Source organism: Nocardia sp. NPDC060255 (genome assembly GCF_042727395.1).
GTDB lineage: Bacteria > Actinomycetota > Actinomycetes > Mycobacteriales > Mycobacteriaceae > Nocardia.
In genome coordinates, this window is the sequence record NZ_JBHXAU010000025.1 from 52,351 (window position 1) to 109,272 (window position 56,922).

Sequence of the window (56,922 nt, forward strand, 5' to 3'; positions counted from 1 at the left end):
GCCCCCCCACCTCTGTTGATCGATACAGGATTCTAACTAACCGGGGCAAGAGCCCGGGGGTCGAAATCACATGTCGAGTTGTGTCTTTGGCCGCGGGTGAGCGGTGGCAAACGACAAGTAGCGCCCGGTGTCGCAGGTTCGATCCCGGCCTAGGAGGCAGGGCTCCAAACTCAAACGAATCCCGTTTACAATCAACAGCTTTCATCCAACACATCCCCGAATACGACACTCAGGAACCGGTGCTCCCCACCAGGCGCAGACACCGAAGACGGAACTCTGGGTGAGCGCGCGTCCCCGGGCGGTGGTTGGTCGGTGCGGAGGTTCCTTGCAGTCGGGCGACGATCTCGAGTTCGGGGAGCAACCCCGGCTGCCACGTCATTTCTCCGAGGCCTGGCCGTCACGCGTAGACGTAACCTTCGCTGATGACCTGGTGCGATGCGCACCCAGAAAATCGCGGCACTATCAGGGCTCATCGTTTCGTGCCGTTCGGCGCGATCAGTGACCACGTCGGCTTGCTTGCTGACATCGAATGTGATGTTGGGACTGTCATATATCTCGACAACAAGATGGTCGATTTGTCCTCGCTGCAGCCGCAATCTCAGTTGCCACGACTCACCTGAGTTGGCTTCCCATCTCGGTGTCTCCCAGCGCTGCTGCTGTCGCCCCCTTCGCCGAATTTGCCTGGCGGCGGGCATAGCCTGCGCGATCTGGTCACGCTGCTCGACGAGTTGGACCGGGCCGGAGTTGTCTTCCGTTCCGCCACAGAACCATTCGACACCTCCACCCCGATGGGCCGGATGCTGGTGCAGATGCTGCGCATGTTCGCCCAATTCGAACGCGACACCATCATCGATCGTGTCATCGCTGGAATGGAACGCAAAGCCGCCAAAGGACTTTGGAAGGGCGGCAAACGCCCCTACGGCTACCAAGTCGACAAGACCGCACAGACCCTGGTGGTGGACGAGGCAGAAGCCGTGGTCGTGCGGGCGATCTTCGACCTCTACACCCATCGCCGCCTCGGCTCTCGCGCGGTGGCCGCCGAACTCAACAAGCGAGGCCACCGCGCCAGCACCGGACGCGAATGGTCCGGCCACCACGTGCTGCGCATCCTCAACAGCCGGATCTACCTCGGCGAGTTGACCTTCCGCGACACCACCGTCACCGACACCCACACCCCGCTCATCGACACCACCACCTTCGACCACGCCCAAACAGTTCTGGAGACCCGCGGGGAATCCCACGCCCACCGAGCCGCCAACTCCTCGGACTATCTCCTCACCGGTCGCCTGCGCTGCCCCCGCTGCGGACGCGCCATGATCGGCACCCGCGCAACCGGCCGCAGCCGTTCCTACCGCTACTACACCTGCTTCAACCGCGCCCGTTACGACACCGACAAATGCGACTTCACCCGCCTCGACGCAGACTCCGTCGACACCGCCGTACTGGAAGCCCTAGGCGAGTTCTACCGCACCCACCACGACCTGATCGACCACGCCATCACCCCCCAGAAACGCCACCACCACGACACCAGCAGTGACACCCGCGCCGAACTGGCCGCCGTTACCGCCGACCTCGCCAAAGCCCAGCAGACCATCGACCGCTACCTCAACGCTTTCGAAAACGGCACCCTCGACCCCGAACTCCTCGCCGCACGCCTCAACGAACTACGCACCAAGACACAACAACTCACCACCCGCCACGACCAGCTCACCGCGACACTCACCAGCGAACCCACTACCCCCGAACCCGCCACTCTGCACAGCATCGCCGACCACATCACCGGCATCATCACCCCCACCCAAACCAAGGCACTCATCGAAAACTCATCGCCCAGGTCGTCATCACCGGACCCGACCGCCTGATCCCCACCTTCCGCATCCCCCAACCCGGAAACGACGTTGGGGCCGGTACCGCTACCGCGGTACCGGCCCCAACAGGAACGGTTCGTGCAATGCCACCTTTGGTGGAGCTAAGGGGAATCGAACCCCTGACCTTCTCGATGCGAACGAGACGCGCTACCAACTGCGCTATAGCCCCGTGCGGCTCCGGGGAACCGCGCTGTGTCACTTTAGCAAAGGATGTTGCGAGACTCCGAATCGGGGGTCTGAGCTGGGGTGATTCGGAGTTTCGGTGGTGTGGTTACTCGCCGGCGGCGCGGCGCATGTCGCCGCCGCCGGTGCGGTCGCGCAGGGCGCGGGCGGTGGCGGGGTCGAAGGGGGCGAGGTGGTCGAACATGGGGTCTTCGTCGTCTACCTCGAGGAGGGCGGAGCGGCGGCGCAGGGCGCGGGCGGTGTCGCGGTCCATGGCGGCGCGGGCGGCTTGTGCCTGCCGGGGGCCGTGTTCGCCGAGTTGTTCGGCGCGGCTGAGGCGGGCGGCGCGGCGGCGGCGGATGTCTTCCTCGATGCGCACTTGCTTGCGTAGGTAGGTGAGGTAGCCGATGAGGACGACGGCGGCGAGGCCGCAGCCCCACCAGAAGTGGGGTGACATCGCGACGGCGAGGCCACCGCACAGCAGGCCGGCCAGGACGAGGCCGAGGACGGCGCGCTGACGGAAGGTGTAGCGGGCGGCGCGGGCGATGGCGTCGGCCTCGGGGTCGTAGCCGCCGCGACCACGGCGGCTGGGGACGTAGTCGAGGTCGTCGGGGTCGTAGTCGTCGCGGGTGCGGCGGGCGGTGTGCTCGTCGGCTTCGTCGTCGAAGTAGTCGTCGTCGTGCTCGACGCGCGCGGGGGCGGTGGAGGGCGCGGGGGGTATCCGGGCCGTGGCGGGTTCGGTGCGCTCTTCGCCCACTTCGTCATCATTGACGGCGTCGTCGTGCTCCGCAGCGACTTCGTCGTCGGATTCGCTGTCCGCGGTTACCGTTTCGGTGTCGGAGGCCGCAGCGTCCGCCGCTTCGTCGAGTTCGGCGTCGTCCAGCTCGGCGTCAGCGATGTCGGGATCGGGTCGGGATGCCGCGGATTCGGCGATCGCCGGTAGGTCACCTTCGGTGACTGGTTCGTCGGCCGGTGTTGTCATCCGGTCCTCCGCATCATCGCTGTGGGCAGGCTTTCTCTGTGTGCGGCGGGGCCGCCAATTGGGGTCGGTTTCGTGGCCTGCGGCCGGTCCACTCTTGGTGCGCCGCTTGGAATCTCCGCGCACGAGCACGCGGGTGGCGAGGGCGGCGTCGGTGGTGCGCCGGATCCTCGGGTGCCGGTCGGCGAGAATGGGGAACAGGACGAAGACCCAGAGCACGACCAGTCCGATCCACAGAATCGAGTTCGGCATCTCGGTCAGCACCTCCGTCCCGGCCTGGTTTGGTCCGTTCGGCCGGCGAGCGGTGCGCAGCACGCCCCGCGTCCGCCCGGCTGCCGTCCGTCGCTGCGGCATGGCTGCCGGTCGCCTCGCAGGCTCCCTGCCGAGGGTGCAGGGCGCACCTCCGACGTCCGTAGGTTAATTCCGTGACACGTCGAGATCCGGCAGGCGCGCCGTGCACATACGCCACATGAGTCACAAAGCCACCAATTCCTCCGCGCGTCGGATGCGCCGGGCGTGTCCGTATTGCACGATTATCGGGGCAAGATCGCCCTGCCTTCGCGAACCAGGCGATCGACGACGGTGCCCATGAGCTCCTCGACGGTGATGCCGACCAGCAGGTGATCACGCCACGCACCGTCTACATCGAGGTAGCGGCGCAGCAGTCCCTCCTCGCGGAAGCCGACATTGCGCAATACCGCTTGGCTGGCAAGATTTTCCGGCCGCACGGTCGCCTCGACCCGGTGCAGGCCGATCGGCCCGAAGCAGTGGTCGAGACCGAGTGCGAGCGCCGCGGTCGCGACACCCTGGCCGCTGAGATCCTTGGCGACCCAATAGCCGATCCAGCCCGAACGCAGTGCGCCGCGCACGATATTGCCGACGGTCAGCTGCCCGCTGAAGGCGCCGTCCACCTCGATCACCAACGGGATCATCGCGCCGCGCCGGGCCTCGGCCTTCAAACTCGACCACAGCGCAGGCCAGTTGGACGCGTGGTTGCGCGCCTCCCACGCACCGCGGCCGGTGGGCTCCCACGGCTCCAGATGCGCCCTGTCCTGCAACCGGATTCGGCTCCACGCGGCGGCGTCGCGCAGGCGCACCGGGCGCAGCGTCACCTCCCCCGCGGCGACCCGGATCGGACCGAGCCGCGCAGGCCAGCCGGGATGTTGGGTGACCCGGAACACGTTCATCGCCGCCACGCCTCAGCCGCGCTGTGCGAGGAAAGCGACCCGGACCTCGTCACCGGTGCGAATCTCGGTGTCGTCGGGATCTATCACGATCAAGCTGTTGGCCTCGGCCAAGGTGGCGAGCAGATGCGAGGAGGCGCCCGCGCCACCGCCGAGTGGTTGCACGAGATAGTCGCCGGTGGCCTCGTCGCGCATGAGTTGCGCGCGGAGGTACCCCTTGCGGCCCGCCATCGAGCTGATCGGCGTGATGGTCCGCGCCATGATGATGCGCCGCATGGGGTGCCTGCGCCCCAAGGCGATTCGGATCAGCGGACGCACCATCACCTCGAAAACGACCAGCGCGCCGACCGGGTTGGACGGCAGCAGAAACGTAGGCACCTCGTCGCGCCCGAGCCGCCCGAAGCCCTGCACGGAGCCGGGATGCATGGCGACGCGGGCGATTTCGAGCTCGCCGAGCCCTTCGAGCGCCTCGCGCACCTGATCCGAGGCCCAGCCGCCGACCGCACCCGCGATGACGACGACCTCGGAGCGCACCAGTTGCCCCTCGACCACGTCGCGCAGCCGCCGCGGGTCCGCACTCACGATGCCGACCCGATTCACGTCCGCGCCCGCGTCCCTGGCCGCCGCGGCCAGGGCATACGAGTTCACGTCGTAGACCTGGCCTGGCCCCGGTGTGCGATCGATATCGATCAGCTCGCCGCCGACCGAGATCACCGAAAGCCGCGGCCGCGGATGCACCAGCACCTTGTCCTGCCCGACCGCCGCTAGTAGTCCCACCTGAGCCGCGCCGATGATGGTGCCCGCGCGCACCGCGACGTCGCCGGGCTGCACGTCGTCGCCGATGCGCCGCACGTAGTCGCCGGACCGGACGGGCTCGTAGATCTTGATCTTCGCGCGGCCGCCGTCGGTGAAGTCCAAGGGCAGCACGGCATCCGCGAGCGTCGGCAGCGGCGCACCGGTGTCGACGCGCACGGTCTGGCGCGGCTGCAGCCGGATCGGCTGCCGTGATCCGGCGATCACCTCACCGACCACGGGCAGCGTGAGATCGACCAGCTCGTCGTCCTCGTTGCGAATGTCGGTGCCCGCGGCGGCGACATCGACGCTGCGCACCGCGTAGCCGTCGATCGCCGCCTGGTCGAATCCGGGCAGCGGTCGTTCGGTGACGACGTCCTCGGCACACAGCAGGCCCTGCGCCTCGGAAATCGCGACCCGGACCGGCCGAGGCGCGACCGCCGCGGCGGTCACCTTGATCTGCTGATCCTCAACCGAGCGCATCCAGCCCTTCCTGATCTCTCCGCACACCAGTGATTCCACCGCGCGATTCTGCTTCGGCACAACCATTTCGGCGCGCGTGATGGTGAACCATCATTCGTACCCGACGGTCCACTATCGGCGAAACCCGACGCCTCAGTCGTAGGTCGTCAGCTGCGGATCCCAGTCGGGCCCGAGCCGATGCTCCAACCACTCCCGTAGGGCAGGGCCGTATTCGTCGCGTTCCAAAGCGAAATCGACCGCAGCACGAAGATAGCCGCCCGGGTTGCCCAAATCGTGGCGCGACCCACGGTGCACCACCACATGAACTGGATGACCCTCGGCAATGAGCAGCGCGACGGCGTCGGTGAGTTGCAATTCGCCGCCCGCGCCCGGCTCGATGCGGCGCAGCGCGTCGAAAATGGCGCGGTCCAACAGGTATCGACCGGCGGCGGCGAAGGTGGACGGCGCGTCGGCGAGCGCAGGCTTTTCCACCATGCCCTTGACCCGCAGCACATTCGGATTCACCGCGTCCGGCACGGTCGCCACATCGAACACGCCGTAGGCGCTGACCTCGTCCTTGGGCACGTCGATGGCGCACAGCACGGTGCCGCCGCGCTTGCGCCGGACCCGGCACATCACGTCCAACACGCCCGAGGGCAGCACCAGATCGTCCGGCAGCAGCACCGCGATGGCGTCCTCGTCGTCGTCGAGGACCGCCTCGGCCTGCGCGACCGCGTGGCCGAGACCGAGCGGTTGCTCCTGCACGACCGAGGTCACGTCGAGCAAGCCAGGCGCCTTGCGGACCTTCTCGAGCAGCTTGAACTTGCCGCGCTCGGCCAGGGTGCCCTCGAGCACGAGGTCTTCGACGAAGTGCGCGACGACGCCGTCCTTGCCCGGTGAGGTGACGATCACCAGCCGCTGGGCGCCGGACTCGGCGGCCTCGGCGGCGACCAGTTCGATGCCGGGGGTATCGACCACCGGAAGCAGTTCCTTCGGCACTGTCTTGGTGGCGGGCAGGAACCGCGTTCCGAGCCCGGCGGCGGGCACCACGGCCGTGCGAAAGCACGAGACCAGCGGTGCATCGCCGGGTTGTCCGGCCTTTGCTGTCATGCGCATACCCTATCCATCGTCACAGCCCCTGACTCGACGTCGAGCCGACCGGTATTCCGGTCAGCCTAAGGTGATCGCCATGGAGATGCCCGGTGAGCGCGATAAACATGCATGGCGCACCGAAATTCTTGCTCGACGGGCGGCGATGTCCGCCGAGCAGCATGCGGCGAACACCCTCGGGCTGATTGCGGCCGTCGGCCGGCTGGCGGTGCGGGAGTGGGTCTGTGCCTATGTACCGGTGCGCGGTGAGCCGGGATCGACCCAGGTGCTGGACGCGTTGCGGGCGGCGGGCGCCAGGGTGCTCGTGCCGGTCACCGGGCCGCCGGGACCGCTGAATTGGGCTGAGTACACGGGCCGGGACAGCTTGCGGCGAGCCAGGTTCGGCCTGCTCGAACCGATCGGCGAGACGCTGCCCACCGCGGCGGTCGGCTGGGCGGAGCTGATCTTGGTACCGGCGCTCGCGGTGGACCGGCGCGGGGTGCGGCTCGGGCGCGGGGCGGGGTATTACGACCGGACGCTGTCGGCGGCCCGGCCGGACGCGCGGCTGGTCGCGGTGGTCGGTGATGAAGAACTCGTTAACCGACTGCCCGAGGAGCCGCACGACCGGAGAATGGGGTGGGCGCTCACTCCGCAGCGCGGCCTGCAACGGCTTGGCGAAGATCACGCCGTGGAATGAAAGGTAGATTGGCAACGTTGGCACTGTCGGCTGTAGAGTGCCAGATGACGAAAACTTGCGGAGGATGCTGTGCCAACTTACTCGTATGCGTGCACCCAGTGTGACAACCGCTTCGACATCGTTCAGTCCTTTTCCGACGATGCGTTGACGGTGTGCCCGGAGTGCTCCGGGAAGCTGCGCAAGCTGTTCAATTCGGTCGGCATCGTGTTCAAGGGCAGCGGGTTCTACCGCACCGACAGCCGCGGCGGCGCGTCCACCGCGAGCGAGCCGGCGAAGTCCGACAACGGCGCGAAGGAGTCGAGCTCGTCGACTTCCAGCAGCTCGGATTCGGGCTCGTCCAACGGCAGCAGCACGTCGGCCAGCACGGCCGTGGCCAGCTGATTCGTCGAGTTATCCCCAGCCCCTTCGTTATCCACAGGTAGCCGTTTTCCCGGCGTGGCGGGTGTGGCCGCGGTCATAGGATCCGGCCATGACTCGATCATTCGCCGATCTCGGTCGCGGCAGCCGCTTCGAGGGATGGCATCGACCACCCTGGGCGGACAGTCTGCTGGCCCGGCGACTCCTCGCCGCAGGCCTGATATTCGTCGCGACGATCCTGTTCCTGCGCGGTGATCCCGGTGCACAACGCACATCGGTCGTGCTCGCCGGACGTGATCTCGCGCCGGGTCATGTGCTCGACGCCGGTGATCTTCGCTCGGCTCTCCGCGAATCCACCGCACTGCCCGAGGGTGTCGTGCGCGACCCATCGGATGTGATCGGTGCCACGCTCACCGGGGCGATGCGCGGCGGCGAGATGTTCACCGATATCCGAGTCGTCGGACCGCGCCTGGCCACCGTGGCGACCGGCGCGCGCGACGCGCGAATAGTGCCGATCCGGCCTGCCGATACCGCCGTCGCCGAAATCCTGCGCGCGGGTGACCGCGTCGACGTGGTCGGCGGCGAAGAACAGGGCGCGCGACCCGCCCGCACGCTGGCCACCGATGCGGCGGTGGTGCTGGTGTCCGGTCCCGGCGACGGCCGCGCCGGGAAAGAACGGGTGGTGCTGGTCGCGATGGACGCCGAACACGCCACCATTGTCGCGGCCGCGTCGCTACATACGGCGCTCACCGTCGTATTCCATTGAGTTGTCCGCACATTTGCCATCAAGGTCAACTAGCATCGGCGATACCACGGGCGTCGACCGCCGAGCACGACTTGTCAGCTCCACACGTAGAGGAGATATCGGCAATGCTCAAGGGTTTCAAGGACTTTCTATTCCGCGGAAACGTCGTCGATCTTGCGGTGGCGGTGGTCATCGGCACTGCTTTCGTCGCGATCGTCACCGCGTTCACCAATGGCATCGTCAACCCGATCCTGGCCGTCTTCGGCGGCAACAATGAGCTCGGTCTCGGTTTCCAGCTGGTTGCCGACAAACCCGCGACGTTCGTTCAGATCGGTCCGATCATCACCGCCGCGATCAATTTCGTGATCATCGCCGTGGTGTTGTATCTCGTACTCGTGCTGCCCGCTCTGCACGTGAAGAAGCGGTTCAGCAAGGAAGCCGTCGAGCTCAGCGACACCGAGCTGCTCATCCAGATCCGCGACCTGCTCGCCGAGGGGCAGCGCAGCGCGGGCGGTAAGCACGAGTCTTGAATATGCTTGCGCGAGAACGAGAAACGGGCCCGTCGCGGTAGCGACGAGCCCGTTCCTGTTGTGCTAGTGGCTATTCGACATCAGCCGAGGCTGAAGGGCTGGCCCCACAAGACCATCCAGGTGATGACGTTGTCGGTCTCCACCTCGACCTTGACGTACGAACGAGCCTGCGCATAACCGCCGCAGCCGGAAAGACCGATGGTCTCATCGGCCCAGGTGGTCGAGGCGCTCTCGCCCTTGAAGGCCCAGCTCTTCTTGTGCACCTCGTTGCCGTAGTCGTCGGCCTTTTCCCGGTCGATGATGGAGAACGAGGTCGCCTCGCCGGGGCCGAGCGAGAGTTTGGCACCGGAGGTGGCCTCGGCCTTCGGGCTCTTGCCTGCCCAGTCGGTGCCGCCGTTCACGCCGCCGCTCACGCCACCACCCTCGATGTTGACCTGGCAGCCGACGATGTAACCCGGGATGATCGCGCCCCCCTTCGCGCCCTTGATGTCGACCGACGCGGACCCGGAGACCCACGCGTTGCGATGCACCGGCGTCGACCCCATGGACGGGCTGATGTTGGCCGATTCGTTGGTCAGCCGGACCGTCACCACGGTGCCGTCGGACAGCGTCTTGACGAGTTCACCGCCCGGCAGCGGAATGAAGGTATCGGCGTTGGCCGCACCGGTGGAGAAGAGCCCGACCGCCATCGTGGCGGCGGCAACGAGCCCGGCCGCCCGTGCGAGTTTCTTACGGTTGATCATTGTATGTATGTCCTAAGGGATCGAATTCGCTTCAGCGAGAACAGAGATGACAGATCCGGCGCGGTCAGCCGATGCTGAACGGCGCACCATAGAGGGTGGTCTTGGAGTAGTTGTCGCCGATGATCTCGACAACGGTGTACGACCTGGCCTGGGCGTACCCGGCACAGCCCTGGATCTGGATCTCGGCGTCCTGATACTCGACCGAGTAAACGCCCGGCTTGGTGATGTCCTTGCTGTCGATACCGACGAACTTGACCTCACCCGGGCCGAGGTTGAGCCCGATCGAGCCGCCCGCGTTGGCACCACTGAGATTGATGCCACCGGACACACCCGCCGAAATCGCGTTGTCGGCGATGCTGACCTGGCAACCGACGATGTAGCCGGTGTTCAACTGCGACGTCCCGTGCGTCGACGAGTTGTTGGTACCAGGAGCGTTGGTGGCACCGTTGTTAGGGCCTGCCTTGCCTTCCGGCGTGGCGGTGATATCGGCGATGGCGTTGCCCGAAACCCAGACGACGCGGCCTGCGCCGTTGGCCGCCAGCGACGGCGAAATCAAGGCGTGCTCGCTGTTGCGCGAGATGGTGACGCCGGGTCCGATCTTCTGGCCGTCCGGCAACGGCACAAAGGTATCGGCGTTTGCGGCGCCGGTCGAAAGCAGGCCCATGGCCACGGCAGCCGCAGCGCCGGCGCCCGCAATGCGGACGCCTCGATGCAGACCCCTGGTGCGGATCTTGCTCATACTTCCCCTCATCAGGTTCTAGCGGTCGACCCCGGGTTGTCGAGGCCGAGTTACCCCTTTCAGGCCGGCATAGCGAGATGGAATGTTCTGTCCATCAGGCGAATTACCGACCATCCCGTCATAGGACGATCTCGGGTGGGGCTTATGTTATTGCTTTCTGCCAGACTTCTCACAGATTTCGCGTATGTTACTTCGAATATCCGCTAAGCTCGCGAAAAAAGTTGGGGTACAAGACATTTGCAGACGAAACGAGCCCGTCGCATAGGGCGCGACGGGCTCGTTTCGTGGTCTTGCGAGTGGTTACTCGCGTCGGATCAGCCGAGGCTGAACGGGGCTCCCCACAGCGTCACCCAGGTGATGACGTTGTCGGTCTCGACCTCGACGCTGACGAATGCCCGCGCCTGAGCGTAACCGGCGCAACCGGTCAGGCCGATGGTCTCGTCGGCCCAGGTGACCGAGCCGCTGGTGCCCTTGAACTTGTTGCGCTTCTTGTGCGCCTCGTTGCCGAAGTCGTCGGCCTGCTCGAGGTCGAGCACGTAGAACGACTTCGACTGACCCGGGCCGAGCGACAGGTTGCCGCCGGTGGTGGCGCCGACGCTCGGCTTGACGTTCTGGCCGTCACTCCAGTCGACGCCGCCGTCGACACCGCCGGTGGCGCCGCCACCCGCGATGTTGACCTGGCAGCCGACGGTGTAGCCCGGGAAGATCGCGCCGCCGGCCGCGCCGGACAGCTCGACCTGCGCGCTGCCGGAGACCCACGCGTTGCGGTGCACCGGGGTGGCGCCCATGGACGGGTTGATGTTGGCGGATTCGCCGACCAGCTTGATGGTCACCACGGTGCCGTCGGACAGCGTCTTGGTGATCTCACCACCCGGCAGCGGGACGAAGGTATCGGCGTTCGCGGCGCCGGTGGAGAACAGGCCCAAGGCCATGGTGGCAGCGGCGCCGACACCGGCCATCCGTGCCAAGTTCTTACGGTTGATCATGTGTACTACCCCTCGAGGGATTGAGTTCGCTTCAGCGAGAAGATTGTTCGTGGATTCGACAGACGTCAGCCGATGCTGAACGGCGCACCATAGAGGGTGGTCTTGGAGTAGTTGTCGCCGATGATCTCGACAACGGTGTACGACCTGGCCTGGGCGTACCCGGCACAGCCCTGGATCTGGATCTCGGCGTCCTGATACTCGACCGAGTAGACGCCCGGCTTGGTGATGTCCTTGCTGTCGATACCGACGAACTTGACCTCACCCGGGCCGAGGTTGAGCCCGATGGAACCGCCGGCGTTGGCACCACTGAGATTGACACCACCGGACACACCCGCCGAAATCGCGTTGTCGGCGATACTGACCTGGCAACCGACGATGTAGCCGGTGTTCAACTGCGACGTCCCATGCGTCGACGAATTGTTGGTACCAGGAGCGTTGGTGGCACCGTTGTTCGGGCCCACCTTGCCTTCCGGGGTGGCGGTGATATCGGCGATGGCATTGCCCGAAACCCAGACAACGCGGCCTGCGCCATTCGCGGACAGCGACGGCGAAATCAGCGCGCGCTCACCGTTACGGCTGATGGTCACGCCCGGTCCGACCTTCTGACCGTCCGGCAACGGCACGAAGGTGTCCGCGTTGGCAGCACCGGTCGAAAGCAGTCCCATGGCCACGGCAGCGGCAGCGCCGACGCCCGCGACGCGGACACCGCGGCGCAGACCGTTGGTGCGGTTCTCGCTCATACTTCCCCTCATCAGGTTCAAACAGTCAACCTCGACCTTCGAGGTGGACAATGGTCCTCTCAGGCCCAGCTCAGTGTGTCGTTCCTTTGTTGCCGATGTGTAACCGGCTGTAAGTTCGGCGCAACGGGTAGCTGGCAACGGAACCGAGCCAGGTTCCGCCGGGTGACCACATGTGCCGACCCGGGCCTGCGGGGTCCAGTTGTGGGTTGGCTCGTGGCGAACATTAAACGCTAGGTAACGGCGCTGCAACGTAAGCTTTCGTAAAGATCAATGTGATGTAGATCACAGTTGATAACATCCGAATAACGCTTGACGTGCATAAATGGCTGACGGAGACAGCCGGACCGACCGGCCGGTGCCGACCGAGACGCTAAAGAACCAAGCGCTGATTACGGGACAGGGCCGTACATATCTCGGCCGAATAACCCAGATGTGAAATAATCACAAGTAAATTACGGTTAGCCAAACTTATCAATACGTAGCTGGTACGTAGATTCGGGCAATCAACCGTGGTGCGGCGGCTTCTGCGCGCGCAGCCAATCATCGGCGGAGGACTCGCCTCGGGAGTCGTCTCCGCGTTCATCGCTCGTAGTGTCTGGGAGGGTGTCGCCGAAAATTTCGGCGAGACGCGCCGCATCCCTCGCCCGGCGAGCGGCCGGACGAGGGATGTCGTCGGAAGAACTGGAAACCGTAATTACTCGACCAATCCGGAAAGCTCGCCGATCACCTTGCTGGCCAACGGGCCGAGGGTGGCCATGCCGTCCCGGACCGCGGCCCGGGTGCCGGGCAGGTTGACCACCAGCGTGCTGCCGGAGATGCCCGCGACGCCGCGGGACAGGCCCGCGTCCAGCGAACCGGCCACCCGGCCCGACGAACGCAGCGCCTCGCTGATGCCGGTCAACTCGCGGTCGAGCACCTGGGAGGTGGCCTCCGGAGTCACGTCACGCGGCGACATGCCGGTGCCGCCGACCGAGATGACCAGGTCGACACCGCCGATGACCGCGGTGTTCAACGCGTTGCGGATCTCGACCTCGTCGGCCTGCACCGAGACGGAGGCGTCCACCAGGAAGCCTGCCTCGGTGAGCAGCTCGGTGACCAGCGGGCCGAGCGAGTCAATACCTCCATGCGCCGTTCGATCATCGACGACCACCACCAGAGCACGCCCCGCCACCGGAGCATCGATTTCCATGCCGCTAACCGTAGCGTCTGCGCCGAGAACCTCTGCGGCCGTGTCGAGCAGCGGCGTCCAGCCGCCCTGGAGCACGCGCATCACCTGCCACCGTCCGCAGGCGCACCGGTGAGGGTCACCTCGACGGTCTTGGGGTTGTTGCCTTGATCATCGGTGTAGGTGACTTTCACCTTGTCTCCTGGTTGGTGCGAGCGGACCGCGGCGACGAGCGCGTCGCCGGTGGGGATGCTGCGGTCGTCGAGCTTGGTGATGATGACGCCCGACGGGATCCCGGCCTTCGCGGCGGGACCGTCGGCGGTCGAGTCCATCACCCTGGCGCCGTTGATCGAATCCTGCGCCTGCGCCTGGATCTTGACGCCGATCTGTGCGTAGGTGGCGTGCCCGGTCTTGATCAGTTCGTCGGCCACCCGGCGGGCCTGGTCGACCGGAATGGCGAAGCCGAGGCCGATCGAACCGCTCTGCTGTCCGGCGCCCGGCTCGCCCGCGCCGAGGCTGGCGATCGCGGTGTTGATGCCGATGAGCTTGCCGGTGCCGTCGACCAGCGCACCGCCGGAATTACCCGGGTTGATCGCGGCGTCGGTCTGGATGGCGTCGATCACCGGGTTCACGCCCGCGGCACTCTGCTGGCCCTCCCCCTGGGTCGATACCGGACGGTTCAGCGCGGAGACGATGCCGGTGGTCACGGTCCCGGCCAGGCCGAGCGGTGAGCCGATCGCGACGACCGGCTGGCCGACCTGCAGGCTCTGCGAGGTGCCGAGGTCGATCGGGGTCAGGCCGGTCTTGCCGGTGACCTTGATGACGGCGAGATCGGAGACCGGGTCGGCGCCGACGATGGTCGCGGGCGCGGAGCTGCCGTCGGAGAACAGCACGTCCATCTTGGCGCCGGGCCCACCGCCCGCGGCGACATGATTGTTGGTCAGGATGAGGCCGTCGGACGACAGCACCACCCCGGAGCCCTCGCCCTCGGCGCGGCTGCTGGCGACCTTGATCATCACCACGCTGGGCAGCACCTTCTGCGCGACCGCCTGGGTCGAGCCCGCCGGTGCGTTGGAGACGTTGTTGACGTTGGGCTTGGGCTGGTCGAGCGCGTTGGTGATGGTCGAGCGGCCGTTGTCCGAGTGGGTGGCCAGCGCGCCGACCGCGCCGCCGACGCCGCCGCTGACCAATGCCAGCGCGACCGCGCCGACCACAAGTCCGGTGCGGACCGGGCGCCGGGCGGTCGCCTGCTGCACCCCGAGCGGCGCGCCTTGCTGATCGAAAGGCTGCGGCTGCTCGAAGGGTGGGTTGACGTAATCCGGGCCGGGGAACGGCTGGGTGTGCTGGTGCGGCGGTGGATACTGCCCCATCGGCTGCTGTGCCTCGTACGGCGGTTGCGGTGCCGCATACGGCGGACGCGGCGCCTCGTACGGCCCGAAACCGGGCCCCTGTGGCGGGTAGCCGCCCCCGTATGGCGCGCCAACGGGCCCCGTCGGTGCGGCCGGGATCTGATCGGTCGGGTTGGGCTGATCCGGTGCGGCGTTCGCCGTTTCCGGCTCGTCCCGCCGGTCCTTCGAATCCTCGGTCATGGACTCCTCGTTTCTCCTCAGCGTCTGCCGCCAAGCTTGACGACGACTACTGAGAGCGGACTGAGACCGTGCTTTCAATTGCCCGAGACCTTGACCCACTTACTCGTGGTCTCGCCGAGGCTCACTCCCACACCCCGACCCACCCGCTTCAGGCATAGAGTACGCATCCAGTCTGTCGTGCGCTCTCCATCTCGCATAGCGGCATGCGACGCACGTCACCTGCGATTCAGGCCTCCGCAGGCTGGCCTGCCTCGCCCGGCAGGACGATGCGGATGCGCGCGCCACCTCGCCCGGACGCCTCGATCGTGATCGTGCCGCCGTGCTTGGTGACGACCTGCTTGACGATCGCCAACCCGAGGCCGGAGCCGGGCATCGAACGCGAGGCGGTGGTCCGGTAGAAGCGCTCGAAGACCAGCTCACGCTCGGCGGGCGGGATACCGGGCCCGGCATCGTCGACGGTCAGCTCGAGCAAGCCCCGGCCTGTCTCGCGCATCTCGACGTAGACCTTGGCCCCGGCCGGACTCCACTTCGCGGCGTTGTCGAGCACATTGAGAATCGCCCGTTCCAATCCCGCCTCGTGGCCGTAGACGAACCACGGCCGGATCGCCGAGACGAACTCGACCGTGCCGCGACGGCGCCGGGCCCGTTCCAGCGCCCGCTCGGCGACCTCGCCGAGATCGACTCGCTCGTAGACGGTTTCGGGCGCGTCCTCGCGGGCCAGGTCGACCAGGTCGCCGACCAGGTTGGACAGCTCCTCGATCTGACCCATCACGTCCGAGCGCAACTCGGCCATGTCCTCGTCCGGAATGCGCGGGGCGCCAGGGCGACTCGACGCCATCAGCAGTTCGGTGTTCGTCCGCAGTGACGTGAGTGGGGTGCGCAGCTCGTGCCCGGCGTCGGCGACCAGCCTGCGCTGCCGGTCCCGTGATTCGGTCAACGCGCGCAGCATGGTGTTGAAACTCTCGGTGAGCCGGGCGAGTTCGTCGTCGCCCGTCACCGGGATGGGCGTCAGGTCGTCGGTGCGCGCGATCCGCTCGGTCGCCGCCGTCAGCCGTCCGATCGGGCGCAATCCGGTGCGGCCGACCGCGGTGCCCGCCGCGGCGGCGAGCACGACACCGCAGCCGCCGACGACGAACAGCAACCACGCGAGTCGATCGAGCACGTTCCTGGTCGGCTCCAGTCGCTGCGAAATCACCAGCGTCGCGCCCTCATCCGTGCGCACCGCCAGTACCCGTTGATTGGCGACCGTGCGCAGCGACGAGTTCGCCTGGCCTTTGAACACCGCCTCCTCGGGCGGCCCGACCGGCGGAATGGTCGCCTGCGGCACGGTATAGGGGCCGATGCCCGGATAGAGCAGGACGATGCCGGTGTCGGGGTAGAACGCGGTCGCCAGCACCAGGTTCTGCAGATTGAACCCGTACGGGTCGACCGCGGTCACCGCGGTCGCCCGGTTGCGCAGTTCGGTATCCACGTTGGCGTACAACGCGCGCGCCACCAACGCGTAGGCCGCGATCGACGTGAAGGCAACGGCGATGGCCACGACAGACGCGGCGAGCAGCGTCACGCGCCAGCGCAGCGAGACGGAACGGGTGAGCGGGATCGGCGGCCGCATCTCGGCCGAGTCCGACGGACGCTGCTGCTGTTCGAGCCCGGCTATGACGGCTCGCTTGGGATCTTTTCGTGGCATGGCTTTCCCCTACGGGGGCGTCTCCCGCAACACATAGCCGACACCGCGGACCGTGTGGATGAGCCGCGACTCCCCCTCCGCCTCGGTCTTACGGCGCAAATATCCGATGTAGACCTCGAGCGCGTTGCCGGAGGTCGGGAAGTCGTAACCCCAGACCTCCTCCAGGATCCGGCTGCGGGTGAGTACCCGGCGCGGATTCGCCATCAGCATTTCCAGCAACGAGAACTCGGTGCGGGTGAGGCTGATCCCGCGGTCGCCGCGAGAAACCTCGCGGGTCACCGGATCCAGCGACAAATCGGCGAACGTCATTGCCTCGGAAACCTCGCCGGGATCGGCGGTCGTGCGGCGAAGTAGCGCACGCAAACGCGCGAGCAATTCTTCCAACGCGAAGGGTTTCGGCAAATAATCGTCGGCGCCGGCATCGAGTCCGGCAACCCGCTCGGACACCGAATCCCGTGCCGTCAAAACCAAAATCGGAAGATCGTCACCGGTGCTGCGCAGTCGACGGCAGACCTCGAGTCCGTCCATCCGCGGCATCATCACGTCCAAGACCAACGCGTCCGGCCGCTGACTCGTCGCCTTGTCGAGCGCGTCGACACCGTCCACCGCGAGGTCGACGGAGTAGCCGTTGAAGGTCAGTGACCGGCGCAGAGACTCGCGGACGGCGCGATCGTCGTCGACTACCAGAATGCGCATGCGACCAGTTTGACCGTATCGACTGAGAGCCGACTGAGAGGGGACGCTCGACACGCCGCGTCCGAGTCCGGGCGGCACGCCGGACGCCAGCAGCCGAACAGCTATCGGCGCTCGCCCGCTGAATAGATCAATCGTCCAGGAGCTATGTAGACTCGCAAACTCATACAGCGCGAAACCTGTTCCGCGTAGCCATATTCGGCTATGAGCAGACCAGGTGCCTCGAATTGCCGACCGCCAGTCAGCACGGTATGTTCCCTGCGGTAAAAAGAAGACCTTGAGTTGGTTCTCGGCGGGTTGCTCCAGACTGCTCCTAGACAGCCTTCATTCGGGGACCATGCGCGAAGTGGAGGCGACGGAAGCGGAATGGAAGCTGCACCGCGTTCCTGGCAACTCAGCCTGTCCAACATGTCGGTCACCCGCAAGGTCGGCATCGTGCTGTTGCTGCCGGTGCTGCTCGCCTCGGCCTTCGCTGGCCTGCGCATCAAGGATGAGCTCGGGGTGATCTCGAAGCTCGACGCGGCTACCGAGCAGGCCCGCATCCTGCGCCCGATGCTCGAATTCAACGAGGCCACCGAGCAACTCGCGGTCGCGGCGGTCAACGCGCGGCCGGAGGATCCGATCGATTCGATCGCGGCCAAGTTCGATCAGTCGGCCATCGATCTGGAAACCGCGCTGCGCACCAAGAAGACCGACGACGCCATCACCAAGGAACTGCCCGCGGCCATCGCGGTGGCCCGCACCATGCGCAACGGACTGCGCACCTCGTCGCCCGCGACCATCGGCGGCCAGGTCGACGAGGTCGGCACCCGCATCATCACCGCGATCTCGGTGTCCTCGTCGATCGAAGAGATCGTCATCCAGCGCTACTTCCTGCAGCTCGGCCTGATCGCCAACGCCTCGCGCCTGCTCACCCAGGAGCAGATCATGTCGGCGACGGCCAGCGGCGGCAACAACCCGGCCGCGCAGGCCAGCATGCTGACCACGCTCGGCGCGGAAATGATGCTCACCTATTCCTATCCGCAGATGAGTCCGTCGTCCGCCACCAACGCGCAGGTCCTGATCGATCAGGTGCAGTCCCGGATCGGCGCGCTGAGCCAGAGCCCGAACAGCCTCGGCAGCAACGGCGTGATCACCGATTCGCTGCGCACCAGCTCCGACGCCTATCGCCAGGCGACCACGACGCTGCTCGACACGATCGACTCCAAGCTGGCCGACCGGACCATCGAGCTGCGCAGCGCGGTGCTGCGCGATGTCGCGATCGTGGTCACCACGCTGCTCGCCGGTCTGGCCCTTGCCCTCGGCGTCGCCCGCTCGCTGGTCGTGCCGATTCGCCGCCTGCGCCACGACGCGCTGCAGGTGGCACACGTCGATCTGCCGAACGAGATCGAGGTGGTGCGCACCGGCGGCGCGACGCCGAAGATCACGCCGGTCGACATCCGCACCACCGAGGAGATCGGCCAGCTGGCCCGCGCGGTCGACGATATCCACCAGGCCTCGCTGCACCTGGCCGCCGAGCAGGCGCGACTGCGGGTGCAGATCGGCAGCATGTTCGAGACGCTGTCGCGGCGCAGCCAGTCGCTGGTCGAGCAACAGCTGGCGCTGATCGAAGACCTGGAGCACGACGAGGACAACACCGAACGGCTGCAGAGCCTGTTCCGCCTCGACCACCTGGCCACCCGGATGCGCCGCAACGGCGACAACCTGCTTGTGCTGGCGGGCACCGCATTACGCCGTGGTCAGCTGCATCCGGTGCAGCTCTCCGACATGCTCTGGAGCGCGGTCTCGCAGGTCGAGGACTATCAGCGGGTCGAGATCGGCGCCGTCCCGGACGGCATCGTGGCCGGCGAGCCCGCCATCGACATCGAGCATCTGCTCGCCGAACTGATCGACAACGCGCTGCGCTACTCGCCGCCGACCACGCCGGTGACACTGTCGGTGGCCCGCGCCGTCGACGGCGGCTACCTGATCGAGATCATCGACCGCGGCCTCGGCATGTCGACCGAGGATCTGCGCGCGATCAACGACCGGCTCAGTTCCGGTGGCGAGGTCACCGTCGAAACCGCGCGCCGGATGGGCCTTTTCGTCGTCGGCAGGCTCGCGAAACGGCACACCATCACCGCCAACCTGCGGCGCACCTCCACCACGGCGCAGCAGCCCGGCGTCACCGCGAGCGTGCACCTGCCCGGCGCGCTGGTCGCGCCGCCGCTGGATGCCACCGACCCGACCGGCAAGCCGCTGGAGCTGACCGGCGACTACGAACTGCCCGTCCAGCCGCGCGCGCTGATGCCGGTGCCGAACCTGCCGCAGCAGAGCACGCCGCGGTTCGACGTGTCCAGCACCGGTCTGCCGCAACGCAGGCCCGCCATCCGGGTCGCCGAGCCGCCCGGCCAGCCCGCCGTCTCGGTGCCCGGCCGGACCAACACCCCGGACACCGACGCCGAATCGCAGCCGCCGACCGAGCCGTGGTCGATCAACACCCCGACCGACGATCGGTCCCCCTTCGGCCCGCCGACCGTCGGAGTTTCGAACAGCGGGCCGACCCGACCGGCCGAACCGGAGCCGGAGCGGCCCACCGATTTCTGGAGCGAGCCCGAGGCCAACGGGCCGGTACCCGAGCCGACGATCCCGCAGCAGCGGGTGCCGCGCGAGGCGCCGCACCCGAGCAGCCCGCGCGAGCCTGCCCGTACCACCTCGCGGTCCGGCCTGCCCATCCGGCGACCGTCGGCCGAACCCGAACCCGCGCCGCCGCGCGCACCCGAACCCGCGATGGTGACCTCGTCGCGGTTGCAGCCGGTGGCGGGCGCCTCGCCGACCCCGATCTATCAGCGCATGGTGTCGGAATGGCTGGTCGAACCCGCGACCTCGCAGGCCGCCGAGAGCACCTGGACCTCGCCCGCCGACGTGGGCTGGACCGCCGCCGAAGAGGCGACGCACCCGACACCGACCGGCCGCACCACCGGTGGACTTCCTATCCGAACGCCGGGCGCGCAACTCGTCCCCGGCGGTCTGGCCCAGGCGGACGAATCGGGAGCCCGTGATCCCGAGGAGATTCGGAACAACCTGACCAGGCATCTCAGCGGCGTCCGCAGTGGGCGGGCCAACGCGCAGTACGACGACGGAGGGCTTGCATGACCAACCCGAACAGCACCACGGACGAGAACCTGAACTGGCTGGTCGCCAGATTCACCCGGGACGTGCCCGGCGTGTCCCACGCGGTGCTGGTGTCGGCCGACGGCCTGCTGCAGGCGACCAGCCCGCACCTGCCATCCGACCGGGCCGAGCAGCTGGCGGCCGTCACCGCAGGCCTGGCGAGTCTGTCGATGGGCGCGGCGTCGCTGTTCGACGGCGGCAAGGTGATGCAGTCCATCGTCGAGATGCAGCGCGGCTACCTGCTGGTGATGAGCGTGGGCAACGGCTCGCACCTGGCCGTGCTCGCCAACAAGTCGCACGACATCGGCCGGATCGGCTACGAGATGGCGCTGTTGGTCGACCGGGTCGGCACGGTGGTCACGGCCACCGCGCGTACCGCGGTTTGAGCAGGAGATGTCCAATCCCTACGGACCTGGACCTCGACCGACCACGCGCGTGCGACCGTATGCCCTGACCGCAGGGCGCACCGAGCCCGCGGTCGACCTGCCGCTGGAAGCGGTCATCGAGACCCTGTCCTACACTGCGCATCTCGACTGGCCAACCGGTGACGTCCGCACGGATATCCTTCGGCTCGGTACACACAAGCTTTCCGTTGCCGAGATCGCCGCAAACCTGGATCGTCCGCTCGGCATGATCCGGGTGATGATCGGTGACCTCGTGGTCGACGGCATTGTGCGCCTGCATTCGACACTGACTGACGAGGCGAGTTTCGACGAGCGCCGTTCTTTGATGGAGAGGACTTTGCGTGGACTCCGTGCCCTATAAGAGAATCGGGCCCGACACCAACCCCGGCCAGGCCGACGGGGACAATCGGACCGCGTCCACGAAGATCGTGGTAGCCGGTGGTTTCGGGGTAGGTAAGACAACATTTGTCGGCGCGGTGTCGGAGATCGTTCCCCTGCGGACCGAGGCCATGGTCACCCGGTTCTCCGACGGCATCGACGATCTCGCCGAAACGCCGGAGAAGGAAACCACCACGGTCGCCATGGATTTCGGCCGGATCATCCTGCCGGGCAACCTGGCGCTGTATCTGTTCGGCACGCCCGGCCAGCGGCGCTTCTGGTTCATGTGGGACGACCTGATCCGCGGCGCGATCGGCGCCGTGGTGCTCATCGACACGCGCAGGCTGGAGGACAGCTTCGCGGCGGTCGACTTCTTCGAGGCGCGGCAGCTGCCGTTCCTGGTGGCGGTCAACCGCTTCCCCAACGCGCCCCGCTTCCCGATCGCCGAACTGCGCGAGGCGCTCGCGGTGCGCGAGAGTGTGCCGATCGTGGACATCGACGCGCGCAACGCGAACGAGGTGCGCCAGTCGCTGGCGGCGGTGACCGAGTACGCCATCCAACGGCTCGCCGCGCAGGAACGAGAACAGGCTGTTCTTTGACTTACTTCAGCATGGGTTATTGGATCATCGGGTTGTCGGCCGCGGTGTCGCTGGTCGGCGCGCTCGTCGGTTTCAGTTGCATTCGGCAGTCGACGAAATCGGTGACGTCCAAGTTCCGGGTGGTGTGGCAGGCGTCGGCGGCGATCTCGATCGGCGGGATCGGGGTGTGGCTGCCGGTGTTCGTCTCGATGCTCGGTGTCACGGTGCCGGGCAGCCTGGTTCGCTATGACGTCTGGAGTGTCACTGCGGCGGCGGTGGTTCCGGTGCTCGCGGTGTGGGCGGCGCTGCTGATCATGGGAAAGACGCTGAACATTCCCCGGCTGATCGGCGCCGGTGCGGTGATGGGCGGCGGCTTCGGACTGATGCACTATCTGGCGTTGGACGCCATGCACATTCAGGGTTCGATCACGGTGCGGCCGCTGCTGCTCACCGGCGCGGTGGCGATCGCGATCGTGCTCTCGCTGGCGACCCTGTGGTTCACCCAGCCGAGGCGGCCGCTGGCGGTGCTGGCAGGCGCGGCGCTGGTGTTCGCGGCCGGGATCGCGGGCATGCATTACACCGATCTGCTGGGCGTGCAGATCGACCTCGCCAAGGCGAATTCGACGCCACCGGGTGAGGACCTGTTCGGGTTCTTCGTGCCCGCGTTCGTGCTCGGCATGCTGTCGCTGGCCATCCCGATCAGCGCGATCCTGATCGCGCCGGACCGGCGCACCTCGATCCCGACCCGGGCGCCCGCGCCGAATTCCGCGTTCTGAGCTGAATCGCGCGGCATCGTTCGGCGATGCCGCCGAAATCCCCGACGGCCCGATTTACAGTGAGTGACATGCGTTTCGGTCTGGACTACGCCGCGGCACGTCCGGGCGGCGCGGCAATCCGCGCGGCGGGTTTCGACTTCGTAGTCCGGTATCTGTCCGATGGCGGTGTCACCTTGCCAGGCAAGTTGCTGACCCCGGCCGAGGCCGATGATCTTCGCGCGAACGGTGTGTCGATCGCGGCGAACTGGGAAACCACCGCGACCCGCATGCTGGACGGCTACGGTGCCGGTGTGGTGGACGCGCGCGCGGGCCTCGCGCAGGTGCTGCGCTGCGGCGGCCGACCGGATCGGCCGATCTACTTTTCCGCCGATTTCGATGTGACGCCGCAGGATCAGCAGCGGATCAATGCCTACCTCGACGGTGCGGCGACGGTGCTCGGTCGCGCGAATGTCGGTGTCTACGGCGGGTATTGGTCGGTGAGCCGGGCGTTGGACGCGGGCAGCGCGAGCTGGGCGTGGCAGACCGATGCCTGGTCCGGTGGCCGGGTGGAGCCGCGGCGCAGTATCCATCAGACGTTGCGTCAGCAACTCGTCGGTGGTGTGGTCTGCGATGTGAACGAGGCCGAGACGACCGATTTCGGTCAGTGGGATTTCTTTGCACAGGAGGACGCCGACGTGACGCCGGAGCAAGAGGCAGTGCTGCGCGATATCCAGATCCAGTTGCGCGGGCCGGGGCTGGCCGGTTGGGCGCAGCTGGGCGACGCGGGCGGGCCGGGTCGCACGCTGGTGGACGGTGTCGCGGCCGCGTTGGCCCGGATCGCCGAGTTGGAGGGCGAGGTCGGTGAGTTGCGCACCGAGATCAGCGAATTGGAGGCGACCACGGCCGAGCTGGTCGAGCAGGTGCAGCGGTTGTCCGGGCGGCATTGGCCGTGGCCGTTGTCGTTGATCGAGGGGCCTGCGGCGCTGGTCGGTGAGCAGTTGGCGCGACTCGAGGCACTATTGCCCGACTTGCCCGGTTTGCCGGGACAGGGCGCGGGTACGCAGCACACATCCAGTGATGGTGCGGTGGATTCACGGTCGCCGCGATGAGGTCGGCTGGTGCGGTGGATGGTTTCGCAAGCGCGGTGCAGAGGTGCCGCAGGCGGGATATTGGCGATGAGCGGGTTCTCTCGGAAACCGGGAGAACCCGCCCTCGCGAACGAGAATACTGACACGAGGACACGTTCGCATCACTTCGCGGAGACTTTTCCGACCGCCAAAAACCAACTAACAGTAGGTATTTCGCCCGGTAGTTATCGGGGCGCAATCACATCGTGCACGAGGTTGCAACGTCGCCCCGACCAGGTCAGTAGCTGCTCGATTGCCACGCGTTCCAGTTGGGCGGGAAAGTTGGTCACCAACCCAGCGCGACGTCCCGATTAGGCCGTTCGACCACCGACCCTGCGCGTTCGCCACCCACGACAGCAGCGTGCGAGTTATCGTCGGCTGGCACATGGCGTTCGCTGAGCGCCGCACACCCAGGTTCGTTCGAAGGAGTTCGCATGGCCGTCAACGTGGTGCTCGACAAGGCTCTCGACAAGGCGTACGAGAACAAGTCGCTGAACGAAATCCTCTCCGCTCCGCCCTCGGCCCTCGCCGGTCTCACCGAAGCGCACGACAAGCAGTTGCTGGACGCGCTCAAGATCAAGACGATCGCCGATCTGGCCAACAACAAGTACTTCCGGCTCGCCGCGACCCTCGCGGACCTCGCAGCCAAGGAAGGCTGAGCGAGCCGAGATCGACTACAGCGGGCCCGCGGAGTATTCCGCAGGCCCGCTGTCTCGTTCGACCAGTCAGAGCCGATCGAGGTCTATCAGTCCCCGCTTGACCGCCGCGACCAGTCGGCGCGGCACCTTGTGCACCACGCCGGCGACGGTCACCGGCACGAGATCCGGCGGGGTCGCCTTCCACTGCGCACGCCTGCTGCGGGTATTCGACCGCGACATCTTCCGTTTCGGAACCGCCATCTCAGCCCTCCCCGCGACGAGTTCGCTTGCCGTACTTGCGCTCGAACTTCTCCACCCGGCCCTGACTGTCCAGCACGCGGTGTGCGCCGGTCCAGAACGGATGCGAGTCCGAGGTCACGTCGACGGTCAGCAGCGGGTAGGTGTTGCCGTCCGTCCACTGCACGGTGCGGGTGCTCGTCGCGGTCGATCGGGTCAGGAACCGCTTGCCGGTGCCCGCGTCCTCGAACACCACCGGGTGGTAGTCCGGATGGATCCCTGTCTTCATTTCGCTTCTCCTCTCGGGCTTTTCACGTCTTCGATCGGTAACGTGGTTTCGGCGGTGTCGCACGGGTCGGCGTGCCAGGCGCCAAAAGGGTCCTCCCACTGGGCAACTCGCTCGGGTGCGCGTTCGACCAGGCGGAGTTCGTCGTCCTCCACCAGCGCCCAGTGCAGTGCCTCGCGGATCTCGTTGGGGTCGGCGTCGTGCACCAGGATCACCAGCGAGATGTCCCGGTCGCCGAACTGGTCGTCCCAGCGCAGCGCGGCCATTGCCCGCCGGTCCGGATCCGCCTGGGCCAGTTCGGTTTCCGACATCGCGGCGAGCCAGCGGCCCGCACTGCCCACCCGGAGGCCGCCGCCCGCCGACTCCAGCCAGGTCACCTCGTCGGGTTGGGTGGCCAGCCACATCCGGCCGCGCGCGGTCACCACGCCGTCGAAGAGCACGTCGAGCGCCTCGTGCAGGCGAGCCGGATGGAACGGCCTGCTCGCGGCGAATTCCAGTAGGGCGACACCGTAATCGCTGGACAGCGGTGGCTGCCCGCGCAGCAGTGGCGCGTGCGCGTCGAACACTCTGCCGCGGCGGGACCGGGCCGGAATGCGCGCCAGCAGTCCTTCGATCCGCGCCGCGGTGAGCAAGTGTGGGTCGTCCACCCAGTCCACCGGCGCATCGGGGACGAGGCGGGCCAGCACCGCGCCCAGCCTGCCGCGATCGACGTCGCCACCCGGCGCGACCGGACCCAAAGCGATTACCGCATCAGCGAATTCGACCTGACCGACGGCAACCTGCGCCACTGTTCGCTCGTCGTCGGCCTTGGCGAGGCCGCGCTCGGCCAGGGTCTCCTCGCCGGTGGCGTCGGCCAGCCACGCAGTGGAATCAAGGAACGTCAGCACGGCGTCGATGCGGACGTCGCGTCCGGCAGGTCCGTCGACACGGCCCAGAATGCCTTCCACCACAACGTGTTCGATGGCGTGGCAGACCGCCTCGGCCTCGAACGCGGGATCCAGCGCGAGCACGATGCGCTCGACCGAATCCCGCGCGGCGAGCGTGCGCAGCAGTGGGAGCAGATCGATCCGCAGCGTGCAGGAGACGCAGCCGTGCGCGAGTTCGAGCACGTCCGACGTCTCGTAGCTCGCGCTGCGCACCGTGCGGTGCACAATGCCCTCGCGCAGCTGACCCAGGTCGTGATGGACGACGACGGTGCCGGGCGCGTCATTGCACAACGCGGTCGCCGCGTGGTCGGCACCCGCCGCGGCCGGCCCGGCGAATCCGGCGAGCACCACGACCGGTGTGCGCCGGTCGGCCTCTGGTGCGAGCACTGACAGCACCCCCTTTCGATAACGATTTTCATTTGCGTCAGAGCAACGGTACATTGTGAATCAGTCGTTGTCGAAAATGATTGTCATCTACCGGAGGGAGTCCGCATGTCGGCCCACTGCCAGGTCACCGGGCGCAAGCCCGGGTTCGGCAAGTCCGTCTCGCACTCACACAAGCGCACGAATCGGCGCTGGGATCCCAACATCCAGCGCAAGACCTACTTCCTGCCCAGCGAGGGCCGGCGCGTCACGCTGACCGTCTCGGCCAAGGGCATCAAGACCATCGACCGGGACGGGATCGAAGCGGTAGTCGCTCGCATCCGGGCTCGGGGCGACAAGATCTGATCAGGAGAAACTCATGGCATCCAAGTCGACCGAGCTCAGGCCGATCGTCAAGCTGAAGTCCACCGCAGGCACCGGGTACACGTACGTGACCAGGAAGAACCGCCGCAACGATCCCGACAGGATGGTGCTGCGCAAGTTCGACCCGGTCGTGCGCAAGCACGTCGATTTCCGCGAGGAGCGGTGAACACGGTGTCGGACAACGTCTTTCCCGAGGAGCGCTGAGATGGCGAAGAAATCGAAGATCGCCCGCAATGCGCAGCGCGCGGCCGTCGTCGCGCGTTACGCGGAGCGCAGGGCCGAGCTGAAGGAACTCATCCGCAAGCCGGGCACCTCCGACCCGGCACGCGCCGAAGCCCTCGCTGAGCTGCGACGACAGCCGCGGGACGCCAGTCCGGTACGATTGCGCAATCGGGACGCCGCTGACGGACGACCGCGCGGTCACCTCCGGAAGTTCGGATTGTCCCGTGTGCGTGTGCGCGAAATGGCCCACCGGGGCGAGCTGCCCGGTGTGCGCAAATCGAGCTGGTAGACAACCACCGTTCTCGTACGAAGGATCCGTATATGGCAGTCAAGCGAGCACCGTCGAAGAAGGTTCGCGCCGAACAGGCCCGCCGTCCCAAGAAGAACCCGCTCATTGCCGCAGGCATCGAGAAGGTCGACTACAAGGACGTCAACCTGCTGCGCACGTTCATCTCCGATCGCGGCAAGATTCGCAGCCGCCGGGTCACCGGGCTCACCCCGCAGCAGCAGCGCCAGGTCGCCGTCGCGGTGAAGAATGCCCGCGAGATGGCGTTGCTCCCCTTCACCAGCCGGTAGTCGCGCCCCCGAACACGAGCGTGGGACCCCGGATGCTCCGGGGTCCCACGTTTTGTCTTGCGCCGCAACAGGTTACGGAATGGTCAGCACCTGGCCCGGGTTGATCGCGTCCGGGTTGTCGATGCCGCTCGCGTTCGCGATCTCCTGGTAGCGGTTGCCGTCACCGTAGAAACGCTCGGCGATCGCCCAGAGGGTGTCGCCCGGCTCGACGGTGTAGGTCTGCGCCTCGGGGGCCGCGGGCGGCGGCGGAACCTCTTCGGCGGCAGGGGCTTCGGCGACCGGCTCCGGCGCCTGCAGCGGGTTGTCGGTCTTGGTGTCGGAAGCCCACAGCGCGCTACCGTCCTTGCCGTACAACACCACGTTGCGGTCCGCCTGCACGACCAGCCGATCCGCGTCCTTGCCGTTGGTCTCGGTGGACCAGGCCGCACCCTCGCCCTTGTACAGCACGAAGTTGCCGTCGTCCTGCAGGGACGCGCGCTCGACACCCTGGTTGTGAGTCAGGGTGGACCACACCACATTTCCGTCCGGCTCGGCCAACACGAGGTTGCCGTCGCTCTGCAAGGTAAGGGTGTAAGCACCACCCTGCAGGGACTGACCCAGTCCGAGTTCTTCACCAACGCGCAGTGTGTCGCCCACGGTTCTTCCTTTCGAAGGTTCTGAAGAGCATCCGACAATCGACACGCGCCGAAGCCACAGGCGCGCATCTAGGCCCGAAGATACTGCGCTCGACCGTGTTGCGTAGGGATTACGCGCATGGTTCGCCGAAAGTTCACTGTGGGGTGTGTCCTATTGCCGTGTCATGTTCTGTGTGAGATGACCATGGGGATTGCCCACTAGGGTGGTCGCCATGACTCGGATGTCCGGCGGACGTGCCGCCGCAGCTGTTGCCGTTGTGCTCGGGTGCCTCGCCGCGGCGGGGTGTGGCGGATCGGATGATGCTGGGGCACAACCGAACATCAGCACGACCACGAGCGCCGCACCGAGCACGCCGACCGAGGACACCGGCGGCAACGTCGGCAGGGACTTCGCCGCCGACCCGACCATCGTGAACGGGCGCCCGATTCCGTTCAGCTCGTGGACGCGGCTGGCAGACGACCGGATCGCGGTCAACTTCCAGACCGGCACGCCCGAATGCTATGGCGTGGACGTCACTGTGCGCGAGACCGATTCGACGGTCACCGTCGAGCTGCGTTCCGGCACCCGGGCCGACGCGGTGGGCCGGATGTGCACCATGAACGCGGTGTTCGGCACCGTCGCGGTGCCGCTGAAGGCACCGCTGGGCAACCGGCAGGTGCTGAGCGCGGCGTAACGCGCGGACCCGCTACGCCGCAGGTTCGCCGACGGCGTCGGCCAAGGCCGCGAATTCGAGGTAGCTGCCTGCTTGCGGTGGACCCCAGGTCTGCTGTGCCACGACTCGGAGCGGCATGGTGATCGACGCGGCGATTCGATCCGGTGTTTGTACCGTCGGGTCGTCACACCAGACGAACAACCCCGAGCCGAGGTTGTGGGTGTTCTGTTCCGGTGTCAGGCGGGTGCCGTCCACGAACAACGTGGGATCCCACAGCTGGTAGGCGATCGGCGGCGGCACGTTGCCGGCCGCCGCCGGTCCGCCCGCCACGAAGTAGGCCGGTGTGAACGAGGCGTTCCTGACCTCGTGGCCCGCGGCGATGAGATCGCTTGGGCTGCGGGCGATTCCGAAGAACGGCAGCGGCAACTGCGGGATGCCTGCCCTGCTCCAGTAGTCCACGACGACGTCGCTGCCGACGGTCAGGGTGCCCGCACCGGTGTGTAATCCGTCGTTCCAGATGCGCGGGCGCTTGCCGTGCGCGCGCACAATGTCCGCACCCCAGTTGATCAGGCCGAGGAACGCGTCGACAGGCTGCGCCTGCGGGCCGTAGGTGGCGCGCGCGTACTCGCCGATCTGCGGATATTCGTCGAAACTCGCGACACGGGTGCCATCGAGCAGGAACTCGTCGGCGCCGAGATGCCAATAGCGGCCGGGGAACAACGGCAGGAACTCCTCGAGAACGTCGCGCATCAAGTCGTAGGAACGCGGATTCGCGAGATCGATGGCCGCGTCGGAAACCCGACCGTCCGCGCTGCGCAGCTTCAGGTCGGGGTGGGCCGCCAAGATGCCGTTCATGTGGCCGGGGAAGTCCACCTCCGGCATGATCTCCACCTGATACCTGGCCGCATACTCGACCAGATCGCGGATGTCCTGCTTCGAATAGTGCTGTGCCGCAGTAATTTCTGGATGCCTGTCGCTGTCGAGGCGGAAGCCGAAGGTGTCCGAGAGGTGCAGGTGCAGCAGGTTCAACTTGAGGTAACCCATCCGGCGGATCTGCGCACGCAGCATGTCCACCGGCATGAACTCGCGGCCTACGTCGAGCATCAGGCTGCGTTCGCGGTACTGCGGCCAATCCGTCACGGTGCCACCGGGTATCGAGATCCGCCGGCGCAGCAGCTGCAGGGCCGAGCTGGTGGCATAGAATGCGCCCGCTATATCGGTGCCGCGCAGTTCTAGCGTCTCACCGATCGAAATTCGGTATGCCTCAGGCGTTTCCGACGCCTCCGGCATCGGTCCGGTGCCCAGCGTGATGTCACCGGCGCCTCCGGACGAGCCCTCTTGCGCGACAACGTCATTGCCCGTGAACGAACGCAGCGCCGCAGCGAAGTCCGTTGCGGTGTCCCGCAATTCGTCCTTGTCGTACCAAACTCGCGCATGCGCGCCGAGCGAGAATCCGGCTCCACCGGGAGCCCACGCCTTCAGCGAAGGAAGAGTGCGAGGTGGCGGCCCTTGCTCCGCACCCGCCGACTGCTGCCCGCCGAACGACACCGCCACAGCAGCGACCATCACCACAGCACCGGCAGCTACCACACGAATCGACATGCCGTCACTGTACGAAACCACCCCAAGCAACACCGGCATTCGCCACACAGCCGCACCACTCCTGATTTCCCGCACCGAAATTCGCATGCGATTCTCGGTGCGGCGAATCAGAGGTGGTGCGGCGACAGGCAGGGACACCGAACGCCACGTCGGCGGACCGGCGTGGCGTTCGGGTCGAGCTGGGTCAGTGCGCGAAGTGGCGGGAACCCGTGAGGTACAGGGTCACGCCGGCCTCCCGAGCCAGGTCGATGGTCTCCTGGTCGCGGACCGAGCCGCCGGGCTGCACGATCGCGCGGACGCCCGCCTGGATGAGCTGCTGCGGGCCGTCCGGGAACGGGAAGAACGCGTCCGAGGCCGCGACCGAACCCTTGGCGCGATCGCCCGCGCGCTGCACGGCGAGCTGCACCGCGTCCACCCGGTTGACCTGGCCCATGCCGACGCCGACCGAGGCGCCGTCGTGCGCGAGCAGGATCGCGTTGGACTTCACGGCACGGCAAGCGCGCCAAGCGAATTCGAGATCGGCGAGGGTTTCGGCGTCGGCCGCGGTGCCGGTGGCCAGCGTCCAGTTGGCCGGATCGTCGCCCGCGGCGTCGAGGATGTCGCGCTGCTGCAGCAGCGCGCCGCCGCTGATCGGGCGCAGTTCGGCGCCCGCGCGACGCGGCGGCTCGGCGATCAGGATGCGCACATTCTTCTTGCGCTGCAACACTTCTACCGCACCGTCGGCGTAGGCCGGCGCCACGATCACCTCGGTGAAGATCTCCGCGACCTGCTCGGCCATCTCCACGGTGACCTCACGGTTGGCCGCGATCACGCCGCCGAACGCGCTCACCGGATCGCAGGCGTGCGCCTTGCGGTGCGCCTCGGCGATGTCGGCGCCGATCGCGATGCCACAGGGGTTGGCGTGCTTGATGATCGCCACCGTCGGCGCGGTGTGGTCGTAGGCGGCCCGCCAGGCGGCGTCGGCGTCGGTGTAGTTGTTGTACGACATCTCCTTGCCGTGCAACTGCTGCGCCTGCGCGAGGCCGAGGCTGCCGTCGTTGTTGGTGTACAGCGCCGCCGCCTGGTGCGGGTTCTCGCCGTAGCGCAGTACCGCCGCACGCTCCCAGGTGCCACCGAGCCAGGCAGGGAACTGCACACCGCTGTCCTCGGCCGGCGCCGCGACGCCGGGCGCGAGCACCGAGGTCATCCAGCTCGCGACCGCCACGTCATAACTTGCGGTGTGCTGGAAAGCCTTGGCCGCCAACGCCGTCCGCTCGGCCAGGGTGAAGCCGCCGGACTGCACCGCGCCGAGCACCTCATCGTAATCACCGCTGTCGACGACCACGGCCACCGACGGATGGTTCTTCGCCGCGGCCCGCACCATCGACGGCCCGCCGATGTCGATCTGCTCGACGCACTCGTCCGGGCTCGCACCGCTGGCCACGGTCTGGGTGAACGGGTACAGGTTCACCACCACGAGCTGGAACGCCTCGACGTCCAGCTCGACCAGCTGGTCGACATGTTCCGGCTTGCGGGTGTCGGCGAGGATGCCCGCGTGCACGCGCGGGTGCAACGTCTTCACCCGGCCGTCGAGGGTCTCCGGGAAGCCGGTGAGCTCCTCGACCTTGGTCACCGGGATGCCCGCGTCGGCGATCTTGCCCGCGGTCGAGCCGGTCGACACCAGCTCGATCCCCGCGGCATGCAGACCGGTCGCGAGCTCGATGAGCCCCGTCTTGTCGTAGACGCTCACCAGCGCCCGCTTGATCGGCTTGCGCTCAGCTGAGTCGATCGTTCCTTCGCTGCGCTCACTCACCGGAGAACTCGCTCATCTGGGATAACTGCCTTTCGTCCGTCGGAAACAATGCCCCGCGTCGCGACGGCGGCGACAACCTCCGCCAGCAACCGCCTTTCGACAACCTTGATGCGCTCGTGCAGGCTGGCCTCGTCGTCCTCGGGCAGCACCGGCACCGCCTCCTGCGCGAGGATCGGCCCGGTGTCCACGCCCGCGTCGACCAGGTGCACGGTCGAGCCGGTGACCCGCACGCCGTAGGCGAGCGCGTCACGCACCCCGTGCGCGCCGGGGAAGGCGGGCAGCAGCGCGGGGTGGGTGTTGATGATTCGGCCGCCGAATCGCTCGAGGAAGGCGGGGCCGAGGATCTTCATGAATCCGGCCGAGACCACGAGATCGGGTGCGTAGCCGGCGACCGCTTCGGTCAGCGCGGCATCCCAGGCGGTGCGATCGGGAAAGTCGTTCAGCGCCACCTTGAAGTGCGGTACGCCGGCGGCGTCGGCGTGCTCGGTGGCCGCGCAGGTGCGGTCGACGCCGACGGCGACGATCTTCGCGGGGAAGTTGGTGGCGGCCGCCGCGTCGAGCAGCGCGCACAGCAGTGAGCCGGTGCCCGAAGCGAGTACGAGTACGGTCGCCGGGGCCGCGTCTGGTGTCCACGGAGACGTCAGGGCTCTACTCCTGCGAAGTCGATCGGATGGCGGACGGAAGAGCTCCGCCGACCTAGAGCCTAACGACCGTCGACCCGGTCACTTTCCGGCAGGTCCGCCTCGACCACCTCGGCATCGACGATGTCGGGTGTGGTAATCGGATTGGGCGACCGCACGGTGTCGATGGCGGTTTGTTCGTCGACGAGTTCGCCGTCCAGTTCGACTTCCAGGTCCGGGCCGTCGTAGTCAGCGTAGTCGTCCTCGAAGTAGTCGCGGTTCTCGACGTAGTCGTCGTCGGCGTAGTAGTCGTCCGCGTAATCCTCGTCGTAGTAGTCGTCCTCGTCGTACGGGTCGGCGTAGTCGCCGGGTGCCGTGCCGACCGGGACGAGGAACCAGCGCGCGAACGCCAGCCCGACGTAGCCGGGGATGGCCAGCCACGCGAAGGTGATCAGGAAGAAGATGGGCAGGTCGAGCCCGATCCGGCCGAATGTACCGAGTTCGCCGCCCGCGATCACGCCGAGCAGCGACAGCGCGGCGGCGGCCAGCCCCGCCGAGCACAGCGTCGCCCACGGCGCGCCGATCCGGTCGGTCGAGCTGCGGGCGAGGTCGAGTCCGCCGAGCACGCCGACCGCGGCCGGGATCAGCAGCAGCACCGGCCACCAGCCCGCCGCCGGTCCGGTCGGCACCGCCGCCAGCAGCGGCACGGCCGGAATCGGGCCGCCGACAACGGAAAACACGCCGAACGACGCGATACCGATCTGCGCGCTGGAGCCGACGAGCACGCCGACCGCGAGCACCACCAGATTCGGCAGGTAGGCCAGCGAGAGCAGGGTCAGCCCGATCACCCCGGCGGCATTGCCCGCGCTGTGGTAGGTGTCACCGAGCCGCGGGATGTGCACGAGGAACGAGACCACGATGAGCGCGGTGGCGCAGCCGAGCAGGCGCAGCACCGCGCGACCGGCACCGTACATGCCCGAGATCGCCCACTCGGGCAGGCGAAGCAGGTCGAACAGCTGCCGCCGGGTCCTGGTCGCGATCCCGCCTACGGCCGCAACCAGATACAGGCCACCGACCCAGGCGAACGCGGCGAGGGTGTTCGGCGGTTGCAGCGCGACGACCCCGGACGCGTCCTCGGCGACCGCGAGGCAGATGGCCGTGATCAGCAGCGGCCCGGCCAGCGCGGCACCGACGATCCAGCCGAGATCGGCACGCGTGCAATCGGGTTCGACGGCGCGGGCACATTCCCGCCCGGCCAGCCAGACCATGAGCGCGGTCGGCAGCAGTGGCAGCAGGCCGAGCGCGGTCTTGCCGATCACCAGCGGAACCTGGTGCACGCCAAGCCATCCCGCGGCGATCGCGCCCGAGGTGCCCGCCAGATTGCTGCCCGAGGTGAGCAGTGTCGCGAGCGCGAGAACGATGATCGCGGTGAGCGCGTACGTCGTCGGACGCCCGGCGACCAGGACGAGCACCCTGGCACGTTCCGGAGTCAGCGACAGAAACCCGGCTTCCTCGGGCTCAGGATGCGGATCGGGCGCGCTACGCGAGCCACGCCGCACGAGCGAGTTCCTGGACGAATTCACGATTCCGCCTCGCGCTCGCTCGGCCCCATCGTGCGCGCAGGCGCGCGCCATCCCTGATTCACTCGCTGACGCTCACTCATGACAATTCAGCGTGGCAGCTCCCCCGGCGCGCGCGGGTCAGGCGCGCCGGGTGAACCCGCGCCGGGGAACGACTGCTACTTGTTGTCGTCGGAGGGACGGAAGGCCTGCGTGGCGTCCGACGACGGGTCGGCGGCCTGGTCGCCACCGAACGGCTGGCCCTGCTGCGCGCTCTGCTGACCCGGCTGCGCGTAGTTCGACGATCCGTACGGCGACTGCTGCGCGGGCTGCTGGGTGGAACCGAAGTGCTGCGTGGCGCCCTCGTCCGGCCGCGGCTGCGCGGTGCCCGGCGCGCCGTACGGCGAACCCTGCTGTGCCCCACCGAAAGCCGTGGTCGGCGGCTGCTGGCCGTAACCGGGCTGCTGACCGTAGGCCTGGGCGGGCTGGCCGTACGCGGGCTGGCTCGGCTGGCTCTGGCCGTACGGCGAAGCCTGCTGCGCCGCACCGTAACCGGGCTGCTGGCCATACGCGGGCGGCTGGCCGTAGGGCTGACCCGGCTGACCCTGGCCGTAGCCTGGCTGCTGGTTCTGTCCGTACGAAGGCTGGCTCTGGCCGAAGGCCGAGGGCTGCTGCTGGCCGTAGCCGGGCTGCGCGAACGCGGGCGCGCTGGCCGGTCGCGGCGCGGGCGCCTTGACGATGCCCGCCTCGAACAGCACCGCACCCACCGCGACCGCGGCCTGCACGAACGCGAGCACCAGCACCACGTAGGCGCCGAACTTCAGCTCGATGCCGTCGGACAGGGTGAAGGAGTGCACCGCCAGCGCGAGGAAGCCCGCGACGGAGGCCGCCGCGGCCGCACCCGTCCAGGCCTGCTTGGGCAGCACCGACAGACCGGCGAGCAGTCCGCCGAGCAGCAGGATGCCGACCAGTGCCGAGCCGCCCGCCTCGAACAGGCTCGCGGTCTCACTGCTGGCCACCCGGGCGCCGCCGAAATCGACCGCCTTGGTGCCGACGTAGGGCAGGAAACCGAGCAGGAAGTTGATCACGCCGAGCGCCGCGACACCGACCACCAGGAAGAACGGCAGCCCCTTGGCCGCGGCACCGGTCGCGCTCGAACCTGAACTGGCACCACCCGCCGTCGAACTCGGGCTGGATGAGGTGGAGGGCGCGGGTGTGTTGTACCCGGAGCCCCCGGACGGGTATGACATGTCGTCGTCTCCTAGGTCGAGTCATACGTGGTCTTCAACTGCTGGATCTGCACCTGACGCTACTGCACACATCCGTCCAGGTCACCCTTAACCGACCCGCCTGACGTCCTCGTTCACCCTTCCCGGCCAGGTCGCGAGGGGTTTGCCAGCAGCAAGCACCGCCATTCGGAAGCACTCCGCTGGAATGAGTTAAGCCCGGAACCGCGCGGTTGCGCGTGCTCCGGGCCGAGGCCGATCGAGTCAGTTACGCGGCTGGATGTACCACGCCCCGGCGGCGCCGGTGCACTCGTAATCGGCCCATTCGCCGTTGTCCATGCCGATATTGCCCTCGTGCTCGCAGGTGGCGAGCGCCTCGTACGGGCCGAGGCGCCCCGGGGCCGGGTCGGCCGAGGCGATGCCGTCGACGAGTCCGGCGCCGAAGAGCCCGGCGAAGGTCAGTGCGGTGATGGCGGTGATACGTGCGATGGTCATGCTGGTTCGTCCTTCGAGGTGAGAGTGGGTCAACGCCGGGGAACGAGCTGCCAGGCGCCGTAGCTGCCCACGCAGTCGTAGTCGGACCATTCGCCGTTCGTCATGCCCTGGTTGCCGCGTTCGAGGCACTGGTGCTCGTACTCGAACGGTCCGAGGTTGCCCGGGGTGGCGGGGGCCGCCGAGCCGCTGTCGAAGGGGCCCGCGAACGCGGGTCCGGTGGCGCCGAAGAAGCCTGCGACGATCAGGGCGGCGATGGCGGCGCCGCGGGCGGCCGCGATGCGAGTGGTAGTCATGGTCTTCGCTTTCTGGTCTGGTGTGGTCCGTTGCGAAAACCAGACTCCCGGCCGGCCGTCTCAGCGTGGTTTCACCCGCATCTCACGCGGTCCGACCGGGCGTGACCAGCCGGTCTGTGTAGCGGTGCCAGCCGAATCCGGCCGCCGCGAACTCGGCGCGGACCTGTTCCAGCAATGCTCGCGCGCCGTCCTCGTCACCCTCGGCGTGCCGCAGCGTCACGGAGACCGCGCGGGCGGCGAGCAGGGGCACGCCGCCCGGCGCCGCCGCGAAGAATTCATCGAGCAGTTGCCTGGCGGCGGCGGTTTCGCCCTTGGCCAGCAGCACGTCGGCGAGGTCGATGCGGGCCAGCCCGGTCGCGTCCTCTTCGTGGCCGAGGGCGGCGCGGCAGTACGACTCGGCCGCGTCGAGGGTGCCCGCGGCCAGCGCGGCGGCGGCGCGGGTCAGATCGTTCAGCGGCAGGATCTGCCGGTCGTCCAGGCGGCGGGCGTAGCGGTCGGACTCCTCGGCGATGGCCAGTGCCTCCTCGACCCGGCCGAGGCCGAGCAGCGCCTTGGCCTGATTGCTCAGTCCGCGGGAGAGTCCGTGCTCGTCCTCGTGCGCCGCGTCGACCGCGCAGGATCGGGTGTAGGCCGCGAGCGCCTCGGCCGGGTCACCCGAATACAGCAGCGCCGTGCCGAGCGCGTCGGCGAACGACGAACCCTGGGTGTCGCGCACGGCCAGCCGCTCCCCCTCGCGCAGTCGCTCGACGGCCTCCGGCAGCCTGCAGCGTTCGATGTCGACGATGCCTTGGTAGTAGCGGACGGTTTGAGCGAGTTCCGGATCATCCAGTGGCGCGGCCAGTTCGCCCGCCTTGGCCAGTTGGACGGCCGCGGCTTCGAGGTCGCCGGTCATCAGCGTGTGAAAGCCGTAGTGGCTCAGGGCCTGTGCCAGTTCGTGCGCGGCGATGCCGGCCGCGTCGGTGAGTGCGGCGTAGTGGCGTTGTGCCTCGCGGAACCAGGCCCGGGCGAGCCAGGGCACATGCATTTCCACCGCGAGCCGCAATCCATCGGTGGCCCTTGATGTTCCGGGCGCGCGCTCCAGCGCGGCCAGGATGTTCGGCCATTCCGCGAACACCGCGGCCACCGATTCGGCCGCGGCGAAATCGTCCGGTGCGCCGATGGTGCGCACCAGGTTCAGACACCACCGCAGGTGCCCGGCGCGCAGCTCCTCGACCTCGTTCGCCTCTGTCAGCCGGGCCAGCGCATAGTCGCGGACCGTCTCCAAGAGCACGAAACGTCTTGTCGCACCATCGGTCTGGACGGTGACGAGGTTTCGGTTCACCAGGTCCGCCATGGCGGGCGCGACGTCGCCCCGGTCGAGGTCGCCGTCCGGCACCACCGCTTCGGCGGCCTCCAGCGTGCACCCGCCCGCGAACACGCCGAGCCTGCGCAAGACCGCCCGCTCCCGGTCGGCGAGCAGCTCGTGACTCCAGTCGAGCGCGACCCGCAGGCTGGTGTGCCGCCCGCCCGCGGCTCCGCGCGCACCACCCACCAGCAGCCGGACCCGATCGTCGATCCGTTGTGCCAGTTGGGAAATCGTCAAGGTCCTGGTGAGACCGGCGGCCAACTCGATGCCTAGCGGCAGCCAGTCCACCGCCGCACAGATCGTCACCAGCTCGTCGCGCTCGGTCGCGGTCACCAACCCGTGCAGTCCGGCGCGCTCGATGAACAGGGCCACCCCGACACTGCGGTCCAGCGGACCGAGCGGGTACACCGACTCCCCCGGCACTCCCAACGGCTGCTGCGACGTGACGAGAACACTGAATCCATCTGCCGCCTTGACCAATTCGGCCACCGAGTGGAGTACATGTTCGGCATTGTCGAGGACAAGCAGCGCGCGGCCACCGTCGCCGTCGAGTGCCGCGATGATGCCGGGTAGTGGGCCGTTCGGATCGATCGACCCGTCGGCGGCCAGCCCGCCAGCTTCGAGTGCGGCGGCCACCGCGGGCAGCACGTCCTCGGCCCGGCCGAGCGGTGCCAGCTCGACGAGCACGACGGGCCGGCCCGCTTGACCGATCGATCGCGCGAGTTCGGCGGCGAGGCGCGACTTGCCACTACCGGCGACGCCGACCACCGTGGTCAGTCCCGGCTCGGCGAGACGCGTTGTGAGCGTGGCGAATTCACGGCCGCGCCCGACGAAGCTGGTCATCGGCACGACGACCGGCGCCGGCCATGGCCGCGGTTCCGGTTCGATCACGGATGCGGTCGGTGCGGTTTCCGGCGCGGTATCCGGATTCGCCGCAGGGGACCCGACCGTCACCGCGACCGGTAACGCCGACGCACGCAACGCCGGATCATGGTCCAGGATGCGAAGTTCCAACTTGCTGGTGTCCGGCGCAGGGTCGACGCCCAACTCCTCGGACAACGCCCGCCGCAGCCGCGCCAGCCGCTCCAGCGCGTCGGCCTGGCGCCCCGTGCGATACAACGCCAACGCCAACAGGCACGACAGCGGTTCGTGCAGCGGATGCCGCGCGACCAGCCCGGTCAGCTCGGTCACCACCTCACCGGCCGCGCCGAGTTCCAGATTCGCCTCCAGCCCGGCGACGGTCAGCGAAAGCCGCCAATCATCGAGCCGCTCCCCCTCGGCCACCGCGAACGGAATCGTGCGCAGATCGGCCAGCGCATGCCCCCGCCACAACGCGAGCGCCTCCCGCGCCGCCGCCGCGACAGCACCGAAGTCGCCGGCCCGCCGCGCGGTATGCAACCGCTGCGCCGCCACCTCGGCGGCCAGCAGATCAGTCGCCGACACCGTCGCCTGATATCCGGCGGGCGTGCGCCCGATGACGTCCGCCAACGGCCCGAGCGCGGCCCGCAGCCGCGACACCACCACGCGCAGCCGCTGCACCGGCCGTTCGACCTCGGTCCCCCACAGATCCTCGGCCAATCGCCCATCCGGCACCGGCACACGATTCGCCAACGCCAGCCGCACCAACACTGCCCGTTCCAGCGGCCGATCGACGGTCACCGCGACACCGTCGGACCACGCCTGCACTGGACCCAACACCAGCACATCCACGCCGCTAAGCATGCCCTGTCCGGTACGTCCGCGTCTGCCCGAATGTCGATGATCTCAGCGGTGAACCGAGCTGCGACTCAGTTCGTATCCATTAGGGGAGATGAAATGGAGGTCGCCACCATGAGTCCTATGGAACAGGTATGCGAATGGCTGGCCAGGACGCTCGGCTTCTGCCCGGGCTGAGCGCGCCGCCCACATGACGAAGGCCGCCCTCTCGAACCAAGGGCGGCCTTCGTTTCTGTCTCGGGGCATGACGAAGGCCGCCTTCCGATTCGGAAAGCGGCCTCGGTCAATGCGAATCAGGCGGTGATACTTGCCTTCTCCAGGATCTCGCGAGCCAGCGCGGCGGTCTCGGACGGCGTCTTGCCGACCTTCACGCCCGCCGCCTCCAGCGCGTCCTTCTTCGCCTGGGCGGTGCCCGCCGAGCCGGAGACGATGGCGCCGGCGTGGCCCATGGTCTTGCCCTCGGGAGCGGTGAAGCCCGCGACGTAGCCGACAACCGGCTTGGTGACGTTGGCCTTGATGTAGGCCGCGGCCCGCTCCTCGGCGTCGCCGCCGATCTCGCCGATCATCACGATCAGCTTGGTCTCGGGATCCTTCTCGAACGCCTCGATGGCGTCGATGTGGGTGGTGCCGATGACCGGGTCGCCGCCGATGCCGATGGCGGTGGAGAAGCCGAAGTCACGCAGTTCGTACATCATCTGGTAGGTCAGGGTGCCGGACTTGGAGACCAGGCCGACCGGGCCCTTGCCGGTGATGTTGGCCGGGGTGATGCCGACCAGCGCCTCGCCGGGGGTGATGATGCCGGGGCAGTTCGGGCCGATGATCCGGGTCTTGTTGCCCTTCTCCACGTTGTAGGCCCACGCGTACGCGGTGTCCTGCACCGGGATGCCCTCGGTGATGACCACGAGCAGCGGGATCTCCGCGTCGATGGCCTCGATGATGGCGTCCTTGGCGAACTTCGGCGGCACGAACGCGATGGAGACGTCGGCGCCGGTCTCCTTGATGGCCTCGGCCACGGTGCCGTACACCGGCAGCTCGACCGCGTTGCCGTCCTTGTCGGTGTGCGCGACGGTGGTGCCCGCCTTGCGCGCGTTGACGCCGCCGACGACCTGGGTGCCTGCCTTCAGCATCAGCGCGGTGTGCTTGGTGCCCTCGCCGCCGGTGATGCCCTGAACGATGACCTTCGAGTCTTTGTTGAGGAAGATAGACATTTCCGGATTCCTTACTTGGCCGCTGCCAGTTCGGCGGCCTTGTCGGCGCCTTCGTCCATTGTCTGCGCAAGCGTGATCAGCGGGTGCGCGGCGTCGACCAGAATCTGGCGACCCTCGTCCACCTTGTTGCCGTCGAGACGGACGACCAGCGGCTTGTTCGCCTCGGCGCCGAGGATCTCCAGCGCCTTGACGATGCCGTTGGCGACCGCGTCACAGGCGGTGATGCCACCGAAAACGTTCACGAACACGCTCTTGACCTGCGAGTCACCCAGGATGACGTCGAGGCCGGCGGCCATCACCTCGGCCGAGGCGCCGCCACCGATGTCGAGGAAGTTGGCGGGCTTGACGCCGTTGTGGTTCTCGCCCGCGTAGGCGACCACGTCGAGGGTCGACATGACCAGACCGGCACCGTTACCGATGATGCCGACCTCACCGTCGAGCTTGACGTAGTTGAGGTCGTTCTCCTTGGCCTTGAGCTCCAAGGGATCGGTCGCGTCCTTGTCCGCGAAGGCCTCGTGATCCGGGTGCCGGAACTCGGCGTTCTCGTCCAGGGTGACCTTGCCGTCGAGGGCGAGGATCTCGTCGTTCGGGGTGCGCACGAGCGGGTTGACCTCCACCAGGGTGGCGTCTTCCTTGACGAACACCTCCCACAGCTTCTGGATGGTCACGGCCGCGGCGTCGAGCACGTCGGCGGGGAGGTGGCCCTGCTCGGCGATCGAGCGGGCGAAAGCGAGGTCGACACCCTTGACGGCGTCGACGGCGACCTTGGCGAGGCGCTCCGGCTTGGTCGCGGCGACCTCTTCGATCTCCATGCCGCCTTCCACCGAGCACATGGCCAGGTAGGTGCGGTTGGACCGGTCGAGCAGGAAGGAGATGTAGTACTCCTCCGCGATGTCCTTGGCTTCGGCGACAAGGATCTTCTTGGTGATGTGGCCCTTGATGTCCAGGCCGAGAATGTTCTGCGCGTGCGTGAACGCGTCGTCCGGGGTGGCGGCGTACTTGACGCCACCCGCCTTGCCGCGGCCACCGGCCTTGACCTGAGCCTTGACCATCACCGGCTTGCCGATTTCCTCCGCGATGGCGCGGGCGTCCTCAGCCGTGTCCGTGACGCGGCCCTCGGACGAAGGCACTCCGTGCTTAACGAAGAGCTCCTTCGCCTGATATTCGAAGAGATCCATGTACTCACCGTCTCGTCTGCGTTGTGATGACAACGTCTTTGTTGGCGGCCCGACGTCGGAAGCGGGTCGGGTCGGACTCTAATCAGTCACATGGACGGCCAATCGGCCACGTTCATCCTAAGTGGCGCAGGTCACGGGCCGATACGTGTGGCGGGAAAACCCCTGGCCAACGCTACTCATCAGTAGGTTGTTGACACCTCACCAGGTAGAGCGTCAGAACCTACGGACACGGCTGGATCTACTACGGAACGTCGCGGATCTAGCCGCCTCGCGTCCCCAATGCACAGATAGATATTCCGTGGTGTTACCGTGATCAATCTCACATGTTCGGACAGATAGGCCGCAGCGCTTGCGGACCCTGCAATCGTTTCGTTACCGTCATTGCGGTCGATGTCACAGCACGGTCACGACTAGGAGGACGGCAAGCTTGACGCAGCACAGCACTCCGCAGATGGAGAGCCGTTCCGCAGACGACTCGTCGACGCCGCTGATCAGCTGGCCGCTCGGCCCCGCGAACATCTCCCGCTTCACGATGTGGCACCGCCGATGAACTATCGCTCCGCCCTCATTCCTGAACATCGCGCTCAGCCCGGACAGCGTTATCGCAACGATGACGAGTCCTTCGGCGCGCAGGCCCCGCACGGCCGGTCGGCCGGACCCTCGGTGGATAGACAGCGGAACTCGCTGTACAACGCCGCACCCGCCAGGCCGCAGGACGACTACAGCGCGCCGCGCGCCGACTACGGCCACGCGGCACCCGACACCGGATACCAGCACGGCCACGACAACTCCTGGACCGCGAACGACTCGTGGTCCCAGCAGGATTCGTGGGCCCCGCAGGACTCCTGGTCCGACGGCGGCGCCTGGAACGCGGGCGACGCCTGGTCCGAGAACGATTACCAGGCACCCGACACCGGCACCTGGGCCCCGGAAGAGTCCTGGGCGCCCGACACCGGCGCGGACACTCCGGTCGCTCCCACCGTCATCCCCGCCCGCCGCACCGGTAAACGCGGCGGCGCGCATCGGCTCCCCGCACCGCCCGCCGCCCTCAAGGGTCGTGCCGCGGTCGCCGCGGTGGCCGCGGGTGCGGTCGTCGCCGCCGGACAGGCCGCGTTCGCCTCGCCCGATCAGCCGTCCCAGTCCGTCGACTACGAGGCCGCCGGGCAGATCCACGAGATCGCCGCGCAGTCCGTCAGCCTGGCCGACCCCACCGCTTCGCCCGAATCGCCTCAGGTCCTGAATGTCTCGGGCGCCACCAACGTCGGCGACTTCAACGACATCCTGCAAAAGGGCCAGAAGTACGCGAACGACCTGGCCGCCCAGGAAGCCGCGAAGCTGCGCCCGCTGTTCACCAAGTTCGCGGCAGGCACCTTCACCTCCGGCTACGGCGCCCGCTGGGGCGTCCAGCACCTCGGCGTCGACATCGCGGGCCCCATCGGCACCCCGATCGTCGCCGTCGCCGACGGCACCGTGATCGAGGCCGGCCCCGCTGCGGGCTTCGGCATGTGGGTCCGGCTGCTGCACGATGACGGCACCGTCACCATCTACGGCCACATCGACACCGCCACGGTCTCCCAGGGGCAGCGCGTGATGGCGGGCGACCAGATCGCCACGATCGGCAACCGGGGCTTCTCCACCGGGCCGCACTGCCACTTCGAGGTGTGGTTGAACGGGTCGGACAAGATCGACCCGCTGCCTTGGCTGGCGACTCGGGGTATCAGCTTGGGTGTCGAGCGCGACTGAGAGCTAGCTCCGCCTTCGGGCAGGGGTTGGATGGTGAGGGCCGCAGTCGTTGGACGGGTCCAGTCGGTATGGGTTAGAAGGCTTGGGCTAGAAGGCTTGGGCCGCCCTGCGGGCGGCTGAACGCCGCAACATGGTGGGCTTTGTCTATCTGGTTGTACTTCGCATGCGTGCTTTGTCCTTCGTATAGCGGCTGTTCGGTCTCGGCACCGCGCGCGAGGCGAACCCGGAGCACCGCTGGTTGGTCTCTCGTCCGCCCCGCCACTCGCGACCTGGCTCGCGCATTCTGGACCGGTGTTGAGCTCGACGGTAGGTGATGAGGCGCACGGTTCGTCGGCGCTGGTCGGGGACTAGCGTCGTCGGTATGGCACGTACAACGTTGTACACCCAGTTCATTGCGCTTCCAACGGAACTCGTGTGGGCGGTGGTGGCGGATCCGACGCGGTGGGCGGAATGGAATCCGGGCGTCACCTCGGTTCGGCTGCACGGGCCGGTCGCGGTGGGAACTAAGGGTGATTACCTGCCTAGGGGGCGGGTCTACGAGACATTGCATGGGCGGACGGCGCCGCCGTTCGTCATCAGCACGCTGATTCCCGGGCGGGAACTGAGCATCGAGCAGCCGGAACCGGTGGGGCGGATGCGGCTGACGTGGACGTTGACGCCGCGCGACGGCGGCACCGAGATCACCCAGCGGCTCACGTTCACCGGGCCGTCGGCGCCGATCGCCAGGATGGTGGTCGGGCCACTGCTGGAGACCGACGCTCGCGTCACCTTCGCCCGGTTGGCCCAGTTGGCCGGAATCGCACCTGCGGCAAAGGCGCTGACCGTCGTAATCGCCGGTGGCACAGGGGCGTTGGGCAAGCACATCGCTGCCGACCTGACGTGCCGCGGCCATCGGGTGACGATTCTCACCCGGCGACGCGATACCGGACTGCCGTTCAACCAGGTGGAGTGGGACGGTCGGTCGGTAGGCAATTGGGTTGCTGCCCTGCGCAATCCGGGTCCGACCGCGATCATCAATCTGGCGGGCAAGCTGGTCGACTGCCGACCGAGCAAACGCAATGTCGACGAATTACGCCGCAGCCGAGTGGATTCTACCCGTGCCCTGGTAGACGCGGCGGCCACCCTCGACTACTGGATACAGGCCAGCACCACCGCCATCTGGTCAGACGCAGCCGAAACCCGTTGTGTCGAAACAACTCCGCTGCCGGTAGGACTGCCGCAGATGACCGGCGTAGCCGAACCGTGGGAGCGAGCATTCGACGGCGCCAAAGCCACCCACTCGACCATCCTGCGCACCTCGATCGTGCTCGACCCACAAGCTCCCGCCCTGAAACGCCTGAGCCAGTTGACCAAAGCGGGCCTCGGCGGCCGCGTCGGCCCGGGCGACCAGTGGTTCAGCTGGATCCACATCGAGGACTGGCTGTCCCTCATCCGCGCCGCCCTAGGCCTGGACCCACAGGTCACCCTCCCGAACGGAATCCTGGTGGCCGCAACCAACTTCCCGGTCCGCAACCGAGAACTGATGGCCGCCCTCCGCACCCACCTACACCGCCCACCGGCCCCACCAACCCCAACACTCATCCTGAGAATCGGCGCAATCTTCCTCCGCACCGACCCCGCCCTCGCCCTAACCGGCCGCCACGCCACCTCACAAGTACTACGCGAGACCCCCTTCACCTTCCGCTACCCAACCCTGAACGAGGCCCTGACCAACCTCCTCCCCCACTGACCACCCTCCACAGCCATCATCAACAAGAGCCACACCACTTCTCGGAATCCACCCCCACTCCGACCACCCCAACCAAGTACAGATCCCGAGAAGTAGCACAAATCCCAACACCAACAGCCCAATCACCGGCCTAGAACCAAACCGCTCACCCCCTGTGTACGCCGGACACCCGCTATACCGGGTGTGCAGGTTATGCAAAGGGTGAGCGGCTTCCAATTCCCTACGCGGGCAGCGGAATCGGCACCCTGTGTCGGAATCGCGCACCCGGATCAGGGCCCTACTGCCGGACGGATTCCGAGAGATGGTGCGGATCGGTGCTCGAACCGGGTGCATACCCCGCCACGAGTGCCCAGCACCCCACCTCACCCCGCCGAACCCAGAATCTGCGCACTCTCTCGGGACCTGCACTGGCTTTAGGGCCCTATTTCGAGTGCCGATCCCGAGACAGAGTGCAGATCTTGGGGACACCGGCTCGGGGCACACCTGGCGGGTGCGGGTCGCGCACCGAAACCGGCGCCGGGCATCTCGCGGGTTTGATCGGCCATCGAAACCGCCGCCGACCGCCCCGTTCTTATCCAAAGTGCTTGTGACGCAACCACAGCCAGGTGACCACCTCGGGAACGCGACATCGCGCACCTGACGCGCACCTAAAGCCGGGTACCCCACCTGACGTGCCCAGCACTACTCACAAGAAAACATGGCATCAGGCCTTCAGCTCACTGGACAGGTCATCGCCTGGAGTCCCTAAGAAGCACTTGCCCGGATAAGTGCACCTTTCCGAGGGTCTGTTTGTGTACTGGCCCGGGTTGGTGTGCGCACAGAGAACTCCGGTGGTGTGCTGGCTCCGAGGTTGTCGACTGGTTCATCAGATGACCGGAGTAGTGCTGGGCACGTCAGGTGGGGTACCCGACCTGCTCTTCCGCGGCTTGTGATGGGCAACGCTTGTGTTCCAGCGTGAAGACTGGCTGTGGTCCGGTTCAAAGATGCTGGGGAAAGCGAAGAGAGTCGGGTGGGTGCTGGCGTCATCGAGTCGAGCAGAGTCAAATGGTTGCTGGCGTGATCGAGCAGAGTCATATGGTTGCTGGTCAAGATCGTTTAGCGACCATATGACTCTCGACTCGAGGGGGCTCACTGCTGCTGGCGGGTCAGAGCTTCACGAGTGTCCGGCTGTATTGCGGGATCAGGCGGATCTTGCCTGCTGTGCCGAAGTCGATGGTGACTGTTGCGAGGGGGCCGAAGCCCTCGGCGGCTACTACCTTGCCGAGGCCGTACTTGTCGTCGCTGACTCGATCGCCCACGGCCAGTACGAGATTGGCGTTGTTGCGGGCGGGGGCGCCGGGGGCGGGGCGACGGGTGCTGCGATCGCCGCCGCGGACGCCGGGGCGTTGCTGCTCGGACCAGCCGTCGCCGCGGGTCCAGTCGCGTTCCATGCGGTCGTCGTCGCCGCGCCGGCGGATGCTTCGGGTGGCTGCGGAACCGGTTGGCTCCAGTCGCCGCCAGTCGATCAGGTGGTCCGGGATCTCCTGTAGGAAGCGGGATTCCGGGTTGGAGACGGGCTGGCCCCAGCCGGAGCGCACCACGGCTCGGGTCAGGTACAGCCGTTTCCTGGCGCGGGTGATGCCGACGTAGGCGAGTCGGCGTTCCTCGGCCAGCTCGGTCGGATCGCCGAGTGCCCGCATGTGCGGGAACTGGCCGTCCTCCCAGCCGGTCACGAAGACGACCGGGAATTCCAGGCCCTTGGCGGTGTGCAGGGTCATCATTGTCACCACGCCGGTGCCCTCGTCCGGGATCTGGTCGGTGTCGGCCACCAGCGAGACCCGCTCCAGGAACGCGGCGAGCGAACCCGGATCCGGTTCGCCCTCGGCCGCCTCCGGCACCAGTCCCTCTTCCCGGGCCGCCTCCGCGTTGTTGTGCGCCTCGGAACTGAATTCCCGTGCGACGCTGACCAGTTCGTTGAGGTTGTCCAGCCGGGCACCGTCCTGCGGATCGTCGGACGACTCCAGCTCGGCCCGGTACCCGGTGCGCTCCAGCACCGCGTCGACGACATTGCCGACGTCGGGGAAGTCGAGGTTCTCTTGGACGCCCGCCGCCCTGATCTCCTCGAGCAGGTCGAGGAATCCGGCGATCGCCCGCTGCGCCCTGGTGTTCAGCAGCGCGACCTTGCCGTCGGCCGCATCCCGCAGCGCCGCGGCGAAACCGATCCCACGCTGATCGGCGTGCACCGCCACACAGGCCTCGGCCCGATCGCCGATCCCACGCCGCGGGGTGTTCAGGATCCGGCGCACGCTCACCGCGTCCTCCGGGTTCTCCAGCACCCGCAGGTAGGCGACGATGTCGCGCACCTCCTTGCGCTCGTAGAACCGGACGCCGCCGACCACCTTGTACGGCAGCCCCATTCGGATGAAGATCTCTTCCAGCGCACGGGAGTTGTTGTTGGTCCGGTAGAACACCGCGACGTCGCCGTAGTTGGCCTCGCCCTGATCGACCAGCTTGTCGATCTCGCGCGCCACGAACGCGGCCTCGTCGTGCTCGTTGTCGGCGACGTAACCGGTGATCAGGTCGCCCTCGCCGGAATCGGTCCACAACTTCTTGTCGCGCCGGTTCTCATTGCGCGAGATCACCGCGTTCGCGGCGGACAGGATGTGCTGGGTGGAGCGGTAGTTCTGTTCCAGCAGAATGGTTTCCGCGTCCGGGAAGTCGCGCTCGAACTCCTCGATATTGCGGATGGTCGCGCCGCGGAAGGCATAGATGGACTGATCCGCGTCGCCGACTACGCACAGCTCGCTCGGCGGCGCCTGATCCTCGCTGGTCTCCGTGCGATGGTGACCGCCCAGCTCGCGCACCAGAATGTACTGAGCGTGGTTGGTGTCCTGGTACTCGTCGACCAGCACGTGCCGGAACCGGCGCCGGTAGTACTCGGCGACCTGCGGATGGTGCTGCAGCAGCGCCACCGTCTCGCCGATCAGATCGTCGAAATCCAGCGCGTTCGCCGCGCGCAACCGCCGTTGATATTCCACGTAGACGCGGGCGACCAAGGCGGGCAGTTCGGTTTCGTCGGACTCGGCGTCCGCGACCGCCTGTTGCGGTCCGATCAGCTCGTTCTTCAGATTCGAGATGGCGGTCGACAGCAGCCGCGCCGTGTATTTCTTCGTGTCGATGTCGAAGTCGCGGCTGATCATGGTGAGCAGTCGCCGCGAATCATCGGCATCGTAGATGGAGAAATTCGAATTCAGGCCGGGCAGCAGGGCCGCTTGCATGCGCAGGATGCGCACACAACTGGAGTGGAACGTAGATACCCACATGTTGTTCGCCCGCGGACCGACCAGGCCGATTACCCGCTCCCGCATCTCCGCAGCAGCCTTGTTGGTGAAGGTGATCGCGAGCACCTGGCCCGGCGTCACGCCGCGCGCGGCAAGCAGATAGGCAATACGCCGGGTGAGCACGGCCGTCTTGCCGGAACCGGCACCCGCCACGATGAGCAGGGGTGCGCCGCTGTGCACCACGGCGGCCCGCTGCTGCGGATTCAGGCCGTCGAGTAGCTGCTCGGCCTCCGCGGCGCGCCGACGCTCCCGTTCGACACGCCGTTGTTCCAATTCGGTGGCCGACGGCGGTGGTTCGGGGACAGCGGCCCGCTGCGTTTCCCGCACCGCACGCACCTCCTCGAGCTGCCGGACCGCTGCATCGGCGTTACCACCGGTGACCTGCGGTTTTTGTGTCGAATCCGGCTGCAGTGCGCGACCGGCCTGCGTCTTGGGAGCCACCGTGATGTCCATCGCCCATCCACGCTACCGGCGGACACCGACAGAGTTGAAGCCCCGGGTCATCCCGATGTCAGTTCGGTACCGCCCCGGCGAACGGAGAGTGAACTCCCCAGGCAGGCGCCGCGACCATTCCGTGTCCTACTTCTCAGCAGATCCACAAAACGAAATGTTTTGCATACCTACCGGCCCGTGGCAGACTGGCGACATGATGAGTGCCCGCGCGATACATCCGTTTCGGTTACCGACCGGATATCGTGATCGCGGCACCTGTATCTGAGCGCACATCCTGGGGGACAATTCCACGGCCCCACCAGGTCTGTTTCACGGTGAAAGAACCGATCGGTAACGAGCCGGGCTCACCCGCCGATCCATGTTCTGACACGAGGAGATGAATGATGAGCACCCCCGCCACGACGACCGGGTCCGATTCGGCGTTGCCGCAGAGCGACGCGGAGATCGACAAGCTCCGCAAGGAGATCGATCGCCTCGATGCCGAGATCCTCGCCGCCATCAAGCGTCGCACGGAGATCTCCCGGATCATCGGTCGCACCCGGATGGCCTCTGGCGGGCCGCGCCTCGTACACAACCGTGAAATGAAGGTGCTGGAGCGATTCAGCGAACTCGGCCAGGAAGGCCACACGCTCGCCATGCTGCTGCTGCGCCTCGGCCGCGGCCGCCTCGGCCACTGACGGCCCCTCCCCTGTCGGCCGCTGTACGCGGCCCTAGATCCATGCGGCAAAAAGCACGACAACCGCATCCCCAAGGCCGCCCCGGGTGTTCATCACCCCGGGGCGGTCGTTTCGTCTCCGCCTCAGCTAAGCGCGATGTACTTGGTGGAGAGGTATTCCTCGATGCCCTCGGTGCCGCCCTCGCGGCCGAAGCCCGACGCCTTGACACCGCCGAAAGGTGCTGCGGGATCGGAGATTACGCCGCGGTTGACGCCGACCATGCCGGATTCCAGGCCCTCGGCCACGCGCAGCGCACGGTCCAGGTCGCGGGTGTAGACGTAGCTGACCAGACCGAACTCGGTGTCGTTCGCCGCGGCGATGCCCTCCTCCTCGGTGGCGAAGCCGACGATCGGCGCGACCGGGCCGAACACCTCCTCACGCAGGATCCTGGCCTGCGCCGGGATATCGCTGAGGATGGTGGCCGGGTAGAACCAGCCGGGACCACCGTGCGCCTTGCCACCGAGCCGGACCTGGGCGCCCGCCGTGACGGCGTCCTCGACCAGCTCGCTGACCGTGTTGAGCTGCTCCTCGTTGATCAGCGGACCGAGGGTGGTGGCCGGGTCGGTGCCCGGACCGAGCACCACGCTGCCCGACATCGCCTCGACGAACTTGCTGGTGAACTCCTCCAGCACCCCGTTCTGCACGTGGAACCGGTTGGCCGCGGTGCACGCCTCGCCGCCGTTGCGCAGCTTCGCCAGCATCGCGCCCTGCACGGCCGCGTCGATGTCCGCGTCGTCGAACACCACGAACGGCGCGTTGCCGCCGAGTTCCATCGAGGTGCGCAGCAGCCCGTTCGCCGACTTCTCCACCAGCTTCTTGCCCACCTCGGTGGAGCCGGTGAAGGTGAGCTTGCGCAGCCGGGGATCGTCGAGCAGCGGCTGGGTCACCGCGCCGGAATGGCTCGACGTGATCACCGACAGCACCCCGTCCGGCAGCCCGGCCTCGCTACACAGCTTGGCGAGCAACAGCATGGTCAGCGGCGTCGCGGAGGCGGGCTTGACGATCATCGTGCAGCCGGCCGCCAGCGCGGGACCGATCTTGCGGGTGCCCATGGCCAGCGGGAAATTCCACGGCGTGATCGCCAGGCACGGCCCGACCGGCTGCTTGTGCACCATGATCCGGCCGGTGCCCGACGGCGCGTGCAGGTAGCGCCCGTGCACCCGGACAGCTTCCTCGCTGAACCACCGGAAGAACTCCGCGCCGTACTTCACCTCGTTGCGGCTCTCCGGCAGCGCCTTGCCCATCTCCAGGGTCATCAGCAGCGCGAATTCCTCGGCGCGCGCGGTGATCTGCTCGAAGACGGTGCGCAGGATCTCGCCGCGTTCCCGCGACGGCCGCGCGGCCCAGTCCGCCTGCACCGCGACGGCCGCGTCGAGCGCGCGCACCGCGTCTTCGGGTGTCGCGTCGGCGACCTGCGTCAGCACCTCCCCGGTGGCCGGATTGTGCACCGGGAAGGTGCCACCGCCGGTGGCGGCCACCGGCCCACCGATCCATAGTTGCGTCGGGACGGATTCGAGAACTTCGCGTTCGGACACCATGAGGCCAGCGTAGGCCGCGCGGCAGCGGATCTCACCGGGGTCCGGCGGGGTGTTTGCCGTGCGCGGCCGTTGGACGGTGAGTAACCTCGGCGAACGTGAGCAGCGACATCACCGCCACGGCGGCCTGGCGGAAACTGCACGAACACTTCGACGGGATCGCGGGGCGGCACCTGCGGGAGCTCTTCGCCGACGACCCGTCGCGTGGCCGTGCGCTGACCATCGACGTAGCGGACCTGCACATCGACTTCAGCAAGCATCGGGTCTCGCGGGAAACGCTGCACCTGCTGGTCGAATTGGCGCGCGAGGCCAAGGTCGCCGAGCGCAGGGACGCGATGTACCGGGGCGAGCACATCAACACCTCGGAGGATCGCGCGGTCGCGCACATCGCATTGCGGCTGCCCGAGGGCCAGGCACTCACCGTGGACGGTGTCGACGCGGGCGCCGAGGTGCACGACGTGCTGCGGCGGATGGGTGAGTTCACCGACGCGCTGCGCTCCGGCGATTGGCGCGGCGCCACCGGCGAACGCATCAGCACTGTGGTCAATATCGGCATCGGCGGGTCCGATCTCGGACCGGTGATGGTGTACCAAGCGCTGCGGCACTACGCCGACGCGGGCATCAGCGCGCGGTTCGTCTCCAACGTCGATCCGGCCGACCTGGTCGCCGAACTCGACGGGCTCGACCCTGCGACAACGCTTTTCATCGTCGCCTCCAAGACCTTCTCCACCCTGGAGACGCTGACCAACGCGACCACCGCCCGGCGCTGGCTGGTCGCCGCGCTCGGCGAGGACGCCGTCGCGAAGCATTTCGTCGCCGTCTCGACCAACGCCGAGAAGGTGGCCGAGTTCGGCATCGACACCGCCAATATGTTCGGCTTCTGGGACTGGGTGGGCGGGCGTTACTCGGTGGATTCCGCGATCGGCCTCTCGGTGATGGCGGCCATCGGCAAGGCGCGCTTCGCCGAGTTCCTCGCCGGAATGCATGCGGTGGACGAGCATTTCGCGAACGCGCCGCTGGAGGCGAACGCGCCGGTGCTGCTCGGCCTGCTCGGCGTCTGGTACTCGAACTTCTTCGGTGCGGAATCCCGTGCGGTGCTGCCCTATTCGAATGATCTGGCCCGCTTCCCCGCCTATCTGCAGCAGCTCACGATGGAGTCCAACGGCAAGTCGGTGCGCGCCGACGGCAGCCCGGTCACCACCTCCACCGGCGAAATCTTCTGGGGCGAGCCGGGAACCAACGGCCAGCACGCCTTCTACCAGTTGCTGCATCAGGGCACCCGGCTCATCCCGGCGGACTTCATCGGCTTCGCCCGCCCCACCGACGATCTGCCCACCCGCGACGGCACCGGCAGCATGCACGACCTGCTGATGAGCAACCTGTTCGCGCAGACCAAGGTGCTCGCGTTCGGCAAGACGGCCGAGGAGATCGCCGCCGAGGGCACCGACCCGAAGGTGGTGCCGCACAAGGTGATGCCCGGCAACCGGCCGAGTACCACCATCCTCGCGCCGCAGCTCACGCCCTCGGTCGTCGGCCAGCTGATCGCGCTCTATGAGCATCAGGTGTTCGTCGAAGGCACCATCTGGGGCATCGACAGCTTCGATCAGTGGGGCGTCGAACTCGGCAAGCAGCAGGCGCTGGCCCTCGCGCCACTGCTTACTTCCGCGGAAGAGCCCGAGCCGCAAGGAGACTCGTCCACCGACGCGCTGATCCGCTGGTACCGCGCCAAGAAGTAGCGCTGCTCAGGGACGCACGACGACGTCGTAGCGGCGGCCGCGCTGACGTAGCACCAGATCGGCTCGCGCCTTTGTGCTGCCGATCAGGTCGGCGTTGCGCAGGTCGCTGTCGCGCACCTTGGTTCTGGCGGCGGCGGGCGTGCGGCCGCCGCGAATGTGACGCCGTAGCAGTCGCTCCTCGAGCAGCCGCCGGGGCGCATCGAGGTACCAGCACTCGTCCAGCAGCTTGCGCACCGCCGACCATTCCCGGTCGCCGACGTCGTCGAGCAGCAGGTAGTTGCCCTCGGTGAGCACGATCCGCTGCTGATCGAAGATGAGGCCCGCGGGGACCGGAGCGTCGATGGCGCGATCGAAGGTCGGCCACGGCACCGGCTCGCCGATCGGGGTGTCCCGGAGTCTGCGGAGGTTGTCGAGGAAGGCCGCGGTGTCGAACGTATCCGGTTCGCCTTTGCGCGCCAGGTTTCCCGCGGCCCGCAGCACGTCGTTGGTGAGGTGGTAGCCGTCCATCGGCGCGATCTGGGCGATCGGCGACTCGGCGTTGAGCGCATTGCGCAGCCGGACCGACAGGGTGGACTTCCCCGCGCCGGGCGGTCCGACGATGCCGAGCAGATATCGGCCGCTACCGCCGTCCGCGTGCTCGCGCACCCGCCGGACCAGCGCGCTCAACGATGTTTCGGCGTACGCCCTGTCCACCGCGCCACTGTACTGCCGGAGCACCTCGTCCGTGCGCCTCGATAACTGCCACATCCATGCTGATCACGCATGCCGCGCATGCGAGATTCTCGCTTGTCGCACCGATCCCGCGCTCTTACCGTCGATCGGGTGAGTGCGATCGAGAACAAGAAACTGCTGGAGCACATCTTCGAGCAGATGGCGGCGGGCAACACCAGCGCGCTGAGCGACGCGATGGCGGACGAGTTCCGCTGGGTGTTTCCGGGCGGCTGGTCATGGAGCGGCACCTGGGCACCGAAAGCTGTTGTGCTGAACGAACTTCTGCGGCCGCTGATGGCCCAGTTCACCGAATATCGCGTTGCCGCCGACTTCGTCATCGCCGCGGATGACCGTGTCGTGGTCCAGGCCCGCGGATACGGCCGCACCATTCGCGGCGACCGTTACGACCAAACCTACTGTTTCCTCTTCCGGGTAACCGACGGGCAATTGACGGAAGTGGTCGAGCACTGCGACACCGCATTGGTCGAGCGAGTGCTGGAAACAATCGCGGTCTAGCACACAAATGAACATCTCACCGAGCTCATGATGAGCGCGGTGAGACGTTCGGTGTTACCAATAGTGATTGTTAGTCGCGAGTCGCCAACTGCGGCAGCTTGGTGGCCTTGGTGGCGTTGGCCACCTGGACGCAGTCAGCGGCCGTTGTGCCCGCGGTGTTGTTACGGACATTGGTGTTGCACGCGTTCTTCAGCGCGGTGGACAATGCACCGTAGTTGGAGTTGGACGACAGCAGGGTCTGCGTGGTCCAGTACAGCGCGGCGGTCTTCGGAATGCCGAGCCCGGTGACGGTCACGCCGTTGAGGGTGCCACCGTCGGTGATGATCGAGGCGGTCCGGTTGCCCACTCCGCTGTTGGTGTGGACGCCACCGCTGTCGCCGCTACCGGTGTACCAGTACTGGCCCTTGTAGGTGTCGGGATCCTGGTATGCCTTCGGGTTCTTCATATCCCGGATCACACCGATGGAGCTGCACACGCCGAGCTTCCACCGATTGGCGGCGGTGTTGCACGGGTTGGCGGTGTCCACCAGGAAGGTGAGCTCGCCGAAGACATCCGACATGGACTCATTGATCGCGCCCGGCTCATTGCGGTACACCAGACCGTTGGTGTGCTGGGTGACACCGTGGGTGAGCTCGTGTGCGGTGATGTCCTCGGTGGTCAGACCCGTGCCGTAGGCCATGTAGCTGCCCGACCAGAAGGCGTTCTGGTAGGGGCATTGGGTGGTGGTGCACAGACGCACGGTGCCGCGCAGCGCTTTACCCTTGCCGTCACCGGTGTCCGACCCGATCAGGTTGGTCAGGTTCGCCACCTTGGTGTATTGCGCGTAGAACTGCTCGGTCTTGCCGAAGTAGTCGTAGATCTTGTCTACGTCGGCGATACCGCTGGCGGGCTGGCCTTCCGACCTGGTGGAGCGGATGCTGCCGGTGCCGCACCCGGCGTTGTTGGGGTCGATCCGCCGGTTGGCGTTGTCGCACACGACCCGGTTGAGGTGCTTGGTCTCGCTCCAGCTGTCGAGCACCTTGCCGGTGTTGTTGGCGTCGACGAAGACGACGTAGGTCGCCGGGTCGCCCTGCTTCTCGGCGCTGGCACCGATGATGTCGACCTTGAACGACGGCACCGCAGTGCTCTGTGCCTCGTCCTTGGCGGCCAGCTTCGCGTCGTACCAGTAGGCCTTGGTCTCGGTGACGCTCAGCTTGTCGGGCGCCGTTTTGCTCTGCTCGGCAACCTTTTTCAGCGCGGTCTGCTGTACCGCGGCGGACGGTGTCGTCGTCGAGAACTTGCCCTGCGACTTCTTCGACAGCGAGCCGGTCACCGAGATGAGCGAACCGTCGGCGGTCAGCGACTGTGCCGCGGAAGCGCCGAACACCTGTACTTGGTCGATCTCCTGACGCAGTCGGACCGTGGATCCCTCACCAACCTGGAACACAGACTCCACGACCAGATTGCCGGCGGTTTCGCCATTTCCGCCGAGCGCCTTCTGCACACCGTTCGCGTGCGCCTCCGCCGCGGCAGGGGCTTCGGCGGCCGTACCCGCGGGCGCCTTGATCGGCTCCTTGGGGACCACCTGCTGAACGGCGCCTTGCTGATCCGTCGTTACCTCTTTCGGCACGGCAGAAAGGTCGGAACCCGCCGGTGCTGATGGACTGGCCGGTGGCGCGCCGCTGGCACCGGGGCCAGACGCGAAGATCATTGCCCCGACAGCAATTATCGCGAAGGCGGTATTTCGACCCGCCCGTTTATGTGTGGGTTTCATGACCAAGTAGAACCACATACGGGCGGGCAACTCGACTGGAGACGAGTACTGGGGAAATCTGAGAATAGGATGGTAATTTTTGAGCTATCGCTGAACTATGGTCCGTAAAATGTTATGCGCGAATATCTTTCGAATCAATTGCCGTCGAGTGAGGCGACAGACTACGCACTGAAGCATGCCGGATCTCAATTACATTGAGCTATGGCCGATTCCGAGGTGCAGACATCTAACACACTTGGAGAGAACGGCTTTCGGCTCAAGATGCGACTCGGGTACGCGCGTACCCGCGTGGCAAAGATCAAACATTACGCCCGCGCCTCAACCAGAAAGACTGCCGCGCAAGCTATCCCGACCGCCTAACCGCAATCACACCAGTGCGCGCTCCAGGATGGCTCCGGTGTCCACACCGGTCGGCAAAGTACCGAAGGCGATACCCCAATCGTCGCCGAGCCTGGTGGCGCAGAAGGCGTCGGCGACCGCCGGGTGACCGTGCCGGACCAACTGCGCACCCTGCAGCACGAGGGCCATCAACTCGACGATGCGTCGGGCCCGGAACTCGATGTCGCTGAGGTCGGACAGTTCCTTGCCGACCCGCGTGATGGCGTCGTCGAGCCGCGGATTCTCGCCGCGGGCCAGCGAGACCTCGTTGAAGTACGCCTCGACCGTCTCCGGCTGACGCCCCATGGCGCGCAACGCATCCAGCGCCGCGACATTGCCGGAACCCTCCCAGATGGACATCAGCGGCGCCTCCCGATAGAGCCGCGGCATGCCCGACTCCTCGGCATAGCCATTGCCGCCGAGGCATTCCAGCGCCTCGGCCGCGTGCGACGGCGCCCGCTTGCACACCCAATACTTGGTGACCGCCAACGCGATGCGACGCAGCGCCGCCTCGGCCGGGTCGCTGCCCGCACGGTCGGTGGCGCCGGCCAGCCGCATCATCACCGTGGTGGCCGCGTCGGACTCGATCACCAAGTCCGCCAGCACATTCCGCATGGCGGGCTGGTCGATCAGCTTGGCGCCGAACGCTTCCCGATACCGCGCGTGGTGCGTGGCGAACACCACGCCGGTCCGCATGTTGGTCGCCGAGCCGATCACGCAGTCCAGCCTGGTCATGTTCACCATCTCGATGATGGTCTTCACGCCCGCACCCTCCG

At 67.2% G+C, this 56,922-nt stretch carries 55 protein-coding genes and 1 tRNA gene (1 of these 56 only partly in view); 23 read left to right on the plus strand and 33 right to left on the minus strand.

Annotated elements, in window-relative coordinates; genetic code table 11:
• Window positions 1-422 precede the first annotated feature (422 nt).
• Together ACFWF1_RS34425 and ACFWF1_RS34430 are read left to right on the plus strand one after the other, a co-directional pair.
• Window positions 423-620, plus strand: coding sequence for a hypothetical protein (locus ACFWF1_RS34425; protein ID WP_379281079.1), 198 nt, complete (start codon window positions 423-425; stop codon window positions 618-620).
• Window positions 621-677: 57 nt separating this feature from the next.
• Window positions 678-1,862 carry a recombinase family protein gene (locus ACFWF1_RS34430; protein ID WP_379281080.1) on the plus strand — a complete coding sequence of 395 codons (1,185 nt, stop codon included), beginning with the start codon at window positions 678-680 and terminating at the stop codon, window positions 1,860-1,862.
• A gap of 99 nt (window positions 1,863-1,961) precedes the next feature.
• On the opposite strand, the gene ACFWF1_RS34435 is transcribed toward ACFWF1_RS34430, so the two are convergent.
• The 5 genes from ACFWF1_RS34435 to ACFWF1_RS34455 form a co-directional block, all read right to left on the minus strand.
• Window positions 1,962-2,037: transfer RNA gene (locus tag ACFWF1_RS34435), tRNA-Ala, on the minus strand.
• Between the two features lie 102 nt (window positions 2,038-2,139).
• Window positions 2,140-3,261 (minus strand): gephyrin-like molybdotransferase receptor GlpR, encoded by a 1,122-nt coding sequence (gene glpR, locus ACFWF1_RS34440; protein WP_379281081.1) that lies wholly within the window; start codon window positions 3,259-3,261, stop codon window positions 2,140-2,142.
• 281 nt (window positions 3,262-3,542) lie between these two features.
• Window positions 3,543-4,196, minus strand: a complete 654-nt coding sequence (locus tag ACFWF1_RS34445) for a GNAT family N-acetyltransferase (protein ID WP_379281082.1) — start codon at window positions 4,194-4,196, stop codon at window positions 3,543-3,545.
• A 12-nt stretch (window positions 4,197-4,208) separates the two neighbouring features.
• Entirely contained in the window at window positions 4,209-5,468 is a 1,260-nt protein-coding gene (gene glp, locus ACFWF1_RS34450; protein WP_357381761.1) for a gephyrin-like molybdotransferase Glp, read from the minus strand.
• A 132-nt stretch (window positions 5,469-5,600) separates the two neighbouring features.
• Window positions 5,601-6,557, minus strand: a complete 957-nt coding sequence (locus tag ACFWF1_RS34455) for a UTP--glucose-1-phosphate uridylyltransferase (protein ID WP_379281083.1) — start codon at window positions 6,555-6,557, stop codon at window positions 5,601-5,603.
• Between the two features lie 79 nt (window positions 6,558-6,636).
• Here ACFWF1_RS34455 and ACFWF1_RS34460 point away from each other — a divergent pair, with 79 nt between their 5' ends.
• From ACFWF1_RS34460 to mscL, 4 genes are all read left to right on the plus strand, one after another.
• Window positions 6,637-7,233, plus strand: coding sequence for a 5-formyltetrahydrofolate cyclo-ligase (locus ACFWF1_RS34460; protein WP_379281084.1), 597 nt, complete (start codon window positions 6,637-6,639; stop codon window positions 7,231-7,233).
• A gap of 69 nt (window positions 7,234-7,302) precedes the next feature.
• On the plus strand, window positions 7,303-7,614 hold the full coding sequence (locus tag ACFWF1_RS34465) for an FmdB family zinc ribbon protein (protein ID WP_379281085.1): 312 nt from the start codon (window positions 7,303-7,305) through the stop codon (window positions 7,612-7,614).
• An 88-nt stretch (window positions 7,615-7,702) separates the two neighbouring features.
• Window positions 7,703-8,356, plus strand: coding sequence for an SAF domain-containing protein (locus tag ACFWF1_RS34470; RefSeq protein WP_379281086.1), 654 nt, complete (start codon window positions 7,703-7,705; stop codon window positions 8,354-8,356).
• Between the two features lie 104 nt (window positions 8,357-8,460).
• A complete protein-coding gene (mscL, locus tag ACFWF1_RS34475; RefSeq protein ID WP_379281087.1) occupies window positions 8,461-8,865 on the plus strand; it encodes a large conductance mechanosensitive channel protein MscL in 405 nt (134 codons plus the stop codon).
• An 80-nt stretch (window positions 8,866-8,945) separates the two neighbouring features.
• On the opposite strand, the gene ACFWF1_RS34480 is transcribed toward mscL, so the two are convergent.
• The 8 genes from ACFWF1_RS34480 to ACFWF1_RS34515 form a co-directional block, all read right to left on the minus strand.
• Entirely contained in the window at window positions 8,946-9,608 is a 663-nt protein-coding gene (locus tag ACFWF1_RS34480; protein WP_379281088.1) for an MspA family porin, read from the minus strand.
• A gap of 64 nt (window positions 9,609-9,672) precedes the next feature.
• Window positions 9,673-10,347, minus strand: coding sequence for an MspA family porin (locus ACFWF1_RS34485; protein ID WP_379281089.1), 675 nt, complete (start codon window positions 10,345-10,347; stop codon window positions 9,673-9,675).
• A gap of 314 nt (window positions 10,348-10,661) precedes the next feature.
• Window positions 10,662-11,333: an MspA family porin gene (locus tag ACFWF1_RS34490; RefSeq protein WP_379281090.1), complete on the minus strand. Its 672-nt coding sequence runs from the start codon at window positions 11,331-11,333 to the stop codon at window positions 10,662-10,664.
• 65 nt (window positions 11,334-11,398) lie between these two features.
• A complete protein-coding gene (locus tag ACFWF1_RS34495; RefSeq protein ID WP_379281091.1) occupies window positions 11,399-12,073 on the minus strand; it encodes an MspA family porin in 675 nt (224 codons plus the stop codon).
• 694 nt (window positions 12,074-12,767) lie between these two features.
• Window positions 12,768-13,262: a MogA/MoaB family molybdenum cofactor biosynthesis protein gene (locus ACFWF1_RS34500; RefSeq protein ID WP_357381779.1), complete on the minus strand. Its 495-nt coding sequence runs from the start codon at window positions 13,260-13,262 to the stop codon at window positions 12,768-12,770.
• Window positions 13,263-13,342: 80 nt separating this feature from the next.
• Window positions 13,343-14,827: a trypsin-like peptidase domain-containing protein gene (locus ACFWF1_RS34505; protein ID WP_379281092.1), complete on the minus strand. Its 1,485-nt coding sequence runs from the start codon at window positions 14,825-14,827 to the stop codon at window positions 13,343-13,345.
• 226 nt (window positions 14,828-15,053) lie between these two features.
• A complete protein-coding gene (locus ACFWF1_RS34510) occupies window positions 15,054-16,439 on the minus strand; it encodes an ATP-binding protein (protein ID WP_379281219.1) in 1,386 nt (461 codons plus the stop codon).
• An 84-nt stretch (window positions 16,440-16,523) separates the two neighbouring features.
• Window positions 16,524-17,210, minus strand: a complete 687-nt coding sequence (locus ACFWF1_RS34515) for a response regulator transcription factor (RefSeq protein WP_379281093.1) — start codon at window positions 17,208-17,210, stop codon at window positions 16,524-16,526.
• Between the two features lie 363 nt (window positions 17,211-17,573).
• On the opposite strand from ACFWF1_RS34515, the gene ACFWF1_RS34520 reads away from it, so the two are divergent.
• The 7 genes from ACFWF1_RS34520 (at window position 17,574) to ACFWF1_RS34550 (ending at window position 24,261) form a co-directional block, all read left to right on the plus strand.
• Window positions 17,574-20,342, plus strand: a complete 2,769-nt coding sequence (locus ACFWF1_RS34520) for an ATP-binding protein (RefSeq protein WP_379281094.1) — start codon at window positions 17,574-17,576, stop codon at window positions 20,340-20,342.
• On the plus strand, window positions 20,339-20,746 hold the full coding sequence (locus ACFWF1_RS34525; RefSeq protein ID WP_379281095.1) for a roadblock/LC7 domain-containing protein: 408 nt from the start codon (window positions 20,339-20,341) through the stop codon (window positions 20,744-20,746). The genes ACFWF1_RS34520 and ACFWF1_RS34525 overlap by 4 nt, the downstream gene beginning before the upstream one ends.
• Before the next feature lie 7 nt (window positions 20,747-20,753).
• Entirely contained in the window at window positions 20,754-21,125 is a 372-nt protein-coding gene (locus tag ACFWF1_RS34530; protein ID WP_379281096.1) for a DUF742 domain-containing protein, read from the plus strand.
• A complete protein-coding gene (locus tag ACFWF1_RS34535) occupies window positions 21,115-21,741 on the plus strand; it encodes an ATP/GTP-binding protein (protein WP_379281097.1) in 627 nt (208 codons plus the stop codon). The genes ACFWF1_RS34530 and ACFWF1_RS34535 overlap by 11 nt, the downstream gene beginning before the upstream one ends.
• Window positions 21,738-22,496: an MHYT domain-containing protein gene (locus ACFWF1_RS34540; protein ID WP_379281098.1), complete on the plus strand. Its 759-nt coding sequence runs from the start codon at window positions 21,738-21,740 to the stop codon at window positions 22,494-22,496. The genes ACFWF1_RS34535 and ACFWF1_RS34540 overlap by 4 nt, the downstream gene beginning before the upstream one ends.
• Before the next feature lie 68 nt (window positions 22,497-22,564).
• Window positions 22,565-23,584: a glycoside hydrolase domain-containing protein gene (locus tag ACFWF1_RS34545; protein WP_379281099.1), complete on the plus strand. Its 1,020-nt coding sequence runs from the start codon at window positions 22,565-22,567 to the stop codon at window positions 23,582-23,584.
• A 452-nt stretch (window positions 23,585-24,036) separates the two neighbouring features.
• A complete protein-coding gene (locus ACFWF1_RS34550; RefSeq protein ID WP_364723029.1) occupies window positions 24,037-24,261 on the plus strand; it encodes a hypothetical protein in 225 nt (74 codons plus the stop codon).
• 66 nt (window positions 24,262-24,327) lie between these two features.
• On the opposite strand, the gene rpmF is transcribed toward ACFWF1_RS34550, so the two are convergent.
• The 3 genes from rpmF to mrf are packed head-to-tail and all read right to left on the minus strand — an operon-like array spanning window position 24,328 to window position 26,085.
• Window positions 24,328-24,501 carry a 50S ribosomal protein L32 gene (rpmF, locus tag ACFWF1_RS34555; protein WP_150402032.1) on the minus strand — a complete coding sequence of 58 codons (174 nt, stop codon included), beginning with the start codon at window positions 24,499-24,501 and terminating at the stop codon, window positions 24,328-24,330.
• Between the two features lies 1 nt (window position 24,502).
• Window positions 24,503-24,766 (minus strand): type B 50S ribosomal protein L31, encoded by a 264-nt coding sequence (locus ACFWF1_RS34560; protein WP_379281100.1) that lies wholly within the window; start codon window positions 24,764-24,766, stop codon window positions 24,503-24,505.
• Entirely contained in the window at window positions 24,763-26,085 is a 1,323-nt protein-coding gene (gene mrf / locus ACFWF1_RS34565; protein WP_379281101.1) for a ribosome hibernation factor-recruiting GTPase MRF, read from the minus strand. The genes ACFWF1_RS34560 and mrf overlap by 4 nt, the downstream gene beginning before the upstream one ends.
• A gap of 96 nt (window positions 26,086-26,181) precedes the next feature.
• On the opposite strand from mrf, the gene rpmB reads away from it, so the two are divergent.
• The 4 genes from rpmB to rpsR are packed head-to-tail and all read left to right on the plus strand — an operon-like array spanning window position 26,182 to window position 27,234.
• Entirely contained in the window at window positions 26,182-26,418 is a 237-nt protein-coding gene (gene rpmB, locus ACFWF1_RS34570) for a 50S ribosomal protein L28 (RefSeq protein ID WP_357381798.1), read from the plus strand.
• Between the two features lie 13 nt (window positions 26,419-26,431).
• Window positions 26,432-26,602 (plus strand): 50S ribosomal protein L33, encoded by a 171-nt coding sequence (rpmG, locus tag ACFWF1_RS34575; protein WP_150402028.1) that lies wholly within the window; start codon window positions 26,432-26,434, stop codon window positions 26,600-26,602.
• Window positions 26,603-26,641: 39 nt separating this feature from the next.
• On the plus strand, window positions 26,642-26,947 hold the full coding sequence (gene rpsN, locus ACFWF1_RS34580) for a 30S ribosomal protein S14 (protein WP_357381800.1): 306 nt from the start codon (window positions 26,642-26,644) through the stop codon (window positions 26,945-26,947).
• Between the two features lie 32 nt (window positions 26,948-26,979).
• Entirely contained in the window at window positions 26,980-27,234 is a 255-nt protein-coding gene (gene rpsR / locus ACFWF1_RS34585) for a 30S ribosomal protein S18 (RefSeq protein ID WP_040738992.1), read from the plus strand.
• A 72-nt stretch (window positions 27,235-27,306) separates the two neighbouring features.
• Here rpsR and ACFWF1_RS34590 read toward each other — a convergent pair whose 3' ends face one another.
• On the minus strand, window positions 27,307-27,870 hold the full coding sequence (locus ACFWF1_RS34590) for a LysM peptidoglycan-binding domain-containing protein (protein ID WP_379281102.1): 564 nt from the start codon (window positions 27,868-27,870) through the stop codon (window positions 27,307-27,309).
• Between the two features lie 211 nt (window positions 27,871-28,081).
• Here ACFWF1_RS34590 and ACFWF1_RS34595 point away from each other — a divergent pair, with 211 nt between their 5' ends.
• A complete protein-coding gene (locus ACFWF1_RS34595; protein WP_379281103.1) occupies window positions 28,082-28,543 on the plus strand; it encodes a hypothetical protein in 462 nt (153 codons plus the stop codon).
• Between the two features lie 12 nt (window positions 28,544-28,555).
• Here the strand turns inward: ACFWF1_RS34595 and ACFWF1_RS34600 are convergent, their stop codons facing one another.
• From ACFWF1_RS34600 to ACFWF1_RS34650, 11 genes are all read right to left on the minus strand, one after another.
• The gene (locus tag ACFWF1_RS34600; RefSeq protein ID WP_379281104.1) at window positions 28,556-30,124 is read right to left on the minus strand and encodes a family 20 glycosylhydrolase; all 1,569 of its coding nucleotides are present in this window, start codon (window positions 30,122-30,124) and stop codon (window positions 28,556-28,558) included.
• A 184-nt stretch (window positions 30,125-30,308) separates the two neighbouring features.
• On the minus strand, window positions 30,309-31,916 hold the full coding sequence (gene purH, locus ACFWF1_RS34605; protein WP_379281105.1) for a bifunctional phosphoribosylaminoimidazolecarboxamide formyltransferase/IMP cyclohydrolase: 1,608 nt from the start codon (window positions 31,914-31,916) through the stop codon (window positions 30,309-30,311).
• Window positions 31,913-32,560, minus strand: coding sequence for a phosphoribosylglycinamide formyltransferase (purN, locus tag ACFWF1_RS34610; protein WP_379281220.1), 648 nt, complete (start codon window positions 32,558-32,560; stop codon window positions 31,913-31,915). Before purN ends, purH begins: the two co-directional genes overlap by 4 nt.
• A 59-nt stretch (window positions 32,561-32,619) precedes the next feature.
• A complete protein-coding gene (locus ACFWF1_RS34615; protein WP_379281106.1) occupies window positions 32,620-34,119 on the minus strand; it encodes a DUF6350 family protein in 1,500 nt (499 codons plus the stop codon).
• Between the two features lie 155 nt (window positions 34,120-34,274).
• Window positions 34,275-35,345 (minus strand): DUF5336 domain-containing protein, encoded by a 1,071-nt coding sequence (locus ACFWF1_RS34620; RefSeq protein WP_379281107.1) that lies wholly within the window; start codon window positions 35,343-35,345, stop codon window positions 34,275-34,277.
• 240 nt (window positions 35,346-35,585) lie between these two features.
• Window positions 35,586-35,816, minus strand: coding sequence for a hypothetical protein (locus tag ACFWF1_RS34625; RefSeq protein ID WP_379281108.1), 231 nt, complete (start codon window positions 35,814-35,816; stop codon window positions 35,586-35,588).
• 29 nt (window positions 35,817-35,845) lie between these two features.
• Window positions 35,846-36,109: a hypothetical protein gene (locus ACFWF1_RS34630; protein ID WP_379281109.1), complete on the minus strand. Its 264-nt coding sequence runs from the start codon at window positions 36,107-36,109 to the stop codon at window positions 35,846-35,848.
• Between the two features lie 82 nt (window positions 36,110-36,191).
• The gene (locus ACFWF1_RS34635; protein WP_379281110.1) at window positions 36,192-39,164 is read right to left on the minus strand and encodes a BTAD domain-containing putative transcriptional regulator; all 2,973 of its coding nucleotides are present in this window, start codon (window positions 39,162-39,164) and stop codon (window positions 36,192-36,194) included.
• A 299-nt stretch (window positions 39,165-39,463) separates the two neighbouring features.
• Window positions 39,464-40,378 (minus strand): succinate--CoA ligase subunit alpha, encoded by a 915-nt coding sequence (gene sucD, locus ACFWF1_RS34640; RefSeq protein WP_379281111.1) that lies wholly within the window; start codon window positions 40,376-40,378, stop codon window positions 39,464-39,466.
• An 11-nt stretch (window positions 40,379-40,389) separates the two neighbouring features.
• Window positions 40,390-41,556: an ADP-forming succinate--CoA ligase subunit beta gene (gene sucC, locus ACFWF1_RS34645; protein WP_379281112.1), complete on the minus strand. Its 1,167-nt coding sequence runs from the start codon at window positions 41,554-41,556 to the stop codon at window positions 40,390-40,392.
• A 393-nt stretch (window positions 41,557-41,949) separates the two neighbouring features.
• Window positions 41,950-42,087: a hypothetical protein gene (locus tag ACFWF1_RS34650; RefSeq protein WP_357381821.1), complete on the minus strand. Its 138-nt coding sequence runs from the start codon at window positions 42,085-42,087 to the stop codon at window positions 41,950-41,952.
• A 15-nt stretch (window positions 42,088-42,102) separates the two neighbouring features.
• Between ACFWF1_RS34650 and ACFWF1_RS34655 the strand changes: the two genes are divergently transcribed.
• The gene (locus ACFWF1_RS34655; protein ID WP_379281113.1) at window positions 42,103-43,299 is read left to right on the plus strand and encodes a M23 family metallopeptidase; all 1,197 of its coding nucleotides are present in this window, start codon (window positions 42,103-42,105) and stop codon (window positions 43,297-43,299) included.
• Between the two features lie 361 nt (window positions 43,300-43,660).
• A complete protein-coding gene (locus ACFWF1_RS34660) occupies window positions 43,661-45,028 on the plus strand; it encodes a DUF1731 domain-containing protein (protein WP_379281114.1) in 1,368 nt (455 codons plus the stop codon).
• Between the two features lie 1,145 nt (window positions 45,029-46,173).
• On the opposite strand, the gene pcrA is transcribed toward ACFWF1_RS34660, so the two are convergent.
• A complete protein-coding gene (gene pcrA / locus ACFWF1_RS34665) occupies window positions 46,174-48,801 on the minus strand; it encodes a DNA helicase PcrA (protein ID WP_379281115.1) in 2,628 nt (875 codons plus the stop codon).
• Window positions 48,802-49,184: 383 nt separating this feature from the next.
• Here pcrA and ACFWF1_RS34670 point away from each other — a divergent pair, with 383 nt between their 5' ends.
• Window positions 49,185-49,478, plus strand: coding sequence for a chorismate mutase (locus ACFWF1_RS34670; protein ID WP_014988338.1), 294 nt, complete (start codon window positions 49,185-49,187; stop codon window positions 49,476-49,478).
• A gap of 122 nt (window positions 49,479-49,600) precedes the next feature.
• Here the strand turns inward: ACFWF1_RS34670 and ACFWF1_RS34675 are convergent, their stop codons facing one another.
• A complete protein-coding gene (locus ACFWF1_RS34675) occupies window positions 49,601-51,055 on the minus strand; it encodes an NAD-dependent succinate-semialdehyde dehydrogenase (protein ID WP_379281116.1) in 1,455 nt (484 codons plus the stop codon).
• A 95-nt stretch (window positions 51,056-51,150) separates the two neighbouring features.
• Here ACFWF1_RS34675 and pgi point away from each other — a divergent pair, with 95 nt between their 5' ends.
• Entirely contained in the window at window positions 51,151-52,788 is a 1,638-nt protein-coding gene (pgi, locus tag ACFWF1_RS34680) for a glucose-6-phosphate isomerase (protein WP_379281117.1), read from the plus strand.
• A gap of 6 nt (window positions 52,789-52,794) precedes the next feature.
• Here the strand turns inward: pgi and ACFWF1_RS34685 are convergent, their stop codons facing one another.
• Window positions 52,795-53,481 carry a nucleoside/nucleotide kinase family protein gene (locus ACFWF1_RS34685; protein ID WP_379281118.1) on the minus strand — a complete coding sequence of 229 codons (687 nt, stop codon included), beginning with the start codon at window positions 53,479-53,481 and terminating at the stop codon, window positions 52,795-52,797.
• A gap of 129 nt (window positions 53,482-53,610) precedes the next feature.
• On the opposite strand from ACFWF1_RS34685, the gene ACFWF1_RS34690 reads away from it, so the two are divergent.
• Entirely contained in the window at window positions 53,611-54,015 is a 405-nt protein-coding gene (locus tag ACFWF1_RS34690; protein WP_379281119.1) for a nuclear transport factor 2 family protein, read from the plus strand.
• Window positions 54,016-54,085: 70 nt separating this feature from the next.
• Here ACFWF1_RS34690 and ACFWF1_RS34695 read toward each other — a convergent pair whose 3' ends face one another.
• Complete coding sequence (locus ACFWF1_RS34695; RefSeq protein WP_379281120.1) at window positions 54,086-55,624, minus strand: M4 family metallopeptidase; 1,539 nt, start codon at window positions 55,622-55,624, stop codon at window positions 54,086-54,088.
• 510 nt (window positions 55,625-56,134) lie between these two features.
• Window positions 56,135-56,922, minus strand: partial view of an acyl-CoA dehydrogenase family protein gene (locus ACFWF1_RS34700; protein ID WP_379281121.1) — the 3' portion only. Its footprint extends 832 nt past the window's final position; only the last 788 of its 1,620 coding nucleotides appear in the window; its start codon lies off the right edge, out of view; its stop codon occupies window positions 56,135-56,137.

Bases quoted from the DNA above. Each gene is read 5' to 3' on its own strand.
- ACFWF1_RS34425 (WP_379281079.1), top strand. From the start codon at position 423: ATGACCTGGTGCGATGCGCACCCAGAAAATCGCGGCACTATCAGGGCT.
- glpR (WP_379281081.1), bottom strand. From the start codon at position 3,261: ATGCCGAACTCGATTCTGTGGATCGGACTGGTCGTGCTCTGGGTCTTC.
- ACFWF1_RS34445 (WP_379281082.1), bottom strand. From the start codon at position 4,196: ATGAACGTGTTCCGGGTCACCCAACATCCCGGCTGGCCTGCGCGGCTC.
- glp (WP_357381761.1), bottom strand. From the start codon at position 5,468: ATGCGCTCGGTTGAGGATCAGCAGATCAAGGTGACCGCCGCGGCGGTC.
- ACFWF1_RS34455 (WP_379281083.1), bottom strand. From the start codon at position 6,557: ATGACAGCAAAGGCCGGACAACCCGGCGATGCACCGCTGGTCTCGTGC.
- ACFWF1_RS34460 (WP_379281084.1), top strand. From the start codon at position 6,637: ATGGAGATGCCCGGTGAGCGCGATAAACATGCATGGCGCACCGAAATT.
- ACFWF1_RS34470 (WP_379281086.1), top strand. From the start codon at position 7,703: ATGACTCGATCATTCGCCGATCTCGGTCGCGGCAGCCGCTTCGAGGGA.
- mscL (WP_379281087.1), top strand. From the start codon at position 8,461: ATGCTCAAGGGTTTCAAGGACTTTCTATTCCGCGGAAACGTCGTCGAT.
- ACFWF1_RS34480 (WP_379281088.1), bottom strand. From the start codon at position 9,608: ATGATCAACCGTAAGAAACTCGCACGGGCGGCCGGGCTCGTTGCCGCC.
- ACFWF1_RS34485 (WP_379281089.1), bottom strand. From the start codon at position 10,347: ATGAGCAAGATCCGCACCAGGGGTCTGCATCGAGGCGTCCGCATTGCG.
- ACFWF1_RS34490 (WP_379281090.1), bottom strand. From the start codon at position 11,333: ATGATCAACCGTAAGAACTTGGCACGGATGGCCGGTGTCGGCGCCGCT.
- ACFWF1_RS34495 (WP_379281091.1), bottom strand. From the start codon at position 12,073: ATGAGCGAGAACCGCACCAACGGTCTGCGCCGCGGTGTCCGCGTCGCG.
- ACFWF1_RS34500 (WP_357381779.1), bottom strand. From the start codon at position 13,262: ATGGAAATCGATGCTCCGGTGGCGGGGCGTGCTCTGGTGGTGGTCGTC.
- ACFWF1_RS34505 (WP_379281092.1), bottom strand. From the start codon at position 14,827: ATGACCGAGGATTCGAAGGACCGGCGGGACGAGCCGGAAACGGCGAAC.
- ACFWF1_RS34510 (WP_379281219.1), bottom strand. From the start codon at position 16,439: ATGCGGCCGCCGATCCCGCTCACCCGTTCCGTCTCGCTGCGCTGGCGC.
- ACFWF1_RS34515 (WP_379281093.1), bottom strand. From the start codon at position 17,210: ATGCGCATTCTGGTAGTCGACGACGATCGCGCCGTCCGCGAGTCTCTG.
- ACFWF1_RS34520 (WP_379281094.1), top strand. From the start codon at position 17,574: ATGGAAGCTGCACCGCGTTCCTGGCAACTCAGCCTGTCCAACATGTCG.
- ACFWF1_RS34525 (WP_379281095.1), top strand. From the start codon at position 20,339: ATGACCAACCCGAACAGCACCACGGACGAGAACCTGAACTGGCTGGTC.
- ACFWF1_RS34530 (WP_379281096.1), top strand. From the start codon at position 20,754: ATGTCCAATCCCTACGGACCTGGACCTCGACCGACCACGCGCGTGCGA.
- ACFWF1_RS34545 (WP_379281099.1), top strand. From the start codon at position 22,565: ATGCGTTTCGGTCTGGACTACGCCGCGGCACGTCCGGGCGGCGCGGCA.
- ACFWF1_RS34550 (WP_364723029.1), top strand. From the start codon at position 24,037: ATGGCCGTCAACGTGGTGCTCGACAAGGCTCTCGACAAGGCGTACGAG.
- rpmF (WP_150402032.1), bottom strand. From the start codon at position 24,501: ATGGCGGTTCCGAAACGGAAGATGTCGCGGTCGAATACCCGCAGCAGG.
- ACFWF1_RS34560 (WP_379281100.1), bottom strand. From the start codon at position 24,766: ATGAAGACAGGGATCCATCCGGACTACCACCCGGTGGTGTTCGAGGAC.
- rpmB (WP_357381798.1), top strand. From the start codon at position 26,182: ATGTCGGCCCACTGCCAGGTCACCGGGCGCAAGCCCGGGTTCGGCAAG.
- rpmG (WP_150402028.1), top strand. From the start codon at position 26,432: ATGGCATCCAAGTCGACCGAGCTCAGGCCGATCGTCAAGCTGAAGTCC.
- rpsN (WP_357381800.1), top strand. From the start codon at position 26,642: ATGGCGAAGAAATCGAAGATCGCCCGCAATGCGCAGCGCGCGGCCGTC.
- rpsR (WP_040738992.1), top strand. From the start codon at position 26,980: ATGGCAGTCAAGCGAGCACCGTCGAAGAAGGTTCGCGCCGAACAGGCC.
- ACFWF1_RS34595 (WP_379281103.1), top strand. From the start codon at position 28,082: ATGACTCGGATGTCCGGCGGACGTGCCGCCGCAGCTGTTGCCGTTGTG.
- ACFWF1_RS34600 (WP_379281104.1), bottom strand. From the start codon at position 30,124: ATGTCGATTCGTGTGGTAGCTGCCGGTGCTGTGGTGATGGTCGCTGCT.
- ACFWF1_RS34620 (WP_379281107.1), bottom strand. From the start codon at position 35,345: ATGTCATACCCGTCCGGGGGCTCCGGGTACAACACACCCGCGCCCTCC.
- ACFWF1_RS34625 (WP_379281108.1), bottom strand. From the start codon at position 35,816: ATGACCATCGCACGTATCACCGCCATCACCGCACTGACCTTCGCCGGG.
- ACFWF1_RS34630 (WP_379281109.1), bottom strand. From the start codon at position 36,109: ATGACTACCACTCGCATCGCGGCCGCCCGCGGCGCCGCCATCGCCGCC.
- sucD (WP_379281111.1), bottom strand. From the start codon at position 40,378: ATGTCTATCTTCCTCAACAAAGACTCGAAGGTCATCGTTCAGGGCATC.
- sucC (WP_379281112.1), bottom strand. From the start codon at position 41,556: ATGGATCTCTTCGAATATCAGGCGAAGGAGCTCTTCGTTAAGCACGGA.
- ACFWF1_RS34655 (WP_379281113.1), top strand. From the start codon at position 42,103: ATGAACTATCGCTCCGCCCTCATTCCTGAACATCGCGCTCAGCCCGGA.
- ACFWF1_RS34660 (WP_379281114.1), top strand. From the start codon at position 43,661: ATGGCACGTACAACGTTGTACACCCAGTTCATTGCGCTTCCAACGGAA.
- pcrA (WP_379281115.1), bottom strand. From the start codon at position 48,801: ATGGACATCACGGTGGCTCCCAAGACGCAGGCCGGTCGCGCACTGCAG.
- ACFWF1_RS34670 (WP_014988338.1), top strand. From the start codon at position 49,185: ATGAGCACCCCCGCCACGACGACCGGGTCCGATTCGGCGTTGCCGCAG.
- ACFWF1_RS34675 (WP_379281116.1), bottom strand. From the start codon at position 51,055: ATGGTGTCCGAACGCGAAGTTCTCGAATCCGTCCCGACGCAACTATGG.